Genomic DNA, 57,338 nt, shown 5'->3' on the forward strand with positions numbered 1-57,338 from the left:
CTGACCGGGCGGCTCAGCTCGGCGGTGACGGGCTGACCGACGCCGTACCGGCCCTCCTTCGGCCCGAAGGTGACGTTCAGACGCTTCTTGGTGAGGGGGCGGCCGGTGTCGAAGGCGAGGGTCTCGCGGCCGGGGGCGCCGTCCTCGTCCTCCGTGCTCACCCGGACCGTGTAGCGGGCGTTGGCGGCCAGCGGTGAGGTGGAGTGCCAGCGGCCCCCGTCCTCGGAGAGTTCGCCCGCCACATAGCGTCCTGCGGCGTCCACGGCGGTGACGTCGGTGATGCGTCCGTCGTCCTGCGCCGTGACCTCCAGCGGCTTGTCGGGGTCGGCCTTGGCGCCCTTGCCGGTCGGTGTGTTGAAGGAGACCTGGTCGGCCGCGTCGTACGGCTTGCCCGAGAGCGGGTGGCCACCGGAACCGCAGGCGGTGACGCCCGCTCCCAGGGAGACCACCAACAGGGTGCAGCCGGCGACCGTACGGTTACGGGGTGATGTGCTCATGAGTTCACCGTAGGAACGCCCGTCAAGCGTGGCGCGCCGGGTGACCCGACCGAGCGACGGACGGTGTGGCAAAAGAGGGAAGCCCGGACCTCCTGTCGGAGTGTCCGGGCTTCCGTCCGCTCTGCGCGTGTTACGGGCGCGGTGTCACTGGTTCTGGTTCTCGCCGCGGTAGTACTCGAAGACCCAGCCCCACAGGCCGATCATGATGATCGGGGCCGAGAAGTACAGCAGCCACCAGCCGAAGACGACGCCCATGAAGGCGAGCGCGCCGCCCACGCCCAGGGCGAGGGGCTGCCAGCTGTGCGGGCTGAAGAAGCCCAGCTCACCGGCGTCGTCCGCGACGTCGGCCTCCTTGTTGTCCTGCGCGCCCACGTCGACCCGCCGGGCCGTGAAGGCCAGGTAGTAGCCGACCATGATGCACAGGCCGAAGGCGAGGAACAGCGCCGTGGTTCCGGCCGGCTCCTTCGACCACACGCCGTAGACGATCGCCATGGCCAGCACGAAAACGGCCAGCCAGATGAACATCTTGCCTTGGACCTTCACTTGCCGGCCTCCTTGCCGCTGGCCGCGAGCTCATCGGCCGCCGGGCCGCCGTGCGCGAGCTGTTCGAGCGCGGCGATCTCCGGGTGGTGCAGGTCGAACGCCGGGGATTCGCTGCGGATCCGCGGCAGGGTGAGGAAGTTGTGCCGGGGCGGCGGGCAGGAGGTCGCCCACTCCAGCGAACGGCCGTAACCCCACGGGTCGTCGACCTCGACCTTCTTGCCGTACTTGGCCGTCTTCCACACGTTGTAGAGGAACGGCAGGATCGACAGACCGAGGACGAACGAGGCGATCGTGGAGATCGTGTTCAGTGCGGTGAACCCGTCGGCCGCGAGGTAGTCCGCGTAACGACGCGGCATGCCCTCCGCGCCCAGCCAGTGCTGGACGAGGAACGTGCCGTGGAAGCCGATGAACAGCGTCCAGAAGGTGATCTTGCCCAGGCGCTCGTCGAGCATCTTGCCGGTCATCTTCGGCCACCAGAAGTGGAAGCCGGAGAACATCGCGAAGACGACGGTGCCGAACACCACGTAGTGGAAGTGCGCCACCACGAAGTACGAGTCCGAGACGTGGAAGTCCATCGGCGGCGAGGCCAGGATGACACCGGTCAGACCACCGAAGGTGAAGGTGATCAGGAAGCCGGTGGCCCAGAGCATCGGTGTCTCGAAGGACAACGAGCCCTTCCACATCGTTCCGATCCAGTTGAAGAACTTCACGCCCGTCGGTACGGCGATGAGGAACGTCATGAAGGAGAAGAACGGCAGGAGTACGCCTCCGGTGACGTACATGTGGTGCGCCCACACCGTGACCGAGAGGCCGGCGATCGCGATGGTCGCTCCGATCAGGCCCATGTAGCCGAACATCGGCTTACGGGAGAAGACCGGGATGACCTCGGAGATGATGCCGAAGAACGGCAGGGCGATGATGTACACCTCTGGATGGCCGAAGAACCAGAAGAGGTGTTGCCAGAGCAACGCGCCGCCGTTGGCCGCGTCGAAGACGTGCGCGCCGAACTTGCGGTCCGCCTCCAGGGCGAACAGCGCGGCCGCGAGGACCGGGAAGGCGAGCAGGACCAGGACGGCGGTCAGCAACACGTTCCACACGAAGATCGGCATGCGGAACATGGTCATGCCGGGTGCGCGCATGCAGATGATCGTGGTGATGAAGTTGACCGCGCCGAGGATGGTGCCGAAGCCGGAGAAGGCCAGACCCATGATCCACATGTCGGCGCCGATACCCGGGCTGCGGACCGCGTCCGACAGCGGGCTGTAGGCGAACCAGCCGAAGTCGGCCGCGCCCTGCGGGGTGAGGAAGCCACCGACCGCGATGAGCGAGCCGAAGAGGTACAGCCAGTACGCGAACATGTTCAGCCGCGGGAACGCCACGTCGGGCGCGCCGATCTGCAGCGGCATGATCCAGTTGGTGAATCCGGCGAACAGCGGCGTCGCGAACATCAGCAGCATGATCGTGCCGTGCATCGTGAACGCCTGGTTGAACTGCTCGTTCGACATGATCTGCGTGCCCGGGCGGGCGAGCTCGGCGCGCATCAGGAGCGCCATGACGCCGCCGATGCAGAAGAACGCGAACGACGTGACCAGGTAGAGCGTGCCGATCGTCTTGTGGTCGGTGGTCGTCAGCCACTTGACGACGACCTCACCACGACGCTGGCGCCGGACCGGCAGCTCGTCCTCGTAGTGGGAACCCGCTGTCTCGGCACCCTGAGGTTCGTTGAGGATGCTCACAGTACGTTCGTCTCCCGGTTCTTCTCGTGCTTCGTCTGCTCGATGCCGGCCGGGACGTAACCGGTCTGGCCCTTCTCCACGAGCGACTTGAGGTGCTCCTCGTAGCGCTCCTGGGAGACGACCTTCACGTTGAAGAGCATCCGTGAGTGGTCCACGCCGCACAGTTCGGCGCACTTGCCCAGGAAGGTTCCCTCCTGGTTGGGGGTCACCTGGAAGGCGTTGGTGTGGCCCGGGATGACGTCCTGCTTCATGAGGAACGGCACCACCCAGAAGGAGTGGATGACGTCACGCGAGGTCAGGACGAAGCGGACCGTCTTGCCCTCCGGGAGCCAGAGCGTCGGGCCCGGGTTGCCGGTCTGCGGGTTCTTGTCGCCAGGAATGCCGCAGGTGTAGACGCCGCCGGCGTTCGCCGGGAAGTCCTTCTTGTACCGGTCCGGGATCGCGGCCAGGTTCTCGTCGGTGGCCGCGTCGCCGGTGGAGCCTTCGACGTTCTCGATGTAGTTGAAGCACCAGCTCCACTGGAAGCCCACCACGTTGACCGTGAGGTCGGGCTTCTTCGACGTGTCGAGGAGCTTCGACTCGTCGCGGGCGGTGAAGTAGAAGAGCACCGAGACGATGATCAGCGGGACGACCGTGTACAGCGCCTCGATGGGCATGTTGTACCGGGTCTGTGGGGGAACTTCGACCTTGGTGCGGCTGCGCCGGTGGAAGAAAGCACTCCACAGGATCAGGCCCCACACCAGCACGCCCGTGGCGAGCGCGGCCGCCCACGACCCCTGCCACAGGGAGAGGATCCGCGGAGCCTCTTCCGTGGTCGGGGTGGGCATACCCAGGCGGGGGAAGTCCTCCCATGTGCAACCGGTGGCGGTCGCCAGGACCAGGCCTGCGGTCATTGCCTGCAGCAGCTTCCGCCGCATCGGGCGCCGCGGCGAGCGGTCGGAGCCGTTGGGACTCACGTAGCGCCTTCCCGAGAGTCTCGCCCGCGCGGTATGGCTGCGGCCTTCTCGCTGGTCGGTCGCCGCCCTGCGACGGGCAGGGGTTTGGATGTTTATGCGGACCAAACCCTACTGGACGCGTTTTGGGGTCGCGCGGGGAGGGGGGCCCAACTCGCCGGGGGTCACTTGTAGCGGCTACTCCGGGTGTCGGGTGCGCCTAATAGCTCGGGGGTTCGGGTGATTTGACGGGTGCGCGCGCGTTGTGGCCGTTCGCGCGGTTCCCCGCGCCCCGGTGTCGTCGGCCCGAGGCTTTAGCGTTGGCCTGTGGCCTACTTCGACTCCGCTTCCTCCGCTCCCCTTCACCCCGTCGCGCGGCAGGCGCTGACGGCTTCGCTGGACGAAGGGTGGGCCGATCCCGCGCGGTTGTACCGGGAGGGGCGGCGGGCGCGGCTGCTGTTGGACGCGGCCCGGGAAGCCGCCGCCGAGGCGGTGGGGTGCCGGGCGGACGAACTGGTCTTCACCTCGTCGGGGACCCGGGCGGTGCACTCCGGGATCGCGGGGGTGCTGGCCGGGCGGCGGCGGGTGGGACGCCACCTGATCGTGTCGTCCGTCGAACACTCTTCGGTGCTGCACGCGGCACGGACGCACGAGGACGACGGCGGGTCGGTCAGCCGGGTGGTGGTGGCCCGTACGGGGGCGGTCGCCGTGTCCTCCTACGCCGAGGCCCTGCGTCCCGACACGGCGCTGGCGTGTCTGCAGTCGGCCAACCACGAGGTGGGGACCGAGCAGCCGGTGGCCGAGGTCGCGCAGGCGTGCCGGGCGGCGGGCGTGCCGTTGCTGGTGGACGCGGCGCAGTCGCTCGGGTGGGGGCGGGTGAACGGTGACTGGTCGGTGTTGACCGCCAGCGCGCACAAATGGGGCGGCCCGGCCGGGGTCGGTCTGCTGGCCGTACGCAAGGGGGTGCGCTTCGCGGCACAAGGGCCCGCCGACGAGCGGGAGTCGGGGCGGGCCGCCGGGTTCGAGAACATCCCGGCGATCGTGGCGGCCGCCGCCTCGCTGCGGGCCGTGCGGGCGGAGGCGGAGGCAGAGGCGGTGCGGCTGCGGGAGTTGACGGAGCGGATCCGGGCGCGGGTGCCGTCGCTGGTGCCCGATGTGGAGGTGGTCGGCGATCCGGAGCGCCGGCTGCCCGGAGTGGTCACCTTCTCGTGTCTCTATGTCGACGGGGAGACACTGCTCCACGAACTGGACCGCGAGGGCTTCTCCGTCTCCTCGGGCTCCTCCTGTACGAGCAGCACGCTGACGCCCAGCCATGTGCTGCGGGCCATGGGGGTGCTGAGCGAGGGGAACGTGCGGGTCTCCCTGCCGGCGGGGGCGGCGGCCGAGGACGTCGAGCGGTTCCTGTCCGTGCTGCCGGGGGCGGTCGCGGCGGTACGGGAGAAGCTGGGGGCGCCGGTGAGCACCGCCGTGACGGCCGTGCGGGGGGACGCCCTCGTCGTGGACGCGCTCGGCAAGCGGTGCCCGATCCCCGTCATCGAGCTGGCCAAGGTGATCGGGGACGTCCCGGTCGGCGGCACCGTCCGTGTCCTCTCGGACGACGAGGCGGCGCGCCTGGACATCCCGGCGTGGTGCGAGATGCGGGGCCAGGAGTACGTGGGCGAGGAGCCGGTGGAGCGGGGTACGGCCTATGTGGTGCGCAGGGTGAGCTGAGGCGACGCGAGGCCCCGCGCCCGGGAGAGGGCCGAAGGCCTCTCAGCGGCGCGGGGAACCGCGGGGCCGGCCGCGACGGACCCGCGGCCGACGACACGTCGATGACGGCGACCCGGAGGCCGCCGGGGCCCACCTCAGCCCAGGTGCTTCTTCACCTCTGCCGCCGCCTCGTCCCCGTACGCCTTCTCGAACCGGTCCATGAAGTGCGCCCGCCGCAGCTGGTACTCCTGTGTCCCCACCGTCTCGATCACGAGGGTGGCGAGCATGCAGCCGACCTGCGCCGCCCGCTCCAGCGAGACACCCCAGGCCAGCCCCGAGAGGAAGCCCGCCCGGAAGGCGTCGCCGACGCCCGTGGGCTCGGCCTTGCGCTCCTCCTCGGGGCAGCCGACCTCGATGGGGTCCTCGCCGGCCCGCTCGACGCGGACGCCGCGCGCGCCGAGCGTGGTCACCCGGTGGCCGACCTTGGCGAGGATCTCCGCGTCCGACCAGCCGGTCTTGGACTCGATGAGGCCCTTCTCGTACTCGTTGGAGAAGAGGTAGGTGGCGCCGTCCAGCAGTATCCGGATCTCGTCGCCGTCCATGCGGGCGATCTGCTGCGAGAAGTCGGCGGCGAACGGGATCCCCCGGGTGCGGCACTCCTCCGTGTGGCGGAGCATCCCCTCCGGGTCGTCCGCGCCGATCAGGACGAGGTCGAGGCCGCCGACGCGGTCGGCGACGGTCTTCAGCTCGATGAGGCGGGCCTCGCTCATCGCGCCGGTGTAGAAGGACCCGATCTGGTTGTGGTCGGCGTCCGTGGTGCACACGAAGCGGGCCGTGTGCAGCGTCTCGGAGATGCGCACGGAGGCGGTGTCCACCCCGTGCCGGTCGAGCCATGCGCGGTACTCGTCGAAGTCGGAGCCCGCCGCGCCGACCAGGATCGGGCGCGTGCCGAGCTGTCCCATGCCGAACGCGATGTTCGCGCCGACACCGCCCCGGCGTACGTCGAGCTGGTCGACGAGGAAGGAGAGAGAGACCGTGTGCAGCTGGTCCGCGACCAGTTGGTCGGCGAAGCGGCCCGGGAAGGTCATCAGATGGTCGGTGGCGATGGAGCCGGAGACTGCGATACGCACGGCGAGGACACACTCCTGCGAAGGGAGAGGGGATTGACAGTTCACGCTACCGGGTCGCCCACCTGCTCTGAAGCATGCGAAACTACCCGATAGTAGGTCTTTCTTCGCGGGTTCACGGTGCGTACGGTGCCGGTATGACGAACCTCAAGATCCACGGCTCCGTCCCGTTCGACCCGGACGGCGGCAGCCTCGCGGCGCTGCGCGGTGACTGCGCCCGGATGGCTCCGCACTGGGCGGCCCCCGCGAAGGTCATTACGGCTCCGGTCTCCCCTTCGCTCATTCACGGGGTCACGGTGCCCGTGACGTCCGCCCGGCTGGTGGACGCGATGCCGGAGTACGGCTACTGAGGGAACCGTCGGCTCCCGCGCCACGTCCCATCGCCGTCCCCCGTAGAGGGGATGCGGTGTACGACCTGCCGAAGGAGCTATGCGGTGAACTCCGAGCGACCCGACAACCCCGAGAACCCGGACGAGGGCCCCGAGCCCGACGCCGCCGAGGAGGTCGGGGCTGCCGGGGATGACGCCACCGAGGCGGACGGGGCCGAGGCGCCCGACCGGGCCGGTGAGCCTGCGGATACGGCCGTGACTGCGGATACGACTGTGGCTGCGGATACGACTGTGGCTGCGGATGCGGATGCTGCGAGTGACGTGGACGGCCGTGGCGAAGCCGCCGACGGCGACGGCGGTGCGGGCGCCGGCCACGACGGTGGCGCGGAGGTCGTGGGCGGCGGCGGTGCCGAGCGGTCGGGCCGACGGCGCTCCCGGGTGGTCGTCGCGTCCGTGGCCGCCGCGGTGCTGCTGGTCGGGGGCGGTGGGGCGCTCCTCGCCACCAACGCTTCCGACGGGTCCGGGGGCGACGGCAAGGCTTCCGGTGCGCCCGGCGGCGACGGCACTCCCCCGCCGCTCGCGCTCGACGGATACTCGGGCGGCGGTTCGAACGGCATCGCGCCCGGTGAACCCAACCCCTACGGGGTGACCTACCGCGCCGGTGACGACCTCCCCGAGGGCCCCGGCTCGGCTCCGGTGTACGCGCTGAAGGGCGAGGTGACGGCCGCCGAGGTGGCGCGGCTCGCCGAGGCGCTCGGGGTGACGGGCAACCCGACGGCCGAGGGTGAGGGCTGGCGGGTGGGGGCGGCCGGGGACGGTTCGGAGCCGGTGCTGCGGGTGGCCCGGCAGGCGCCGGGGGCCTGGACGTTCGACCGGTACACGCCGGGCACGGACAACTGCGAGAAGGTGACCGTCTGCGCGTCCGGCGGCGATGCCGGCGCCGGCGACCCGGTGAGCGAGGCGGTGGCCCGGAAGGCCGCGGCGCCCGTCCTCAAGGCCGTCGGCCAGGACGACGCCAAGCTCGACGCCACCCAGCTCATGGGCGCCGTACGAGTGGTGAACGCGGACCCCGAGGTGGGCGGGCTGCCCACCTACGGCTGGGCGACCGGCATCCGCATCGGCGCGGACGGCCAGGTGCTCGGCGGCAACGGCAACCTGAAGTCGCCGGTCAGGAGCGACACGTACCCCGTCGTGGACGCGGACCGGGCGCTGGAGCTGCTGAACCGCTCCGGGCAGGGCGTCGGCACCGAGCGCGGCGGCATCGGCGGCTGCACCGGTCCCGTACCGCTGGAGGGGGAGGACGGAGCCGTCGTCGGGAGCGGGACGGCCACGTCGGGCGAGACGCCGTGCGAGCGGGTGACCACGGCACCGAAGCCGGAGGCGGTCGCCGTCGAGAAGGCGGTGTTCGGGCTGGCCTCGCACCAGGTGGACGGGCGGCCGGCGCTGGTGCCGTCCTGGCTGTTCGAGGTGCGGCCGACCGGGGCCGAGGACACCTACACGGTGACCCACCCGGCGATCGATCCCGCGTACCTGGCCGGACCCGAGTCCCGCTCGGCGCCGACCGAGAAGCCCGGTGGGCCGGGGGACACACCCTCCACCGGCGCGTCCTCGCGCGATGTGCGGATCCAGGGCTGGAGCGTCGACGGCGACGAGCTGACCGTGACCTTCTGGGGCGGGGTGTGCGGCGAGTACACGGCCGGGGTGAGCGAGGACTCGCGCGAGGTGCGCGTCACCGTGACCGACACCCCGCAGGAGGGCAGGTCCTGCATCCTGATCGCCAAGGCGATGGAGCGGACGGTGCGACTCGACGAGCCGCTCGGCGACCGGAAGGTGGTCGGGTCGGACGGCGAGGCGATCCCGAAGGGCGGCATCGCGGAGCTGGAACCGCGGTAGGCGCCGCCGGGGCCGCACCGGGCCCGGTACGACGAAGGCGGCCTCCCCCGTCGAGGGGGACGCCGCCTTCGTCGTACCTGAACGTCGCCGTGCGCGTCACTGGTGCCGCGCGCGGGCGGGGACCCTAGCTGAAGGAGTCGCCGCAGGCGCAGGAACCCGTCGCGTTCGGGTTGTCGATGGTGAAGCCCTGCTTCTCGATGGTGTCGACGAAGTCGATGGTGGCACCGCCCAGGTACGGGGCGCTCATGCGGTCGGTGATGACCTTCACGCCGTCGAAGTCCTTGACGACGTCACCGTCGAGCGAGCGCTCGTCGAAGAAGAGCTGGTAGCGCAGGCCGGAGCAGCCGCCGGGCTGAACGGCGACGCGCAGCGCCAGATCGTCACGGCCTTCCTGGTCGAGCAGGGCCTTGACCTTGGCCGCGGCGGCGTCGGTCACGATGATGCCGTCGGTGACGGTGCCGGTCTCGTCCGATACGGACATCTACATCTCTCCCGGGTTGTACGGAGACTGCTTGCCGACGGGTGCAACCGCCGGAGCCCCGGATTCATTCCGGGTCGCGCGGATGTGCCACGCGTCTGTCTTCATGCTCGCACATGGCCCGCGGCAGGGGCACGAGGTCGCCGGGGGCTGTGGACAACGCCACGCTCCCGGGGGCGGACCGGGCCGTCCGGCGCGGGCCGCCGGGATTCATGTCACATGGACACTATGGCCATCGTCAAACTGACGTGAAGCGGTTATGATAGATAGCGTCAATTCGACGAAAAGGATCGCCCGGATGTCCCGCCGCCCCTCCCTGGGGGCGGCGAGCCGCAGAACAGAAAGGGTGCGTGCCGTGACCACCGCCCAGACCCAGGAGCTCGACGTACAGCCGACGCCCCTCGCCCTGCTGCTGCTCGGCCGCGAGGCCGACCCACGGAGCGAGCGGGGTGTCGAGTGCCCGGGCGACCTCCCCTCCCCGTCCGACCCCGACCTGGTGGAGCGCGCCCGCGCCGCCAAGGAGAAGCTCGGGGACAAGGTCTTCGTGCTGGGCCACCACTACCAGCGCGACGAGGTCATCCAGTTCGCGGACGTCACGGGCGACTCCTTCAAGCTGGCGCGGGACGCGGCGGCGCGGCCCGAGGCCGAGTACATCGTGTTCTGCGGTGTGCACTTCATGGCCGAGTCGGCGGACATCCTCACCGGCGACGACCAGAAGGTCGTCCTGCCGGACCTGGCCGCCGGATGCTCCATGGCCGACATGGCCACCGCCGAGCAGGTCGCCGAGTGCTGGGACGTGCTCACCGAGGCGGGCGTGGCCGAGCAGGTCGTGCCCGTGTCGTACATGAACTCCTCGGCCGACATCAAGGCCTTCACCGGCAAGCACGGGGGCACGATCTGCACCTCGTCGAACGCGAAGCGGGCCCTGGACTGGGCCTTCGAGCAGGGCGAGAAGGTCCTGTTCCTGCCGGACCAGCACCTGGGGCGCAACACCGCCGTGCGGGACATGGGGATGTCGCTCGACGACTGTGTCCTGTACAACCCGCACAAGCCGAACGGCGGCCTCACGGTCGAGCAGCTGCGGGCCGCGAAGATGATCCTGTGGCGGGGACACTGCTCGGTGCACGGCCGCTTCAGCCTGCAGTCCGTGAACGACGTACGGGAGCGGATCCCGGGCGTGAACGTCCTCGTCCACCCCGAGTGCAAGCACGAGGTCGTGGCGGCGGCCGATCACGTCGGGTCGACCGAGTACATCATCAAGGCGCTGGAGGCCGCTCCGGCCGGGTCCAAGTGGGCCATAGGCACCGAGCTGAACCTGGTCCGGCGGCTGGCGAACCGTTTCGCGCCGGAGGGCAAGGAGATCGTCTTCCTCGACCGCACGGTCTGCTTCTGCTCGACCATGAACCGCATCGACCTCCCGCACCTGGTCTGGACCCTGGAGTCGCTGGCCGAGGGCACCCTGGTCAACCGCATCGAGGTCGACAAGGAGACGGAGGCGTTCGCGAAGCTGGCGCTGGAGCGGATGCTGGCGCTGCCGTAACCGTCCCTGGGGACCGAGCGGGACAGGTGCTCACCCCGACGCGGCGGGTTCGCGGTCGGGGTGGGCGGGGTCGAGGGAGAAGACCGTGCCGTCGGCGACGGCCACGACCAGCGCTCCCGTCCGGGGACTCGCCCAGGGCGTGCCCTGGACGGACCAGGTCGGCGTGGTCCTGGGCAGCGTCTCCCACAGCAGGGTGCCCTTGACCCTGTCGAGCGCCGCGACCCTGCCGGTGTCGCTGACCAGGTAGAGGGTGCTCGTCGCGGCGTCGTACACGGGCGCGCCCGGCCGTTCCAGACTGGTCCGGGTCCGCCACAGCAGTTCGCCCGTGTGCGGTGACACACCGGTCACCTGGCCGCCGGACCGGGTGTACACCAGCACGCCGCCCGCCAGGGCCGCCCGGCCCCGCCCGTTCTGGCCCGGCTTCGTCGTCACACGGGTCCCGGTCTCCAGGTCCACGAGCAGGGTCGTGTCGTACGCCGGGTCGCTGCCGGGGGCCCCGTCGGTGTGCTCGGGGTCCTCCCCGACCAGGACCAGATCTCCCTGCTTCACGCCGAGGAGGACGCTCTCCAGCGGCACCTTCACGGTCCTGGCCGAGCCGTCGGCGCGGTCCACGACCAGGACCCGGGACTCCGTGTTCGCCGCCTTGGCGTCCCGGGTCACCGGGCGGCAGTGCGCGTACGTGCCCGCTCCGGCCGAGGTGAACACGCAGTGGTGGCCGGCGGGCAACGGCAGGGACCAGCGCTCGGCGCCCGTGCGCGGTGAACGGGCCGTGACCGTCCGGCCGTCGGGCTCGGCGGTGAGGACGAGGTCGCCGATCGCTGCCGGGTCGATGTCGGTGCTGCCCACCCGGCGGGTCCACAGCCGCTCACCGGTGTCCGCGTCGAGGGCGATGAGATCGATGGGGTCCACCACGGGTTCGCCGCTGAAGACGGTCTGCTGCACGAGGACGGTGCCGTCCCGGACACCGAGGACACCGGCGTAGTACCGGTCCCGCACGGTGGCCGCCGGCGCGATGCCCGCCCGCCAGAGCGTCCTGCCGGTCCGGCCGTCGAGGCGGACCGGGAGGACTCCCGCGCCCCCGCAGTAGAGGTCGTCCCCGTGCACCTGGCAGGAGGGTGCGCCGCCGTTGTTGCCGTCCTTCGCGGGCAGCGACCGCCGTGCGCCCGCCTCCGCCGTCGCGAACAGCGTCGTCTGCCAGGGTTTCCAGCCGCTCGGCGGCGGCGTCCAGCGGGAGGTCGGGGACGGTGCGGGCGTCGCCGCGTCGCCACCGCGCGCCTGGCCGGGCCCCAGCAGGTAGGCGGTCAGCCCGAGGACCAGTACGCCGACGGCGCCGGTCGCGGCCGACAGGGGGCGGAGACGGCGGCGGGCGGGGTGCGGGGTGGGCGCCGGGTCCGCGCCGGTCTCCAGGTGGATCTCGGTGGCGGCGGCAGCGGCCTCCTCGCGCCGGGGCACCCTCGGCAGGGCACCCGGCTCCGGCTCCGGCAGGACGGCCTCGAACTCCCGCGCCAGGTCGTCGAGTCCGGGCCGGTCGGCGGACGCCTTGGCCAGACAGCGCGCCAGTACGGTGCCCAGCCGCGGGTCCACCCCGTCCAGCACGGGTTCGTCGTTCATCACCCGGTACGCCGTCAGATAGGGGCTGTCCGCGTCGAAGGGACCCCGCCCGGTGAGGGCGTACACCAGCAGCGTCCCCAGCGAGAACACGTCCGAGGCGGGGCCCGCCGTACGGGCGTCGGTGAGCTGTTCCGGGGACATGAACGGCGGGGTGCCGATCATCTGGCCCGTCTCGGTCAGCGAGAGGTTCTCCGCGGCGCGCGAGATGCCGAAGTCGATGACCCGGGGGCCGTCGTCCGCCATCAGCACGTTGGCCGGCTTCAGGTCCCGGTGCACCACACCGGCCCGGTGGATCTCCCGCAGCGCCTCCACCAGCCCCAGGGCCAGGGGGCGCAGTTCGGTGTCACGGAGCGGGCCGTGGTCGCGGATCCGCTGGGCGAGCGAGCGGCCGGGCACGTACTGGGTCGCCATCCAGGGGCGCTCCGCCTCCGGGTCGGCGTCCACGACCGCCGCGGTGAAGGCGCCGCTGACCTTGCGGACGGCCTCGATCTCCTGGCGGAACCGGCTGCGGAAGACGGAGTCCTGCGCGTACTGGGCGTGCACCACCTTCACGGCGACCTCGCGCCCGGAGCGGGATCTCGCCCGGTAGACGACGCCCATGCCGCCGGTGCCGAGCCGGTCGACCACCTTGTACCCGCCGACCGATCTGGGGTCGTCGCTGCGCAGCGGCACTCCCTGGTCCCTCCCCCCGACAAGCAGCCCAACCAGCAATCAGAGGCACAGGATACGTAAGGACGACGCACGGCGGCCGGGCCGCGGACCCTGTGGTTCCGCAACCCGGCCGCCCTGGGCCTCACGGGGTGTCAGACCCCGGCGGGCTCCGGCTTCTCCGCCTCCGAGCCGGACTCCGGCTTCGTCGGCTCGGACGCCTTGCCCGCCCGCTTCAGGGCCTTCTTCTTCGCCCGGCGCTCCTTGCGGATCTCGATCATCGTGTAGAGGGTCGGGACCAGCAGGAGCGTCAGCAGCGTCGAGGTGATCAGGCCGCCGATGACGACCACGGCCAGCGGCTGGGCGATGAAGCCGCCCTCACCCGTGATGCCGAGCGCCATGGGCAGCAGCGCGAAGATCGTCGCCAGTGCCGTCATCAGGATCGGGCGGAGGCGGTGGCGCCCGCCCTCGATGACCGCCTCGACGGTGCCGTAGCCCTGGCGGCGGTACTGGTTGATCAGGTCGATCAGCACGATCGCGTTCGTCACCACGATGCCGATCAGCATCAGCATGCCGATCATCGCGGGGACACCCATGGGCGTGCCGGTGATGATCAGCAGGCCGATGGCGCCGGTGGCCGCGAACGGGATCGAGACCAGCAGGATCAGCGGCTGGACCAGGGACCGGAAGGTCGCCACCAGCAGCATGAAGACGATCGCGATCGCCGCGAGCATCGCGAGGCCGAGGGAGGCGAAGGCCTCGTCCTGGTCCTCGGAGACGCCGCCGATGGCGGCGGTGGCGCCCTCGGGCAGCTTCAGGCCGTCCAGCTTGGCGGTGAGGTCGGCGCTGACCGCGCCGGTGTTGTCGCCCTTGGGCTTCGCCGTGATCGTCGCGGCCCGCTGGCCGTCGATCCGGGTCATGGAGACCGGGCCGTCCACCAGCTCGACGTCCGCGATGTCGCGCAGCTTCACCGCGCCGAGCCGCAGGTCGCGCAGCTCCTTCAGGGTCTCGGCGGGCTTCGCCGACTTGATGACGATGTCCCGCTCGGTGTCGTCGAGGATCGCCCGGCCGCTGGTCGTACCGCGGACGGCCTGGGAGACGGCGGCGCCGAGGGTCTGGTCGTCGAAGCCGGCCGCGGCCGCCCTGTCGGTGGCCCGGACCGAGATCCGGGGCACGCTCTGGGCGAGGTCGCTGGTGACGTCCGAGACGTTGTCCATCGTCGAGACCGCGTCACGGACCTGCTCGGCGGCCTTGCGCAGGACGCCGGCGTCGGCGGCCTTGACGACCACGCTCAGGTCCTGGCTGCCGAAGGCGTCGCCGACCGCGACCGTCGTCGTACCGGTCCCGGAGAGCCCGGCGAGGCCCTTCTCGATCGTGTCCTGGACGTCCGCGGCCGTGGCCGAGTCGTCCAGCATGACGCTGTACGAGGCCTGGTTGGAGTCGGTGCCACCGCCGAACGCGGCCAGGAAGCCGGAGGAGCCGATGGTGACCTGGTAGTCCTTGACGCCCTCGGTGCCGGCGAGCAGCTTCTCGACCTTCCTGGTCTGCTCGTCGGTCGCGGCGAGGCTGGTACCCGGCTTCAGCTCCTGCTTGAGGCTGAGGACCTCCTGGTCGCCCGGGTCGAAGAAGTTCGTCTTCAGCAGCGGGGCCATGCCGAACGTGCCGACCAGGACGACGGCCGCGAGGGCCACACTGGTCAGCCGGCGGCGCGTGGCGAAGCGCAGGACGGGGACGTAGAAACGCTGGAGGCGGCTCCTCGCCTCCTTCTCCTCGGCCTTCCGGCGGGCCTCCTCGGCGTCCTCGGGCGTGCCCTTCGGGGGGCGCAGGAACCAGTAGGACAGCACCGGGACCACGGTCAGCGAGACCACGAGGGAGGCCAGCAGGGCCGCCGTCACGGTCAGCGAGAAGCTGCCGAACAGCTCGCCGACCATGCCGCCGGTGAGACCGATCGGGAGGAAGACCGCGACGGTCGTCAGGGTGGAGGAGGTGACCGCGCCGGCGACCTCGCGGACCGCCTTGAGGATGGCCTCCTCGCGCTCCTCGCCGTAGCCGAGGTGACGCTTGATGTTCTCCAGGACGACGATCGAGTCGTCGACCACCCGGCCGATGGCGATGGTCAGCGCGCCGAGCGTGAGCATGTTGAGGGACAGGTCGCGCGTCCACAGGACGATCAGCGCCAGGACCACCGACAGCGGGATGGACACCGCGGTGACGAGGGTCGAGCGGATCGACGCCAGGAAGACCAGGATGACCATGACCGCGAAGACCAGACCGAGGGCACCCTCGGTGGTCAGTCCGTCGATGGACTTCGACACCGCCGGACCCTGGTCGCTGACCACGGTGACGGTGGCGCCGGAACCCAGGTCCCGGCGCATGTCCGCCAGCTTGCCCTCGACGGCCTCGGAGATGGCGACCGCGCTGCCGTTCCGGTCCATGGTGACCATGACCGCGAGGCTCGGCTCACCGTTCGTGCGGGTGATGGAGTCGGCCCTGGCCTGCTCCTCCTTGACGGTGGCGACGTCAGCGAGGCGTACGGGCTTCTTGGCGCCCTGGCCGCGCACCATCAGGTTCTCGATCTGCTCCAGCGAGGTGTAGCCGCCGCCGACCTGGACGGTGCGGTTGGCGCCGTCCTCGTCGAAGGAGCCCGCGGGGACGGTGACGCCGCCGGCCTGGAGGGCCTGGCTGAAGGCCGTCGTGCTCAGGCCGGCCTTCGCCAGCTTCGCCTCGTCGGGGGTGACGGTGACCTGGAGGTCCCGTACGCCGTCGACGGTGACCTGGCCGACGCCGTCGATGTCCTCCAGCGTGGGAACCACGGTCCGGTCGAGCTGGTCGGCGAGGGCCTGCTGGTCCTGGTCGGAGGCCACGGCGAGGACGACGGTCGGCATGTCGTCCGTCGAGCCCGCGATCACCTGCGGGTCCACGTCGTCCGGGAGCTGCGCCCGGACCCGGTTGACGGCCTGCTGGACGTCGGCGACGAGCTGGTCGGTGCCGGGGCCGTAGTCGAAGGACGCCATGATCAGGGCGTTGCCCTCACTGGCGGTGGAGGTGACGCCCGTGATGCCGTCGACGGCTTCGAGGCTGTCCTCGATGGGCTCGACGACCTGCTTCTCGACCACGTCCGGTGACGCGCCCTGGTAGGGCGCCAGCACGGACACCATGGGCAGTTCGATGGTGGGCAGCAGCTGCTGCTTGAGCTGGGGTATCGCGATCGCCCCGAAGACGAGCGCGATGATCGACATCAGACCGACGAGGGCCCGTTGTGCGAGGCTGAACCGAGACAGCCAGGACATGGGTCAGGGTCTCTCTTCCGTGGCGTGAGCGGAGGACGAACGCCCGTGCCACATGCGGCTGGATCCCCCCATGTGTCGCCCGTGTGAAGCGGATGTGAGCGCTCACCTCATACCCTGGGCCATGGGGGACCCCTGTTCCCTCGCTCCCCAGGGCCATTTCCTTATGCCTCGCCTACTCCGGGTGGAGTAGTCCCGGGCGGCTCTCAGTCCACCCTTGGGCGTACCAGGCCGGACTCGTACGCGAAGACCACCAGTTGGGCCCGGTCGCGGGCGCCGAGCTTGGCCATGCCCCGGTTGACGTGCGTCTTCACGGTGAGCGGGCTGACCTCCAGCCGCTCGGCGATCTCGTCGTTGGAGAGCCCGCCCGCGACCTGGACGAGCACCTCGCGCTCGCGGCTGGTCAGGGTGGCGAGGCGCTCCGAGCGGGCGGCGGCACCTCCGTCGCCGTCGGCCGAGTCGTCCGGCTGGGCGAGGAAACGGGCGATCAGGCCCTTGGTGGCGGTGGGCGACAGCAGGGCCTCGCCGCCGGCGGCGACCCGGATCGCGTTCAGCAGTTCCTCCGGCTCGGCGCCCTTGCCGAGGAAGCCGGAGGCGCCGGCGCGCAGCGACCGCACGACGTAGTCGTCGACCTCGAAGGTGGTGAGGATGACGACGCGGACCTGCGCGAGGGTCGGATCGGCGCTGATCAGGCGGGTGGCGGCCAGGCCGTCCGTGCCCGGCATCCGGATGTCCATCAGCACGACGTCCGCCCGCTCCTGCTTCGCGAGCCGCACCGCCTCCGCCCCGTCCGACGCCTCCCCCACGACCTCCATGTCCGGCTCCGAGTCGACGAGCACCCGGAAGGCACTGCGGAGCAGGGCCTGGTCGTCGGCGAGCAGGACACGGATCGTCATACGGGGTCCCCCGGGGCGCTGGTCACGGTCGTGCCGCCTGCGCGGCGGTCGTGCGGGTCGTGAGCGGCAGGATCGCATGGACGCGGAAGCCGCCGCCGTAGCGGGGACCGGTGGTGAGGGTGCCGCCCAGCGCGGTGGCCCGTTCGCGCATGCCGAGGAGTCCGTGGCCGCCGCCGTCGGCCGCCTCGCCCTCGGCGACCTTCTTCGCCTGCCCGGCGCCGTCGTCGAGGACGGTGATCTCCACGTTCGGGCCGACGCGTACGACGCTGACCTCGGCCTTCGCCGTCTCGCCCGCGTGCTTGTGCACATTGGTGAGGGCTTCCTGGATGACGCGGTACGCCGCGAGGTCGACGGCGGCCGGGAGGGTCACCCCCTCGTCGGCGCGGACCACCTCGACCGCGAGGCCCGCACTGCGGAAGGTGCCGACGAGTTCGTCGAGCCGCACCAGGCCGGGGGCGGGTTCGGTGGGGGCCTCGGGGTCGCCGGACTGGCGGAGCAGACCGACCGTGGCGCGCAGTTCGCCGAGCGCGGAGCGGCTGGCCTCGCGGACATGGGCGAGGGCCTCCTTGGCCTGGTCGGGCCGCTTGTCCATGACGTGCGCGGCGACCCCGGCCTGCACATTGACCAGGGCGATGTGGTGGGCGACGACGTCGTGCAGGTCGCGGGCGATCCGCAGGCGTTCCTCGGCGACCCGGCGGCGGGCCTCCTCCTCGCGGGTGCGCTCGGCCCGCTCGGCGCGTTCCCGTATGGCGTGCACGAAGTCGCGGCGGCTGCGCACCGCGTCGCCGGCCGCGGCGGCCATGCCGGTCCAGGCGAAGATGCCGATGTTCTCCTGGTCGTACCAGGGCAGCGGGCCGGCGAGCATGGCCGTGCCCGTCAGCACGGTCATCGTGAGCAGGCCCACGCGCCAGGTGGTGGGGCGGTCGGTGGTGGAGGCGACGGTGTACAGGGCGATGACGGCGGACATCGCGACGGGGGCGCGCGGGTCGCCGGTCACCAGTTCGGCGAGGGTGAGGGCGGAGGTGGCGGCCAGCACGGCCAGGGGGGCGCGGCGGCGGGCGATCAGGACGGCGGCGGCCGGCACCATGAGCGCGAAGCTCAGGGCGGAGGGGGTGCGGGCACCCCACTTGTCGCCGTGTTCGGCGTGGGGGTCGACGAAGGCGCCCGCCACCATCGCGGCGAGGACGCCGACGGCCAGGGCCGCGTCCAGGGCGGTGGGGTGCGCCGTCAGCCAGGCCCTGACGCGCCGGCCGAGGGAGGGCGAGGTGGTCGGGTGCGGGTGCGCGGGGGCCGGTCGCGCCCCCGCGGTGGTGGCCGTGTGGTCAGTACCGCCCCACGCCCCGGGACGGCCCCGTGGGCCGCTCTCCCGTGTCCGTGAGGTCACCCCGGGATCAGACCGTCGTCGCTGAGCATCTCCCGGACCTCCTCCAGCGTCGCGTCCGGGGCCGGGAGAATCAGCTCCGAGGGCTCCAGGGAGTCGTCGGGGAGAGGGGCGCCCAGCTCGCGGACCTTGTCCAGGAGGGCGTGGAGGGTGTGGCGGAAGCCCTGGCCGTCGCCGACCTCCATCTCCGCGAGGAGGACGTCGTCCAGTTTGTTCAGCTCGGCGAGGTGGGCGTCGTCCAGCCTCACCTGCCCCTCCCCCATGATCCGTACGATCATGTCGCCCTCCTCGGGGACGAGACGCCTACTTCTCGAAACGCGGAGTGTCCTGCCGCTGGGACTGCTGCTGCGGGGCCGACTGGCCCGTGCCGCCCTCGATGGCCTGCTGCTGGGCGGACGAGCCTCCCGCCAGCTCCGCCTTCATGCGCTGGAGCTCCAGCTCGACGTCCGTCCCGCCGGAGAGGCGGTCCAGCTCGGCCTGGATGTCGTCCTTGTGCATGCCGGACGGGTCGTCGAGGGCACCGGAGGCGAGCAGCTCGTCGATGGCGCCGGCGCGGGCCTGGAGCTGCGCCGTCTTGTCCTCGGCGCGCTGTATGGCGAGACCGACGTCGCCCATCTCCTCGGAGATGCCGGAGAACGCCTCACCGATCCGGGTCTGGGCCTGGGCAGCGGTGTACGTGGCCTTGATCGTCTCCTTCTTCGTCCGGAAGGCGTCGACCTTGGCCTGCAGGCGCTGCGAGGCGAGGGTGAGCTTCTCCTCCTCGCCCTGGAGGGTGGAGTGCTGGGTCTCCAGGTCCGTCACCTGCTGCTGGAGCGCGGCACGGCGCGAGAGCGCCTCGCGGGCCAGGTCCTCGCGGCCCAGCGCGAGCGCCTTGCGGCCCTGGTCCTCCAGTTTCGAGGACTGGGACTGGAGCTGGTTGAGCTGGAGCTCCAGACGCTTGCGGGACGTGGCCACGTCGGCCACGCCACGGCGCACCTTCTGGAGCAGCTCCAGCTGCTTCTGGTACGAGTAATCGAGGGTTTCGCGCGGGTCCTCGGCCCGGTCAAGGGCCTTGTTCGCCTTCGCGCGGAAGATCATCCCCATACGCTTCATGACACCGCTCATGGGCTTCGCGCGCCCCCTTCTGACGGAACTCCAGCTCACAGGTCTGCGACAGAACCCACAGTACGGGCCCTGCTTCTATTACCGCACTGTTCGGGGACGGATGCGCTCATCCCCAAGGACGACTGTGTACGGCACCGCTCCGGCGTAGGGAGTAGGTGATCCCCGGGGGTCGCGTACGAACCGGTCCCGCGGAACACCGCGCCTCTCCTACGGACGAACCGTCACCGCGCTCCCCCTTTTCCGGTGCCCGGGTCCGCCCCGGCCACTGTCGCCCCACCTCTGTCTCCAGTACGGACGCCGGGTGTTGCCGGATCGTTCCCCACTCGGCTGGGGTCCATGCCCCGGCACCCCGTACCCTTGGGTTTTGTGTTCCGTAGCCGCGCCAAGAGCGAGAAGGAATCGGCCGCCGACAAGGCGGCGGTGACCGACTCCCCGCAGACCCGTCACCCGCAGGCCCCCAAGGGGCGGCCCACTCCCAAGCGGAGTGTGGCCCAAGGCCAGCGTCGAAGCGTCGCCAATACGCCGACGACGCGCAAGGAGGCCGCCAAGCGCTCCCGCGACGAGCGCCGCTCCGCCATGGAGAAGCAGCGCCAGGCGCTGGCCACCGGCGACGAGCGGTATCTGCCCGCCCGGGACAAGGGTCCCGTGCGCAGGTTCGCCCGTGACTTCGTGGACTCGCGCTTCCACATCGCCGAGTTCTTCCTGCCGCTGGCCGTGCTCATCCTCGTGCTGAGCATGGTGCGGGTGGCGTCGCTGCAGAACATCGCGCTGCTGCTGTGGCTGTTCGTGATCGTGCTGATCGTGGTCGACTCGATCTCTCTCGCGTTCCGTCTGAAGAAGCAGCTGAACGAGCGCTTCCCCGACGCGAACAAGAAAGGCGCGGTGGCCTACGCCCTGATGCGCACGCTCCAGATGCGTCGCCTCCGGCTGCCGAAGCCGCAGGTCAAGCGCGGAGAGCGGCCCTGAGCACGACCCCTTTCTCCGGAAGTGCGGCGCAGGCCTGGCTGAACCGGCTGGGCACTCTGCGTGAGGTCGTACGGCAGGAGCTGGTCTCCCGGCAGGTCGACGAGCAGATAGCCGGACGTTTCCCGGTCGGGCAGCGGCTCCGGGTCCTCGACGTGGGCATGGGGCAGGGCACGCAGGCGTTGCGGCTGGCCCGTGCCGGGCACGCGGTGACCGGGATCGAGCGGGAGGCGAAGCTGATCGCCGTGGCCCGGGAGGCGCTCGCCGCGGAGCCCGAGGGCATCCGGGGGCGGGTGCGGATCGTGGAGGGCGACGGCCGGGACACGGGCGTGCACTTCCTGCCGGGCAGTTTTGACGTGGTGCTCTGTCACGGCGTCCTGATGTACGTCGAGGAGCCGGACGCGCTGCTGGCGGGGCTGGCGCGGATGCTGGCGCCCGGGGGGCTGCTGTCCCTGCTCGTGCGCAACGGCGACGCGCTCGCGATGCGGGCGGGGCTGGCCGGGGACTGGGCCGGGGCGCTGGCCGCCTTCGACACCACCGCGTACCGCAATCGGCTCGGGCTGGATGTGCGGGCGGATCGACTGGCGACGCTGACGGACGCGCTGGCGGGGATCGGGGCGCCGTTGCACGCGTGGTACGGGGTGCGGGTGTTCACGGATCTCGCCGCGGACGACGCGGTGGTGCCCGACGGGCAGGGGAACCTGGAAGCGCTGCTCGCGGCGGAGGAGCGGGCGGGGCGGACGGATCCCTATCGGCAGGTGGCGGCGTTGCTGCACCTGTGTGGGGTGCGGGGCTGAGGGGCGCCTCGCGACTGGGGGGTGCGGGTCTCGTCGGCGGGTGCGTTGTCGGGTGCGGGTGCGTGGGGCTTCTCGCGCAGTTCCCCGCGCCCCTAAGAGCCCAGGCCCTGCGGGCCCGAAAAGCATGGGGCGCGGCCCCTGTCTTTTCAGGGGCGCGGGGAACTGCGCGACCAGCCCCCACCGGACCCGCACCCGTCCACGAACGCCCGACCCCCCGAGCCTCCCGGGGATCGGGGCGGAGCCCCGGACAGGAACCCCGCCCCACCGCGGAGCGCTACGCGTCCTGCGCGTCCAGACTCATCGGTCCGTAGATCTGTGTCGTGTCCTCGAAGAGGCGGACCTGCTCGGCGCCGCCCTCCAGCAGCTCCTTCCAGTGCTCCCCGATCCACGACTCGGCGTCCCCCTGGGTCGTGAACTCCTCGGGCTGGACCGCGGGCTGGACCTCCGCCCCGTCGGCCTTCTCGAACCGCCACGTCCATGCCGCCATGTGAGCCTCCGTAAGTACCGGCCCGGCACCACGCACAGGGTGCCGAGCAAGATCCGGTTCCTCCCTTGAGCCTAGTCGGACGCACAAGACCTGCGGGTGTTCATCGGGACACGCGAAAATCGGGGGCGTGGAACTGACTTTGCTCGGCACCGGCGCCCCCGCGGGGCTTCCCCGCCCCGACTGTCCGTGCGCGGCGTGCGCGACCGCGCTCGGTGATGCCGCGCGCGGGGCGACCGCGCTGCTCGTGGACGGCGCACTGCTGCTCGACCTCACTCCGGGCGCCGCCCTCGCGGCCGCGCGCGCCGGGCACTCCCTGACCGGGGTGCGGCAGGTACTGCTGTCGCATCCGCACGACGGACCCGCCGTGGAGGTGCCGCCGGGACTGCCGCAGCCGGGCCGGGTGCCGGACGGGCGGGAGCTGGCGCTGCTGACCGGGCACCGGGTGCGGGCACTGGCCCTGGACGCGCCGGGCACCGGGTACGCGGTGACCGGGCCGGGCGGGCAGCGGCTGCTGTACCTGCCGCCGAGGGGCGCGCCCGCCGGCCTGGAGGAGCACGCGGCGGACCCGTACGACATGGTGCTCGCCGACGTCCTCGGGCGGCCGGACGCGCTGGCGCGGCTGCGGAGGGTGGGTGCCGTCGGGCCGACGACCGATGTCGTGGCCGTCCACATCGACCACGACGTGCCGGCGGACGGCGAGTTGCCGCGCCGGCTCGCGGCGGCGGGCGCGCGCGTCGTGCCCGACGGGACGACGCTGACGGTGGGCGCCTACGAGGACGTGCCCGACGTACCGCGCCGAACGCTGGTGCTCGGCGGGGCGCGGTCGGGGAAGTCGGTGGAGGCCGAGCGGCGGCTGGAGGCGTTCCCGGACGTGCTCTACGTGGCGACCGGCGGGACGCGGGGCGGCGACGGGGAGTGGGCCGAGCGGGTCTCCGCCCACCGGGAGCGACGGCCCGGTTCCTGGCGCACCGTGGAGACCTGCGACCTCGTCCCGCTGCTGAAGGAGGACGACGGGCCGCCGCTGCTCATCGACTGTCTCTCGCTGTGGCTGACGGACGCGATGGACGAGGTGGGGGCGTGGGACGACGCGGAGTGGGCCGACGGCGGGGAGCGCGCGCTCCGGGCGCGTGTCACCGAACTGACCGACGCCGTACGGCACACGCGCCGCACGATCGTCGCCGTCTCCAACGAGGTCGGCTCCGGCATCGTCCCCGCCACCGCCTCCGGCCGCCGCTACCGCGACGAACTCGGGCGGCTCAACGCGTCCTTCGGGGCGGAGTGCGAACACGTGCTGCTGGTGGTGGCGGGGCAGGCGCTGTCCCTGCGGGGGTGAGGCACGGATTCGCCCCTACGGGAGTGCGGCACGGGGTGTGGAAGCGGCAAAGGGCGCTCGTCACGCGGTGCGGCGCGCGAGGATGCGGTGCGCGCGGGGCGGGAGCGGGGTGCAGGCGCGGGTGGTGAGGATCTCGTAGCCCAGGGACCGCAGTTCGGTGAGCAGGTTGCGCAGGGGCATGAGGTGGAGGGGGCGTGGCCGGTCGCGCGGCCTCCAGTAGCGGCGGCCGCCGAGGGGCAGGGTGCCGAACGGGCGGGCCGGGTCCGGGACTTCGAGGAGGAGACGGCCGCCGGGGCGCAGCACGGTGTGGGCGGCGCGGAGTTCGTCGCGGGGGTCGGCGGTGTGTTCGAGGTGGTGGAACATGCTGACCACGTCGTAGCGGGCGCGCAGCCGCACGGTGATCTCCGGGTCGGTGAGCAGGCCCAGGTACGCCTCCTCCACCCGCCCGGCCTCCCAGGCCCGTTCGATGCGCCGGGTCGGGTCGAGGCCGTCGAAGGAGGTGTACGGGTGGATCGCGCGCGCGGCCTCCGGGAAGTGGCCGTGTCCGGTGCCGACGTCCAGCCAGCTCTCCGGTTCGGGGTACGGCAGCAGTGCGCGGGCGGCGCCCCGGTGGTGTCTGCGGCGCCGGCGCCCGTCCGGGTCGGTCCGGTCGTCGTCCGCTCCGGGGTGCTGGTGGTGTCTGAGCAGCAGGCCGTCCGCCGTGGGCCGGGGGTTCTGGAAGGCGTGCGCGCAGTCCCGGCACTCGTCCACCGCGAAGGTGCCCGGCGCGCGCCGCCTGCCCTCCGGCGCGCGCACCCGGGTACGCAACTGCCGTGAGCCGCACCAGGGGCAGTCGTCCCGGCGCGGTTCGTGGAAGGGGTCGGCTCCCGTGGCGGGTCGGCCGGGCTCCGGCCGCGGGGTGGGGGGCATGGCGGCTCCTGGGAACGACGGGATCGCGTACGCGACCGGGGTGACGACCTACGGACATTCGCCACAAAAAGGTACGTAGGTGAGCGGGATCTCGGGTGCAATGACGTGCCCGTGGCGCGGTGGGACGTTCGCCGGTCGCCGGGGCACGGTGTGGCGCGGTCGTGTTCGATCGCTGCCGGTACTGTTCGGCGAATGAGCTCGCTTAATCTCGACGACTTCACCGATCTGATCGAGCGCCCCGACGGCGGGGTGCGCCGCGACGCGGAGGCGCGGCGGGAGCGGCAGATCGTGCCGACCGGGGCGCTGGGCCGCCTCGACGAACTGGGTGAGTGGCTGGCGGCGGCGCAGTCGGCCGTGCCGGTGCGGCCGATCGGCCGGGCCCGGGTGCTGCTGTTCGCGGGCGACCACGGGATCGCCGGACTCGGGGTCTCGGCGCGGGCCGCGGGCACGGCGGACGAGCTGGTACGGGCCGTCCTCGACGGGAGCAGCCCGGTGGCGGTGCTGGCCCGGCAGCTCGACGTCCCCGTGCGCGTGGTGGACCTCGCGCTGGACTGCGACCCCGAGGCGCTGCCCGTGGAGGTCGTCCGGCATCGGGTGCGGCGCGGGTCGGGGCGTATCGATGTCGAGGACGCGCTGACGGCCGAGGAGGCGGAGGCCGCGTTCCGGGTGGGTGTCGCCCTCGCGGACGAGGAAGCGGACTCCGGGACCGATCTCGTCGTCCTCGGCGATGTGAGCGTCGGCGGGACCACGGCGGCGGCGGTTCTCGTCGCCGGGCTGTGCGGGACCGACGCGTCCGTCGTCACCGGGCGGGGCGGGCGGGCGATCGACGATCTGACGTGGATGCGCAAGTGCGCGGCGGTCCGGGACGCCCTGCGGCGGGCCCGGCCGGTGCTCGGGGACCAGCTGCAGCTGCTCGCCGCCGTGGGCGGGGCGGATCTCGCGGCGATGACCGGGTTCCTGCTGCAGAGCGCGGTGCGGAAGATGCCGGTGATCCTGGACGGCGTGGTGTCGGCGGCGTGCGCGCTGGTCGCCCAGCGGGTCGCCTTCCGGGCGCCGGACTGGTGGCTGGCCGGGCAGAGCAGCGGGGAGCCGGCCCAGGCCAAGGCGCTGGACCGGATGGCCATCGAGCCGCTGCTCGACCACGGGGTGCAGGTCGGGGAAGGGGCGGGGGCGCTGCTGGCGCTGCCGCTGGTGCGGGCCGCGGCGGCGTGGGCGGCGGAGCTGCCCGAGCGCGAGCCCGACCCGGCGGAGCCGGACACGACGGAGCCGAAGTCGGCGAAGCCGGCCGAGGAGTACGACGCGACCTGACTCGACCTGAGTCCCGGCCGGGGGCGGGTTCTTCGGGTGCGGGCGAGTGGGGCTGGTCGCGCAGTTCCCCGCGCCCCTGAAAAGCACGGGCCGCGCCCCGTGCTTTTCAGGCCCCCAGGGGCCTGTCCTTCAGGGGCGTGGGGAACTGCGCGAGAAACCCCACGGACCCGCGCCCGCCGACCCGCCCGCACCCCCGGCCCCTCACGCGCGACCGGACGAACGGGCCGGGAGAGACCGGGATCACGCGGGCACCGCTCAACTTCGCACCTCTCCGGCCGGTCTTCGACCATGGCGGGCGAAACGGCGCGCCAGGTTCCCGGAGTCGCACGGACGAGGTCGCACGGATGAGGACGGACCGTTGAACAGGGCCGCCCGCCTGGCCCGCGCCGAATGGGGCCCCCTGTACGGGGCCGTGCGCCCGGCCCTGACAGGCCGGCGCCTGCGGGCCGTCCCCATGACGCTCGCCGCCGTCTGCCTCGCGGCCGCCGTTCACCTGGCGCACCGGCAGCCCTGGGGCTACCGGTTCATCGAGGACGTCGGTGCCGTGCGGGCGGAGGATCCGCTCGGGCTCGCGCTGCTGCGGACACCGCTCTCCCTCTTCGTACCGGCGCTGGATCTGCCCGTGTGGGGTGCGCTGGCGCAGATCCTGCTCGTGTTCGGGGTCGCGGAGGTCTGTCTGGGCCGACGGCGGACCCTGGTGATCGCGTACGTCGCCACGCTGGCCGGGACGCTGTACGCGCGCGTGGGCATCGCGCTCGGGCCGGACGTTCTCCTGGTGGGACTGCCCGCGTCGGACGCGCGGGTCGTGGACACCGGGCCGTCGGCGGCCGTGGTGGGGCTCGCCGTGTTCGTGGGGTGGCGTCACCGGGCGTACGTCACGGCGGGGGCGGTCGTGGTGGCGATGGTCGTCGAGGTGCTGGTGAAGGAGAACCTCGCGGGCAAGGAGCATCTGGCGGCGATCGCGGCCGTGCTGGTGGTGTGCGGGGTCGTGGCCGCGCGTCAGCGGCGCTCCGGCCGGTCGGCCGACTCCGGCGGGCCGGTGCGCCCGGTCGGGTCCGACGGGCCGGCCGGGAGCGCGGGGCGGGCCGCGGACTCCGGTTCCGGTGCCGCGTCCGGGGTACCGCCGATCCAGTCCTGAAGCCGGCGGCTGGGGCCCGTCCAGCGGCGGTCGTGGCGGTAGGCGCGCTTCCAGGAGCGGGCGCGGGCGCGCGGGCGGCGGCGGTAGAAGCGGCGGGCCCAGGCGGAGGTGGGGCGGGCCAGACGGACGGCCCCGACGACGGCGACGAACGGGATGATCACCCCGAAGATCGCGGTGCGGGCCTTGCCCTTGGCGAGGGCGATCAGGGCGACGAGGAAGTTCGTCCCCATGGTGAGCAAGACAGCTCCCCGGTCCTGCAGTTCCTCCTCGTCGAGGTCGTTGACGCCGAAGGGGAGGAAGCCGACGAGCAGCAGGCCCACCAGAGCGGCCGTCAGGACGACCACCTCGACGCTCTGACGGCCCTCCTCGCTCCAGTACACGTCGTCCAGGTGCAGGATCAGCGCGAACTCGTCCAGCACCAGCCCCACCCCCATGCCGAACAGCACGGCGGAGATCAGCGCGCCGAAGCCGTGCCCGTCGCCCGCGACCGAGCCGAAGCCGCCGACGACGGTGAGGACGATGCCGGGGACGACGTGGTGGATGTGCACCCCGCCGCTGCCGCTGATGTTGCGGAAGGGGCCCTTGCCCGCGCGGATCAGGCGGGTGATGACCCGGGTGATCAGGAAGGTCAGGACGAACGCGGTGAGCGCGAGAAGCAGGGGCAGTTTGCCCGGCTCGATGATGTTCCGCTCCCACCAGTGACCCATATGCGAACTTTATCCACGACTGCTCCCGGCCGCCCCCGACCGCTCCCGACCGCCCCTGGCCGCCACCGACCGCCACCGGCCGCCGCCGAGGCCGTCGGCTGCGCCGGGTAGCCTGCGCCGGTGTCCACGACCCCCGAGTCCTCCGTCCCGCCCCGCCCCGCGCTCCTCGACGGCCCGCGTTTCGCGTTCGGCACCCTGACCGTGCTGCCGGTGAGCGTGCGCCGCTGGGACCGGGAGGCCGCGCGCGCCGGGATGCTGTGCGCACCGGTCGCCGGCCTGGTCGTCGGCCTGGGCGCGGCCGCGCTCGGCGCTCTCCTGCTGCTCCTCGGCTCCGGTCCGCTGCTCGCCGCCGTGGCCTCCGTCGCCGTACCGGCCGTCCTCACCCGGGGTCTCCACCTGGACGGGCTCGCCGACACCGCCGACGGGCTCGGCAGCGGCAAGCCCGCCGAGGACGCCCTGCGGATCATGAAGCAGTCGGACATCGGGCCGTTCGGGGTGGTCACTCTCGTCCTGGTGCTGCTGGCCCAGGTCGCCGCGCTCACCGAGGCGTACGGCGAGTCCTGGGCGCTGGGCGCGCTCGCGACGGCCGTCTCGGCGACCGCCGCGCGGCTGGCGCTGACCCTGGCGGCGCGCGTCGGCGTGGCCCCGGCCCGGCCGGAGGGGCTCGGGGCGGCGGTGGCGGGGGTGGTGCCGGTTCGGTCCGCGCTGCTCACGGCCGCCCTGGTCGGATGCGCGGCGGCGGGCGCGGGGGCCCTCCTCGGGCCGTACGACCTGGGCCGTGCGGTGCTGGCGGTCGTCGTCGCCTGTGGTGCCGCCGAGCTTCTGCTCCGCCACTGCGTACGGCGGTTCGGCGGGGTCACCGGTGATGTCTTCGGGGGCTTGGCGGAGACAGCGGCGACCGCGGCCCTCGTCGTGTTCACGCTGGGGTGATCCCCGAGGGGACCTCCAGGAGGACCTCCGGGAGTATCTACGGGGCGCGGACCGGGGTGGTCGGGGTCAGCAGGCCTTCCGCCATGCCCCCAGTTCCCATTTCTTCAGCAGTGAGCTGAGCTTCAGGCGCCGGGCCTCGGGGCAGAAGTCGCCCGTCTCCCTCTCGTACTCGACGTGGAAGACGGCCTTGCCGGCCTCGATGAACGGGGTCAGGTCGTCGCATTCCTCGAACTGGGCGCACTGTTCGTTGACGGCGAAGTCGAAGTCGTCCACGAGTTCCGGTATCTGGTCGAGGTCGTTCTTCAGGCCGACCGCGAGGCCCCGTTCGTGGGCCAGACGGGCGATGAGACGGTTGTAGCGGAGCTGGTCGGCGGCCTTGAGGGGGAAGCCCGTCTGGTTGCGGTAGCCGTCCATGTTGTCGGGCTCCACCGCGTCGAAGCCCTTCTCCGCGCACATGTCGATACGGGCGGCCATCAGGGGTTCGAGGACGTCGGTCTCACGGATGTCGAGCCAGCGCTCGCCCTCCCAGCCGTTGCCCTCGCCCATGACCGCGTCCGGGAACGCCTCGGCGTCCGGGCGCCAGTCCTCCCAGGCGCCGGTCGACAGGTAGCAGATGACCTTGCGGCCGTCGTCGTGCAGCTCTGCGACCGTGTCGGCGGAGTTGTCGAAGCCGTCGATGTCGTACACGGGGACGTCGACGGAGGTGTCCAGGCGCCCGCTGAGCTGCCACTGCCACTGGGTGCCGGGCTGCGGCCGCCAGTGGGCGTCCGTCTCCTCCCCCGTGGTGCACCCCGCCGCCAACAGGAGCGGGATCAGGGACAGCAGGGCACGGCGGGCGGGGACGCGGCTCATCGGGTGGGCTCCAGGGCGGGCGGCAACGTACCCCAGGGATGATCCCCCACGCCGGGTACGGCGCGGTGCGCGAAGGCGCCCGGGTGGCACACCCACGCGCCCGGTCCGCCGCTGCCGCCGGGCCTGGGGTCGGGCGGCTGTCGCCGGGCCCGGGGTCGGGCGGCTGTCGCCGGGCCCGGGGTCGGGCGGCTGTCGCCGGGCCCGGGGTCGGGCGGCTGTCGCCGGCAGGTCTCCCCACAGTTCCTCGCCCAGGGCGGAGGGGTTGCGGCGGCCGTGGCGTTCGCGGGGGTGGTCGTCCGACATGCCGTCCGGCTCCAACAGGGCCGCGCTCTCGTCCGGAGGGACGGCCGCGAGCCACGAACTCCCTTTGCAGGTGGGCCGGTTCGTCGATGGGGTCGGGCCGGACCCCTCCGCCGAGAAGATCCCGCACCGCCGGACCGGAGCACCGGGCCGTAGGGAATTCAGTGGAAGTGATGCACACCGATGAGCTGATCACTCACCGGCGGGACGAGTGCGGCTCGGGTCATGGCATACGGGACACGAGAACCGCCATGAAGCCACATAGGGTGAACGCCCGCAGGAGTGAGCGAAAGCGGTGGCCGACGCTACGCGCGGAGACCGTCGGTACCGTGCACGAAGACCAGGGAACGGCCACGTCCGCGCGGCGATAAGGGATCCCCCTATGCCTGAGAGATGGGGATCTCCCTGCACGCCCGCAGCGGAAAGTCGGGGAGGCTGGTCGCAGCGGACACCGCACGGACGGCGGGAACGCAACCGGCCCACGCCCCAGGTCCGATGGGCCGAACAAGGGCCTAGGCTCGTTCTCGGCACGTCGACCCATCCGTTCGGCCACCGAAACTCAATCGGAAGCGAGATTTCACCACCGTGACTGCTCTCACTCTCAGCACCGCCGCCGCGCCCGGCCTCCGCGCCGACGCGATCGTGGTCGGTGTCGCGAAGGGCTCTGCATCTCGGCCTGGGGGCCTGGTCGTAGCGCCGGGCGCCGAAGCCGTGGACAAGGCCTACGACGGCAAGCTCGCCGGCCTTCTGGAGACCCTCGGCGCCTCGGGCGCGGAGGGCGAGGTGACGAAGCTGCCCGCGCCGTCCGGCTTCAAGGCTCCGCTCGTGCTGGCGGTGGGCCTGGGCGCGGTGCCCGAGAAGGACGCCTCGTTCGGCGCGGAGGCGCTGCGCCGCGCGGCCGGTGCCGCCGCCCGTGCCCTGTCCGGTACGAAGAAGGCCGCGTTCGCGCTGCCCGTCGGGGACGCCGACACCGTGGCCGCCGTCGCCGAGGGCGCGCTGCTCGGCGCGTACTCCTTCGACGCCTACAAGGGCAACGCCAAGGACCCGAAGGCCAAGAACGGCAAGGCGCCGCTCGCCGATGTCGTCCTGCTCGGCGCGAAGCCGCGCGACAAGGCCCACAAGGCGGCCGCCGAGCGTGCCATCGCGGTGACCGAGGAGCTGAACCGCGCCCGCGACCTCATCAACACCCCGCCGAACGACCTGGACCCCGAGGCCTTCGCCGCCGTCGCGCAGACCGCGGCCAAGGAGCACGGCATCAAGGTGACCGTCCTCGACGAGAAGGCGCTCGCCAAGGGCGGCTACGGCGGCATCCTCGGCGTCGGCGCGGGCTCCGCGGCCACGCCCCGGCTGGTGCAGCTGTCGTACACCCACTCCAAGGCGAAGAAGCACCTGGCGTTCGTCGGCAAGGGCATCACGTACGACTCGGGCGGCATCTCGCTCAAGCCCGCCGGGCACAACGAGACGATGAAGTGCGACATGAGCGGTGCCGCCGCCGTGTTCGCCGCTGTCGTCGCCGCCGCCCGGCTCAAGCTGGAGGTCGACGTCACGGGCTGGCTCGCCCTGGCCGAGAACATGCCCTCCGGCTCCGCCACCCGCCCGGGTGACGTGCTGCGCATGTACAGCGGCAAGACGGTGGAGGTGCTCAACACCGACGCCGAGGGCCGGCTGGTGCTGGCCGACGCGCTCGCCAAGGCGTCCGAGGACAAGCCGGACGCGATCGTCGACGTGGCGACGCTGACCGGCGCGATGATGCTGGCGCTGGGCAACCGGACCTTCGGGATCATGGCCAACGACGACGCGTTCCGCTCCGCGGTGCACGAGGCCGCCGAGGAGTCCGGGGAGCCGGCGTGGCCGATGCCGCTGCCGGACCACCTGCGCAAGGGGATGGACTCCCCGACCGCCGACATCGCGAACATGGGTGAGCGCTACGGCGGCGGGCTCGTCGCCGGGCTGTTCCTGAAGGAGTTCGTGGGCGAGGGGATCACCTGGGCGCACCTGGACATCGCGGGACCGGCGTTCAACGAGGGCGGGCCCTTCGGGTACACGCCCAAGGGCGGTACCGGGACCGCCGTCAGGACACTGGTGCGGCTCGCCGAGCGGGCCGCCTCCGGCGACCTGGGCTGATGTCCGCCTAGCGGCTCGGTCCGGTCGGTTCTACGGCGGGTGCGGGGGCGTGGGGGCTGGTCGCGCAGTTCCCCACGCCCCTGAAGGGCGCGCTGTCCCGCTCCCTCCTTCTCAGGTGAGCGTGTGGTGTCTCACACCCCGGCCCGGCGTCTCGTTCGCCCTCGACAAGTGCGAAGATGGGGCTCGGCAGGACAGGGCCCCCACCACAGGGCCGAAGAAGAGCGGCCGGACACCAGCCGCCGCGCGGTCGAGGACGACCGACGTACGGCGCACATGCATGGAGGACGTGACGTGGCGAACGACGCCAGCACCGTTTTCGACCTAGTGATCCTCGGCGGTGGTAGCGGTGGTTACGCCGCGGCCCTGCGCGGGGCCCAGCTGGGCCTGGACGTCGCCCTGATCGAGAAGGACAAGGTCGGCGGCACCTGCCTGCACCGGGGATGCATCCCCACGAAGGCCCTGCTCCACGCGGGCGAGATCGCCGACCAGGCCCGCGAGAGCGAGCAGTTCGGTGTGAAGGCCACCTTCGAGGGCATCGACGTGCCCGCCGTGCACAAGTACAAGGACGGGGTGATCTCCGGCCTGTACAAGGGTCTGCAGGGGCTCATCGCCTCCCGCAAGGTCACCTACATCGAGGGTGAGGGCCGTCTGTCCTCCCCGACCTCCGTCGATGTCAACGGCCAGCGCGTCCAGGGCCGTCACGTCCTGCTGGCGACCGGCTCCGTGCCGAAGTCGCTGCCGGGCCTGGAGATCGACGGCAACCGCATCATCTCCTCGGACCACGCCCTCGTCCTGGACCGGGTCCCGAAGTCGGCGATCGTCCTCGGCGGCGGTGTCATCGGCGTCGAGTTCGCCTCCGCCTGGAAGTCCTTCGGCACCGACATCACCATCATCGAGGGCCTCAAGCACCTCGCCCCGCTCGAGGACGAGAACTCCTCCAAGCTTCTTGAGCGCGCCTTCCGCAAGCGCGGCATCAAGTTCAACCTGGGCACCTTCTTCTCGAAGGCCGAGTACACCCAGGACGGTGTCAAGGTCACCCTCGCCGACGGCAAGGAGTTCGAGGCCGAGCTGCTCCTGGTGGCCGTCGGCCGGGGGCCCGTCTCCGCCGGTCTCGGCTACGAGGAGCAGGGCGTCGCCATGGACCGCGGCTACGTCCTGGTCGACGAGTACATGCGGACGAACGTCCCGACCATCTCCGCCGTCGGTGACCTGGTCCCGACGCTCCAGCTCGCGCACGTCGGCTTCGCCGAGGGCATTCTGGTGGCGGAGCGTCTGGCCGGCCTGAAGGCCGTTCCGATCGACTACGACGGTGTCCCGCGGGTGACGTACTGCCACCCCGAGGTCGCCTCCGTCGGTATCACCGAGGCCAAGGCCAAGGAGATCTACGGCGCGGACAAGGTCGTCGCTCTGAAGTACAACCTCGCGGGCAACGGCAAGAGCAAGATCCTCAACACCTCGGGCGAGATCAAGCTCGTCCAGGTCAAGGACGGTGCCGTGGTCGGCGTCCACATGGTCGGCGACCGCATGGGCGAGCAGGTCGGCGAGGCCCAGCTGATCTACAACTGGGAAGCGCTGCCCTCCGAGGTCGCCCAGCTCATCCACGCCCACCCGACGCAGAACGAGGCGCTCGGCGAGGCCCACCTGGCCCTCGCGGGCAAGCCGCTGCACTCGCACGACTGACCCTCGGTCGACGAAGCGACGATCCAGACTTCCGCAATCGTTAAGGAGCAACAGAAACCATGGCGGTTTCCGTAACCCTTCCGGCGCTCGGCGAGAGCGTCACCGAGGGCACCGTCACCCGCTGGCTCAAGGCCGAGGGTGAGCGCGTAGAGGCCGACGAGCCGCTGCTCGAGGTCTCGACCGACAAGGTCGACACCGAGATCCCCTCCCCCGCCGCCGGCATCCTGGCGTCCATCAAGGTCGCCGAGGACGAGACGGTCGAGGTCGGCGCCGAGCTGGCCCTGATCGACGACGGCTCGGGCGCGCCCGCCGCCGCCCCGGCCCCCGCCGCCGAGGAGGCTCCGGCTCCGGCCCCCGAGCCCGCCGCGGCCGCGCCCTCCACCGAGCAGGAGGCCCCCGCACCGGCCCCGACCGCCGAGGCGGCCACCGGTGCCGGCTCCGCCGAGGGCACCGACGTGGTCCTCCCGGCGCTCGGCGAGTCCGTCACCGAGGGCACCGTCACCCGCTGGCTCAAGGAGGTCGGCGACTCCGTCGAGGCCGACGAGCCGCTGCTGGAGGTCTCCACGGACAAGGTCGACACCGAGATCCCGGCGCCCACCTCCGGTGTGCTGCTGGAGATCACGGTCGCCGAGGACGAGACGGCGGAGGTCGGCGCCAAGCTGGCCGTCATCGGCGCTCCCGGTGCCGCCCCGGCCGCCGCTCCGGCTCCGGCCGCCCCGGCTCCGGCGCCCGCCGCCGCTGCCCCGGCGCCCGCCGCCCCGGCCGCTCCGGCTCCGGCCGCTCCCGCCGCTCCGGCTCCGGCGCCCGCCGCCGAGGCTCCGGCCGCCGCACCCGCTCCGGCCGCCGCACCCGCTCCGGCCGCCCCGGCTCCGGCCGCTGCCGCCCCTGCCGCGACTGCCGGAGGCTCTGCCGCCGCCAAGGCGACCGACGAGGGCGCCTACGTCACCCCGCTGGTGCGCAAGCTCGCCGCCGAGAACGGTGTCGACCTGGGCTCCGTCAAGGGCACCGGCGTCGGCGGCCGTATCCGCAAGCAGGACGTCGTCGCCGCCGCCGAGGCCGCGAAGGCCGCTGCCGCCGCTCCGGCTCCCGCCGCTGCCGCACCGGCCGCCGCCGCCCCCAAGAAGGCGCCGTCCCTGGAGGCGTCTCCCCTCCGTGGCCAGACCATCAAGATGCCGCGCATCCGCAAGGTCATCGGCGACAACATGGTCAAGGCGCTGCACGAGCAGGCGCAGCTGTCCTCGGTCGTCGAGGTCGACGTCACCCGTCTGATGCGGCTGCGCGCCCGGGCCAAGGACTCGTTCGCGGCCCGCGAGGGCGTGAAGCTGTCCCCGATGCCGTTCTTCGTCAAGGCCGCGGCTCAGGCGCTGAAGGCGCACGCGCCCATCAACGCCCGGATCAACGAGGGCGAGGGCACGATCACCTACTTCGACGCCGAGAACATCGGTATCGCGGTGGACTCCGAGAAGGGCCTGATGACCCCGGTCATCAAGGGCGCCGGTGACCTCAACATCGCCGGTATCGCCAAGGCCACCGCCGACCTGGCGGGCAAGGTGCGGGCGAACAAGATCACGCCGGACGAGCTGTCCGGTGCGACGTTCACCATCTCCAACACCGGTTCGCGCGGCGCGCTCTTCGACACGATCATCGTGCCGCCGAACCAGGTCGCGATCCTCGGCATCGGCGCCACGGTCAAGCGCCCCGCCGTGATCGAGACGGAGGAGGGCGCGGTCATCGGCGTCCGCGACATGACGTACCTGACCCTCTCCTACGACCACCGTCTGGTCGACGGCGCCGACGCGGCCCGTTACCTAACGGCCGTCAAGGCGATCCTGGAAGCGGGCGAGTTCGAGGTCGAGCTCGGACTGTGAGCCTCTGAGCAGGGGCTTCTGAGCAGAGGCCGCTGATCGCGGGACGACGGTGCCCCGTCCGGACTTCTCCGGGCGGGGCACCGGTGCGTGCGCGCTCCGCCGCGGGTGTGCGGGGGACCGCCGCCGAGCCTGGCCGGTACGGGTCTTTACAAACCGGCCGCCCATGGGAGCGTGTAAGTCTCGTCTCACCTGCGCGAAAGGACCCCCGTGCGCCTCTCCACCGGAGGGCCGCGGCTCTATTGTCTAGAGGTCAACGCCCCTGGGGCTCGTCCCCCGCCGGTCCCCCGCCGAAGGAGCCCGCATGACCACCGCGCCCGTCGTCCACTCGCTGCGCGAACAGATCCGCGAGCACATCGTGGAAGGCATCGTGAGCGGGCGGTGGAAGCCGGGTGAGCGGATCGTGGAGCGGCGGATCGCGACGGAGCTGGAGGTCAGCCAGACTCCCGTGCGGGAGGCGCTGCGTGAGCTGGAGTCGCTGCGGTTGATCGAATCCGCGCCGAACAAGGGCGTACGGGTGCGGAATCTGACCGCGGCCGATCTGGAGGAGAGCTACCCGGTACGGGCGGGGCTGGAGGCGATCGCCGCGGAGCTGGCGGCGGAGCGGCTGGCGGAGGACTGCTCGGCGCTGGAGCCGCATGTGGCCGCGCTGTACGAGGCGGACCGCAACGCCGACGGGACGTCCCAGGTGCGGCACACGGTGGCGTTCCACCGGGAGCTGGTGCGGGCGGCGGGGAACTCGGTGCTGCTGCACACGTGGGAGGGGCTGGGGATCGAGGTCTTCACCGCGCTCTCGATCCGCTGGCTGGGTACGGTCCAGCAGTCCTACGCGGAGGAGCACGAGGAGCTGGTCGCGGCGTTCCGGCGACGCGACCCCCGGATCGCCGACCTGGTCAAGTCCCACGTCCTGGGCTGCGCCCCGCACACGGACGACGAGCCGGCGTAGACGTCTCGGCCACGGGTCAGGTGGGGGTCGCTCGCGCAGTTCTCCGCGCCCGGGGGTCGCTCGCGCAGTTCTCAGCGCCCCTCAAAAGCAGGGGCTTCGGCCACAGTCCGGTGGGGGCTGATCGCGCAGTTCCTCGCGCCCCTGAGAAGCCGGGGCTGCGGCCCGTACTTTTCGGGCCGCAGGGTCGTCGTATGCCAGGCTCGCGGGGGCAGGGCTGAGCTCTTCAGGCCTGCGGGGCCTGGGTTTTCAGGGGCGCGGGGAACTGCGCGAGAAGCCCCACCGGCCGCACCCGCCGACGCACCCCGCACCCCCTCCCCCTGAGCGCACCCCCGCTCAAACGCCGCCCCACCTGCACAAACCCCGACCCGCCACGGCACCCGGTGTCTCCGCCGAGGGCACCCCGTGCCGACTTTCTCGTGATCAAGATATTTTGCCCGGAACCCTTTGATCGATCATCGATCAGCGGGTTACAGTCGCCGACGGGCTTCCACCGAAGCCCACCGCCCTGTCCTGCCAAAGACCAAGGGCAACCCCCGAACCCTTACCGATGAGGGAACCCCCTTCGACTGAGGAAGGCGGCGCAATGACCGACTCCCACGCCATCCAGCCGAGCGCGCTCGACCAGCTCCCCGACCGGGACCCGGAGGAGACCGCCGAATGGCAGGCCTCGCTGGACGCCGTCACCAAGGCGGCCGGGCCGCACCGCGCGGCGTACCTGATGCGCCGCACCCTGGAGCGTGCGGAGGGCAACGGCATCGCGCTGCCCAAGCTGCTCGAGACGGACTACGTCAACACCATCCCCACCGCCGCCGAGCCGGGCATCCCCGGTGACGAGGCGATGGAACGCCGTATCACCGCCTGGAACCGCTGGAACGCGGCCGCGATGGTCACCCGCGGCGCCAAGTACGGCGTCGGCGGCCACATCGCCACCTTCGCCTCCGCGGCCTGGCTCTACGAGACCGGCTTCAACCACTTCTTCAAGGGCAAGGAGCGGGACGGCTCCGGCGACCAGCTCTACATCCAGGGCCACGCCTCCCCCGGCATCTACGCCCGCGCCTTCCTCGACGGCCGCCTGAACGAGTCCCACCTGGACAACTTCCGCCGTGAGGCAGGGGGCGAGGGCCTGCCGTCGTACCCGCACCCCCGCCGCCTGCCCTGGCTGTGGGAGTTCCCGACGGTGAGCATGGGCCTCGGCCCCCTCTCCGCCATCTACCAGGCGCGCTTCAACCGCTACCTCACCAGCCGTGGCATCAAGGACGTCTCCGACTCCCACGTCTGGGCGTTCCTCGGCGACGGCGAGATGGACGAGCCGGAGTCGACGGCCGCACTCGGGCTGGCGAGCCGCGAGGGACTCGACAACCTCACCTTCGTCATCAACTGCAACCTGCAGCGCCTCGACGGCCCGGTCCGCGCCAACTTCAAGATCGTGCAGGAGCTGGAGGCCCAGTTCCGCGGCGCCGGCTGGAACGTCGTGAAGACGCTCTGGGGTTCCGCCTGGGACGAGCTGTTCCAGCTCGACACGACCGGCGCGCTCCTGCGCCGGCTGCGCGAGGTACCCGACGCGCAGGTGCAGACGTACCAGACCCGTGACGCCGCCTACATCCGCCAGGACTTCTTCGGCAAGGACCCCGCGCTCGTCGAGATGGCGAAGCTGCTGAGCGACGACAAGATCCTGGAGTGCTTCCACCTCTCGCGCGGTGGTCACGAGGCCCGCAAGGTGTACGCCGCCTACAAGGCCGCCGTCGAGTTCAAGGGTGCGCCGACCGTCATCCTGGCCCAGACCGTCAAGGGCTTCACCCTCGGCGAGGGCTTCGCGTCGAAGAACGCCAACCACCAGATGAAGAAGCTGTCGACGGACGAGTTCAAGCAGATGCGTGATCTGCTCGAACTGCCCATCAAGGACAGCGACTTCGTCGACGGGGTCGTGCCCTACGGCCACCCCGGCGCAGACTCCGCCGAGGTCCGCTATCTCCAGGAGCGCCGCGCCGCGCTCGGCGGCCCCGCCCCGGCCCGCCGTACGCACGCGCTGGCCCCGCTGCCGGCCGCCGCCGACAAGACGTTCGCCGCCTTCGACAAGGGCTCCGGCTCGCAGAACGTGGCGACGACCATGGCCTTCGTCCGTCTGGTCAAGGACCTGGTCCGCGACAAGCAGACCGGCCGCCGCTGGGTGCCGATCGTCCCCGACGAGGCGCGCACCTTCGGCATGGAGTCGCTGTTCCCGTCCCTCGGGATCTACTCCCCCAAGGGCCAGACGTACGAGCCGGTCGACCGCGACCAGCTGATGTACTACAAGGAGGCCAAGGACGGCCAGATCCTCAACGAGGGGATCACCGAGGCCGGTTCCATGGCGGACTTCATCGCCGCGTCCACCGCGTACTCCACGCACGGCGAGGCGATGATCCCCTTCTACATCTTCTACTCGATGTTCGGCTGGCAGCGCACGGCCGACCAGATGTGGCAGCTCGGCGACCAGCTCGGCCGCGGCTTCCTCGTCGGCGCGACGGCCGGCCGTACGACCCTGACGGGTGAGGGCCTGCAGCACGCCGACGGCCACTCGCCGGTCATCGCGGCGACGAACCCGGCGGCACTGACGTACGACCCGGCGTTCGCGTACGAGGTCGCGGCGATCGTCAAGGACGGTCTGCGCCGGATGTACGGCGAGGCCGCGCCGGGCGAGGACCCGAACGTCTTCTACTACCTGACCGTCTACAACGAGCCGCTGCCGCAGCCCGCCAAGCCGGGCGTCGCCGGGGTGGACGAGGGCATCGTCAAGGGCCTGTACCGCTTCAACACGGCCGAGTCGGCGGGGCTGTCCCCGGTGGCGAACGCCCCGCGCGTCCAGCTGCTCGGCTCCGGTACGGCGATCCACTGGGTCCTGGAGGCGCAGAAGCTCCTCGCCGAGGAGTGGGGTGTCGCGGCGGACGTCTGGTCCGCGACCTCGTGGAGCGAGCTGCGGCGGGACGCGCTGGAGGCGGATGCCGCGCTGCTGCGCGGGGAGGAGCGGACGCCGTTCGTCCGGCAGGCGTTGCAGGGTGCGGAGGGGCCGGTGCTGGCCGTCTCCGACTACATGCGCCAGGTTCCGGACCAGATCGCGCAGTGGGTCGAGCAGGACTACTCGTCGCTCGGTGCGGACGGGTTCGGGCTGTCGGACACCCGGGAGGCCGCCCGCCGTCACTTCGGTGTGGACGCGCAGTCCGTGGTCGTCGCCGCCCTCGCGCAACTCGCCCGTCGTGGTGAGGTCCAGGCGACGGCGGTGAAGGAGGCTCGGGAGCGGTACGGGCTGTGACACCGGCGGGGCGGTGGGGGCGTTTTCCTCGCCCCCGCCGCCCCTACCCATCCCTCCCCCCAGGGGTCGCGCCCCTTCGACCCCCGTCGGCCGGCCCGGTGGGGCTGATCGGGCGGTTCCCCGCGCCCCCCACGCACCCGGCATCATGAAGGCATGCGTGCTGCTCGGCTGATCAAGATGGTGCTGCTTCTCCAGTCCCGGCCCTCCATGACCGCCGCCGAACTGGCCCGTGAACTGGAGGTGTCCGAGCGGACCGTCACCCGGGACGCCCAGGCGCTGTCGGAGGCGGGGGTGCCGGTGTACGCGGACCGGGGGCGGGCCGGGGGGTACCGGCTGATCGGCGGGTACCGCACACGGCTCACGGGCCTGGCCCGCGGTGAGGCCGAGGCGTTGTTCCTCAGCGGTGTGCCGGGGGCGCTGCGGGAGATGGGGCTGGAGGACGCGGCCTCGGCGGCCCGGCTGAAGGTCTCGGCCGCCCTGCTGCCCTCCCTCCGCGATGCCTCCCGTACGGCGTCCCAGCGGTTCCACCTCGACGCGCCGAGCTGGTTCCAGGAGCCGAAGACCCCTGAGCTGCTGCCCGCCGTGGCGGACGCCGTGTGGGACGACCGCGGGATCGTCGCGCGCTATCGCAGGGGTGACACCGAGGTCGAGCGCGCGCTGGAACCGTACGGTCTCGTCCTCAAGGCCGGTGTCTGGTACCTGTGCGCCCATGTCCCCCTCACCGGCGGCGGCACCGGATCCTTCCGGACCTATCGCATCGACCGTTTCCTCTCCGTCGAGGACGGCGGCGAGCGCTTCGCCCGCGACGAGGAGTTCGACCTGCCGGCCTACTGGGACGCGCAGGCGGAGCGGTTCGCCCGGTCGATCCTGCACGCCGAGGTCGTCGTGCGGCTCTCGGCGGAGGGCGTGCGCAGACTGCCGTACGTCGTGGATCCCGTCTCGGCCCGGGACGCGCTGACGGCGGCCGGGACGCCGGACGAACACGGCCGGACGACCCTCACGCTCCGGGTCGAGTCGGAGGAGGTGGCGCACACGCAGCTCACGGCGCTGGGGGCGGAGGCCGAGGTGCTGGCGCCCGCGGGCCTGCGGGAGCGCTTCGCGGGCGACGCGCGCCGGCTCGCCGGGCTGTACGCGACCCCGTGAGGCCGCGCGGACATCGTGGCGGACACAACATTCCGCCGTTCTCCGCGTGCGTCGCACCCGCCCAGGCACGATGCTGGACCCGTGATGGACGAGACGGAGTTCTGGGAGCTGGTGGACGCGGCCCGCGAGGATGCCGAGGGCGATCCCGAGGACCAGGCCGACCTGCTCGTGGAACGGCTCGGCCGGCTGGACCCGGAGGCGGTGCTGGACTTCGCCCGGCACTTCGAGTCCCGCTACAACCGCGCCTACACCTGGGACCTTTGGGGCGCCGCGTGGGTGCTGCTCGACGGTGCCAGTGACGACGCGTTCGACTTCTTCCGGTGCTGGCTGATCGGTCAGGGCCGGGAGGTCTTCGAGGGCGCGGTCCACGACCCCGACTCGCTCGCCGGTCTGCTGGACGACTTCGACGACGAGATCGACGGGGACGGCGAGGAGCTGGGCTACGCCGCGGACGAGGCGTACGAGCAGCTCACCGGTGTGGTCGCCCCGGACCTCGGCATCCCGCCCCCGCCGGGCGAACCGGAGGGCACCCCGCTCGACTTCGAGGACGAGACGGCGCTCGCGGAGCGCTGCCCGAAGCTCTGGGAGCGTTTCCGGGGCGAGGGCTGAGCCGGGCCGGTTCCGGCGGGGCGGGGTGTCTCAGGCGCGCGAGCCGCGGCCCGGCGTGCGCGGCAGGTAGGCGTACTGCTCGGTGGTGTACGGCTGGGCGTGGTGGCGTCGTTCCTGCCCCGGGGCGGGGTGCCCGGGGGCGTGGGCCCCGTGCAGGGGCGCGGCGTTGGCGCGGTCCAGCGCGGACGCGGTGACGGCGGACGGGCCGAGCACGACGACGGCGGTCGCGCAGGCCACCGTCCAGGGGCTCCGCAGGGCCGAGGACCAGGACCTCCGCCGGTCGCGGGACGCGTCGTTCGTCGTACGGCTGCCGAGCATCTTCCCCACCACTTTCCCCATCTCCGGTCGGCGTGACACCACGAAGGTAGGGCACGGATCTTGGAGCGGTCTGTGAGGCCCCGGCACGCTGTCTGTGAACCCGTTGAGATCCGGGTCAACGCCGGCCCTGGAGGCGGGCCGCCAGCTCCCTGATCGCGGGCAGGCGTTCCGCGAGGGCCGCGCCCGGGCAGCTGGTCATGTAGCCGTCGCTGTGGCCCGCGAGGGTGGGCAGCAGGACGGTGGTGCCGGAGGCGTAGCGGCTGAGGCTGTTGCTGGAGGTGAGCCGGACGCTGCCGCGCGGGTCGGTGTCGGAGAGGCCGAGTTTCCAGGCGGCGAGGGCGGCGATCGCGTCGGTCATGGCCTGCGGGACCGGGACGCCGGCGGTGAAGGTGCCGAGGGCGGCGATGCCGGTGGTGCGGTGGTTGAAGCCCTGGGTGTGAGCGCCGGTGACGGCACGGTCGATGCCGCCCGCGCGGCCCTCGTAGATGGTGCCGCAGCGGTCGACGAGGAAGTTGTAGCCGATGTCGTCCCAGTCCTTGGCACCGGTCTGGCCCGCGTAGAGGTAACGGATGATGCGGGGCGCGTCGGCGCAGTCGTAGCCGTTGGGCGAGTCCGTGTGGTGGATGAAGACGGCGGCGACCTCGTCGTCGTAGCGGGCGGGTGGCTGGCTGGGCGCGTCCTTCTCCAGCCAGCGGGTCCTCGGCACGATGGGCGGCCGGGGCGCCTGGTGCGGCAGCGCGGGCCGGGCCGCGGCGGGCCGGCCCGGCCGCTGCCCCGTACGGTCCACGCCGAACACCAGCATGACCAGCGCGAGGACGGCCGCCAGGCCGGGCAGGGAGGCCAGCAGCAGCAGGAGCACCCGCCGGGGCGGATCCGCACGCTCCCACGCCAGGCGCACGCGGTCACGCGACCGGCGCAGGTGCCGCCGTATCCGCGCCCCCCGTGGCCTCCGGAACACACGCATGTCCCCAGAGTCACCCGGATGCGCCCCCGCCGCGATGTGGGGTGGGCCACCCGGTGGAAGCGGAAGGAACCAACGCCGTGGTCCGGGGCGTTTTCACTGTTCCAGAGCGGATGTGGCGCGGTGGTGGCCGGTTCGCGCGGACCGGCGGGGTGCCGCGGGGGCGCAGCTGATCACTGCGGCCGCCGCGCGCGTACTACAGGGTCCCTAGAGAGAGGCGGCTGGAGTGGACGTGCTCGACATCCTGCTGATGCTGGTGATCCTGGCCTACGCGGCGTCGGGTTACCGTCGCGGCCTGGTGGCGGGATGTGTGTCCCTCGCCGGTTTCGTGGGCGGTGCGGCGACCGGCGTCTGGGTGCTGCCCTGGATGATGGAGCTGGTGGAGGCGGGCACGCCCACGGCGACGGTCACGGCGGTGCTGACCGTCCTGGTGCCGGGGGTGATCGGGCACGAGCTGGCGGGCAGGCTGGCGCTGCGGCTGCGCCGGGAGATCGACCGCAGCCCGCTGCGGGTGGCCGACGGCATCGGCGGGGCGGCGGCCAACACCCTCGCCGTGCTCATCGTGGCGTGGGTGGCCGCGAGCGTTCTCGGGGCGTCCTCGTCGGCGGTGGTGACCAACTCGATCCGGAACTCCGCGCTGCTGGGCGCCGTGCAGAACACCATGCCGGACACCACCCCGGCCTGGTTCTCGGACGCCACGTCCGCGCTCACCGAGGCGGGCTTCCCGCAGGTCTTCAACCCGTTCGAGAACGAGGCGACGGCCGAGGTCGCCAAGCCCTCCGGCGACAGCGTCACCGCGGCCGCGACCGGCGCCGCCAAGCGGAGCACGGTGAAGATCGAGGGCGTCGCGGGCACCCAGGGCCGCGAGGGCAGCGGTTTCGTGTTCGCCGGCGAGCATGTGATGACCAACGCCCATGTGGTGGCGGGCATCGACGACCCGAGCGTGCGCGTGGGCGGCGTGGGCAGGGCGTACGAGGCGAAGGTCGTGCTCTTCGACTCCGACAAGGACGTGGCGGTCCTGTACGTCCCGGGGCTCAAGGCCCCGCTGCTGCGCTTCGACGACAGCGCCGAGCGCGGGGACGCGGCGGTCGTGGCCGGTTATCCGGAGGACGGCGGCCTGGACCTCCAGGCGGCCACGGTCGCCAGCCGGATCGACGCGACCGGCCGGAACATCTACAACACCGACTCGGTGACCCGCGACATCTACTCCATCCGCTCCACCGTCCGCCCCGGCAACTCCGGCGGCCCCCTCCTCACCACCGACGGCCGGGTCTTCGGCGTCGTCTTCGCCCGCTCCACCTCGGACGCCGAGACGGGGTACGTCCTCACGGTGGACGAGGTCCTCCCGGACGCGAAGCGCGCGGCGAACGCGACGACCCCGGTGGACACGGGTGACCTGGTGACCTCGTGACGCGGTGACCTCGTGACGCGGTGACCCGGCGGCCCCGTGACCCGCCGGCCGCTGGGGGAAGGGGTCGGTGGTGGGCGGTCGGGTCAGAGCCGACGGCCCATCAGTACGTCGTCCACGTACGCCCCGTCGAGCAGGAACTCCTCCGGCAGGATCCCCTCCACCACGAAGCCCTCGGACTCGTAGAGCCTCCTGGCCGCGGTGTTGTGGCCGAGGACCCGCAGGGTCAGCCGGCGGGCGCCGCGGCGGCGCGCCTCGTCCTGGACGGCGCGCAGCAGCGCCCGTGCGACGCCCGCCCCGCGCGCCCGGTCGGCGACGGCGAGGCCCTGGATCTGACGGACGTGCGTGTGACAGGCGAGGCCGGAGGGCAGGGCGAGGCGGACGTACCCGACGACGGTGCCGTCGAGTTCGGCGACCAGGTGGTCCCGGGGGCCGTAGCGCTCGTTGAAGAACGGCGCGTACGGCTGGGTGGGGCGTTCCTGGACGGAGTGCAGCGTGGACCAGGTGTCGCGGTCGAGTCGGCCGAGCGTGTCCTCGTCCTCCGAGGTGGCGAGGCGTATGTGCGGTGCGGGCATGGCGGCCACTGTACGGCGGCCGGACCGGCGAATCGTCGGCCGGATCGTGCACCCCGGACCCGCCGTCCCGCCGTGCGGCGGGCAGGATGGAGACATGACCGTTGAATCGCCCGTTCCGCCCGGTTCTCGTATCGCGATCGCCGGTGCGTCCGGCCTGATCGGTTCCGCGCTGGCCCGCTCGCTCACCGAGGACGGTCACGAGGTGCTCCGGCTCGTGCGGCGGGCGCCCCGGGCGCCGGGTGAGGTGCGCTGGGACCCGGAGGCGGGGCGGGTCGACACGGCCGGCCTCGCGGGGTGCGCGGCCGTCGTCAACCTCGCCGGCGCGGGGGTCGCCTCCCGCCGCTGGACGGACGCGTACAAGGCGACGATCCGCAGGAGCCGGGTGCTCGGCACCAGGACGCTCGCCGAGGCCGCCGCCTCCCTCGACACCCCACCGAACGTGCTGGTCAACGGCAGCGCCATCGGCTTCTACGGCTTCACGGGCGACCGGGTCGTGGACGAGTCGGCGGAGCCGGGCTCGGAGTTCCTGTCCGGGCTGTGCGTGGAGTGGGAGGGGGCGACCGAGGCGGCGCGGGAGGCCGGGATCCGTACCGCGTTCGCCCGTACGGGGCTGGTGGTGGCCCGGGGCGGAGGCGCCTGGGGTCCGCTGTTCCCGCTGTTCAAGGCCGGGTTGGGCGGGCGGATGGGCGACGGCCGCCAGTACTGGAGCTTCATCTCCCTGCACGACGAGGTCGCGGCCCTGCGGCATCTGCTGTTCACGCCGTCGCTGTCGGGCCCGTTCAACCTGACCGCGCCGGCCCCGCGCACCAACCGTGAGATCACGGCGGCGATGGGCCGGGTACTGCGCCGGCCCACCCTGTTCACGGTGCCCGCGCCGGCGCTGCGGCTCGCGCTCGGCGAGGTGGCGGGCGATGTGCTCGGCAGTACGCGGGCCGTTCCGACGCGGTTGCTGGAGTCGGGGTTCACCTTCACGTATCCGGAGATCGACGACGCGATCCGAGCTGCGCTCGGCTGAGGGGGCGGGTTCGTGGTCGGTGTGGGTGTGATGTCGGGTGCGGGTCCGGTGGGACTTCTCGCGCGGTTCCCCGCGCCCCTGAACGACACAGGCCCCGCGGGCCTGAAAGCGGTGGCCGCGCGGTGCTGAAAGCGGTGGGCGCAGCCCCTGCTTTTCAGGGGCGCGGGGAACCGCGCGAGCGGCCCCCACCGGACCCGCACCCGACGACGACGTCCCCGCCCCCCGAATACCCGGCGCACGCGCACCCCGTCCATGCCCCCGTGCGAGGTCCCGCGCTCCTTCCCCGGAACCGGCGCCCGCCTTCACTCTCATGCCGAACTCAGGTATTTCAGAAGGATGTTGGGGGCATAACGTCCCCGCAGCCGCGCGACCTCGGGAGGGGCACGTGCTTGAGTCGGTGCACCAGTCGGCGTTCCCGGCGGACACGGAGTACGCCGAAGACACAGACGTCATCGTGGTAGGAGCCGGTGTGGCCGGCCTCGCCGCAGCCGGACATCTGACCAGGGCGGGGCTGAGGACCACCGTCCTGGAGGCCGCCCCCGCCGTCGGCGGCCGCATGTCCACCGAGAAGATCGACGGCTTCCGCCTGGACCGCACGACGCGGCTGCTCTCCACGTCGTACCCGGAACTGCGCCGTACGCCCGGCCTGGACCGGCTCCCCCTGCGCGCGTTCGCCCCCGGCGTCCTGCTGCACGCCGACGGCCGTCATCAACGCGCCGGCGCCGCCCCGGTCCTGCGGAGCGCGAGGGGCGCACTCACGGCCGCGCGCGCCCTGGCAAGCGCCCCCAGGCTCCCCCGGAACCAGGGCCGTTCCCCGGCCCGTTCCGCGGGCACGCGGCCCGGCCGGCTGGGCGCTCCCGCCGACCAGTCCCGGCTGGCCATGGCCCTGGCCCGGCTCGCCGCGACCGCGCCCGAGCGGCTCCTCGCCCGGGTGGAGGTACCGGCCGCCCAGGCACTGACGACCCGGGGGTTCCCGCCCCGGACGATCGACGGTTTCGTACGCCCCCTGCTGGCCGCGCTGCTCGCCGACCCGGCGCTGGAGACCTCCAGCCGCTGTGCCGACCTGGCGCTGCACACCTTCGCGACGGGTCGGCTGTGCATCCCGGAGGGCGGCGCCGACACGCTTCCGGAGCTGCTCGCGGCCGCGCTGCCGCCGGGCTCGGTCCGCACGGGCGTCCAGGTCACCGCGATCAGCACGACCTCGGTGACCACGGCCCACCACGGTGAACTCACCTGCCGTGCCGTCGTGCTGGCCACCGACGCCCGGTCCGCCGCCGATCTGCTGCCCGGGCTGCGGGTGCCGGGGTTCCACCCGGTGACGGTTCTGCACCACGCCACCGACGAGCCCCCGTTGACCGAACCGGCGCTGCTCCTCGACGCCGACCGCAGCGGGCCCGTCTCGCACACGGCGGTCGTCAGCCAGGTCGACCCGAGCCGGGCACCGGCGGGCCGCGCCCTGATCACCTCCACGGTGCTCGGCACTCCCCCGGACCCCGCGCACCTCGACGCCACGGTCCGCGCCCAACTGGCCCGTCTCTACCGGACGTCCACGACCCGCTGGGAACTCCTCGCCGCGCACCACGTCCCCGAGGCGGTCCCCGCGATGCCCGCGCCGCACGACCTGCGCCGTCCGGTGCGCCTCCTGGCGGGCCTCTACGTCTGCGGCGACCACCGCGACACCAGCACCGTCCAGGGCGCCCTGCACTCCGCCCGGCGGGCCGCACACGCCGTCCTGACCGACCTGGACGTCCGCCCGCTGCTCTCCGAGGAGCCGCTGGAGACGGCCGCGTGAGGCTCCCCGGGAGACGCCTCAGGGGCGCCCGGCGCTGTGCCGGGCGCCCCTGAGGCGGGTTACGGGTACTACGGGCCCACACCTACCCCAGCGCCGCCACCTTGTCCCGGTACCCCCGCACCGGGGCCGCGTCGCGGTAGGGCTCCAGGCGGCGTTCGAAGTCGCGGACGTACTCCACGGCCCGTACGGACCGCATCTCGGAGGCCTGGCCGGCGGCCTCCGCGCCCAACTGGCAGGCCTGGTCGAGCTCTCCGAGGCCCAGGCGGGCGGAGGCGAGGACGACGCGGCAGAAGAGGCGGCTGCGGGCGTAGGCGGGTGCCCGCAACTGCAGGGAGCGCTCGGCGTGCTGGGCGGCTGCCCGGTACTGCTGGAGGTCGCGGTGGCTGTGCCCGAACTCGTCGGCGAGCTGGGCCTCGTCGAAGAACCGCGCCCAGTACGGGACCTCGTCCCCGGGACGGGCCGTCTCCAGGGCGCGTTCGGCCCGGACCAGCGCGGCGGTGGAGGCCCGCACCTCGCCGAGCACCGCGTGCCCCCGCGCCTCGACGGAGTGCAGCAGCGACTGCACCACCGGCGGCACGGCCGACCCGACGCCCTGCTGGGCGACGCGCGCGAGCTGCACGGCCTCGCGCCCATGTCCCAGATAGACCGCCTGACGGCTCATCGTGACGAGCACGTACGCCCCGTACGCCCGGTCCCCCGCCGCCTGCGCCAGCCTGAGCGCCTGCACGAAGTACCGCTGCGCGAGTCCGTGGGCGCCGATGTCGTACGAGGTCCAGCCGGCCAGCCGGGTCAGGTCGGCGGCGGCCGCGAACAGCCGCCGGCCGACCTGCTCGCCGTAGGCGCCGCGCAGCATGGGCTCGGCCTCGTGCTCCAGGTAGCGCACGAGGGCCTGGCGGGCGTGACCGCCGCCGTACGCGTCATCGAGGGCGCGGAACAGCTCCCCCACCGAGCGGAGGGCGGCGATGTCCCCGCCGGTGACCTTCTGGCCGGGGCCGCGCTCGGTCTGGCTGCGCTGCCGGGGGACGACCGGACGGCCCTGCGGGGGGACCCGGGTCGCGCCCGGATCGCCCCGGCCCACCCGGTCGTCGGCGCGGCCGATCAGCCAGTCCCGGCTGGGGACGACCAGCCCGGCGGGTGTGAACGCGATCTTGCGGAGTTCGGCGTGGCTGCCGGAGTCCTTGCGCCACAGGCCGCCGACGATGTCGATGGCCTCCTCGGGGGTTGCGGCGAACTCCAGGCCCGCGTAGACGGGGGCGCAGGCGTCCAGGCCGAGGTCCTGGGCGGTGAGCCGACGGCCGAGGCGGCGGGTGAACACCTCGGCGATGAGTGCGGGTGTCGTCCCCCGGGGCTGCTGACCACGCAGCCAGCGGGTGACCGACGTCTTGTCGTATCTGAGGTCGAGGCCGTGTTCGAGACCGAGCTGGTCCACACGGCGCGCTAGTCCCGCGTTCGAGAACCCCGCTTCTGCGATGAGGGCGGCGAGCTGGCGGTTGGGGGTGCGCTGCGCGGGTCGTTCCGTCATCTGCGGTGCGGTCTCCTGCCTTCCGGGTGTCGGCGGGGTTTCCCGGATTGCCTGGTGAGAAGCCTTTTGCGGCCTTGTGAACGGCGCGAATGTAGCGGAGAGTAAGCGTCCGATCGCACACTTCCGCAACCATTCATCCGATCGTGTGAGGATTTACCGCACGGCTGACGTGGTCGGCCTCCGTCACGCGCCGGCTGGGCTCCTCGTACGCCCGGCGGCCGGGGCGTACGACGAGCGTCGGCCTCCGCCTCCGCGCCCCGCACGACGGTCTCCGGCACCGGCACCGAAGACCGCTCGAACACCGCCCGGCCGCGCGGTCGTACAGTGGCTTGGGCGCGTCACGCGCCTGACAGGGCTATCGCGGTGCCGCCGCCCGGTGGTACCGCCGAGGGAGGCGCTTGCCGTGAGTGGATTGCGGTTCGTCCGCATGGGGTTCGGCGCGGAGGCCGTCGAGTACCAGGAGGCGTGGGACGAACAGCGCCGGGTGCACGCGGCGCGCTTCGCCGACGAGGTCCCCGACACCGTGCTGCTCCTGGAGCACCCGCCGGTCTACACGGCCGGCCGGCGCACGGCCGACAACGAGCGTCCCCTCGACGGCACCCCCGTCATCGACGTCGACCGCGGCGGCAAGATCACCTGGCACGGTCCGGGGCAGCTGGTGGGCTACCCGATCCAGAAGCTTCCCCGGCCGGTGGACGTGGTGGCCCACGTACGGCGCCTGGAGGAGGCCCTGATCCGTACGTGCGCGGAGTTCGGGGTGGAGACGACCCGGGTCGAGGGCCGCAGCGGGGTGTGGGTGCTCGGCGATCCGGTCGAGCAGCGGCTCGGCGGGCTCTCGCTGGACCTCGACCCCCGGATGACCGACGACGAGTTCGATCCGCGGATGAACGGGCCGGAGTACGCGCCCTCCAACGCCGGGCAGCGGCGCGAGGACCGCAAGATCGCGGCGATCGGGATCCGGGTCGCGAAGGGGGTCACGATGCATGGCTTCGCGCTCAATGTGAACCCCGACAACAAGTGGTTCGACCGGATCATCCCGTGCGGGATCCGTGACGCGGGGGTCGCCTCCCTCGCGGGGGAACTGGGCCGGGACATCGGCATCGCGGAGGTTCTTCCCGTGGTCGAGCGGCATCTGCGGGGTGTGCTGGAGAACGCGGAGTTGCAGCCGCGGGTGGTTCTGCGCGAGGCGGTGTAGTCCAGGTGTAGTCCGCCTCGCGCAGAGGGGTGGTGCGCTGGGGTTCGCGGGCGGGCGCGGGCCCGGTGGGCTTCTCGCGCAGTTCCCCGCGCCCCTGAAGGTCCAGGCCGTGGCGGGCCTGGAAGCGGTGCCCGGCCCGTTGCCCCCGGCCGCCTGAGCCATGGCCTCGGGCCCGGAGCCCGCCGTCTCTCAGACCCGCAGGCGCGCCGCGCCCTAAGACAACAGACCCGCGTGCCCGAAAAGCACGGGGCGCAGCCCCTGCTTTTCAGGGGCGCGGGGACCGCGCGAGAAGCCCCACCGGGCTGGCAGCCGCAGGACGCACCCACACGCGGGGCCGGCGCGGGGAATGGCACCGCGAAGGTGAAGGTTGCCCACCCCGGAGAGCGAGAACCGTACGGGCGTACCCTGGGGGACGCCGAAGAATCGAAGCACAGGGAGCCGATGTGTCCGCAGTCGCACCCGACGGACGCAAGATGCTGCGCCTGGAGGTCCGGAACAGCCAGACCCCCATCGAGCGCAAGCCCGAGTGGATCAAGACCCGGGCGAAAATGGGCCCCGAGTACACGAAGATGCAGAGCCTCGTGAAGAGCGAGGGCCTGCACACGGTCTGCCAGGAGGCGGGCTGCCCCAACATCTACGAATGCTGGGAGGACCGCGAGGCCACGTTCCTCATCGGCGGCGACCAGTGCACCCGCCGCTGCGACTTCTGCCAGATCGACACCGGCAAGCCCGAGGCGCTGGACCGCGACGAGCCCCGCCGTGTCGGCGAGTCGGTGGTCACCATGGACCTGAACTACGCCACCATCACCGGCGTCGCCCGCGACGACCTGGAGGACGGCGGCGCCTGGCTGTACGCCGAGACGGTGCGCCAGATCCACCGGCAGACCGCCGAGCGTGAGAGCGGCCACACCAAGGTCGAGCTGCTCGCCCCCGACTTCAACGCCGTACCGGAGCTGCTCCAGCAGGTCTTCGAGTCCCGCCCCGAGGTCTTCGCGCACAACGTCGAGACGGTCCCGAGGATCTTCAAGCGCATCCGTCCCGGCTTCCGCTACGAGCGCTCCCTGAAGGTCATCACCGAGGCCCGCGACTACGGTCTGGTCACGAAGTCGAACCTGATCCTCGGCATGGGCGAGACCCGCGAAGAGGTCAGCGAGGCGCTGAAGCAGCTGCACGACGCCGGCTGCGAGCTGGTGACCATCACCCAGTACCTGCGGCCGAGCGTCCGCCACCACCCCGTGGAGCGCTGGGTCAAGCCGCAGGAGTTCGTCGAGCTGAAGCAGGAGGCCGACGAGATCGGCTTCTCCGGCGTGATGTCCGGCCCGCTGGTCCGCTCCTCGTACCGCGCCGGCCGCCTCTACCAGATGGCCGTCGAGAAGCGGGGTTCGTACATCGCCTCGCAGGCCGTCTGACCCCTCCACCAGCCCCTCCACCGACCGCTCCGCCAAATGGCACGCAGTGCCATCAGGTCGTGTGAATCCCAGCACAAGGGGCTACTCGCCAGTAATGGCCGATTGACCGCGGTCCTGACCGTCCTCGCAGATGAGGGCCCTGTCAGGGCCGCGTCGAGGTTTAAGGGCCGCCTATCAAGGCTTCACCCTCGTTTGACCGGTCGGTCATGCCCTGGTAACACCAATGAGTGACCCTGGTTTCACACCCGGTACAGGGTCCTAGCCAGAGCAGCCATCCCGAGGGGGGACCTCCCATGCAGGCCGCACCCGTCCGCGCCACACCGATCCCGTCGTTCACCGATGCACTGCGTGCCGTCGAGTCGCTTCTGCTGAGCAGCGGCCAGCGCACCGCCCGTCGCAACGCCTGGACCTCCGTGCTGGAGGACCGCCGCCGCGCCAAGGACCGTGTCGAGGCCGAGCGCGTCCTCGAGGCGGCCGTCTCCTCGCGCACCTCGTAACCAGTCCCTCCGCACGACCCCGCTCGCCGCACGACCCCGTCCGCAGCACGAGCGCAGGCACCGCCGCCGCCCGGCGCCGCTTCCCCGGCGCAGCCGCCGGATCCCGGTCCCCACCGGCACCGCCGTCGTCCTCACTTCCCCGGACACGTAGACTTCGTGCCATGGCGAGGAAGGAACCCGCAGCGGACGCTGCGAACCCCGGGCGACTCAAGCAGATCGCTCTGACGTACAAGATGACCCGCAGGGCCGACAAGAAGATCGGTCTTGTACTCGCGGCTGTCGGAATCATCACCTTCGGTGTCTTCCTCGCGATCGGTTTCTTGATCGGTCACCCCATCTATCTCGGCGTTCTGGGCCTCCTGCTCGCCTTCCTCGCGACGGCGATCGTCTTCGGACGGCGGGCCGAGCGTGCGGCGTTCGGGCAGATGGAGGGCCAGCCCGGCGCGGCGGCCGCGGTGCTCGACAACGTGGGCCGTGGCTGGACCACGACCCCCGCGGTGGCGATGAACCGCAGCCAGGACGTGGTGCACCGGGCCGTGGGCAAGGCCGGCATCGTCCTGGTCGCCGAGGGCAACCCGAACCGGGTCAAGAGCCTGCTGGCCGCCGAGAAGCGGAAGATGGCCCGCATCGTGGCGGACGTCCCGGTGCACGACCTGGTCGTGGGCACCGGCGAGGGCCGGACCGAGCTGAAGAAGCTCCGCACGACCATGCTCAAGCTGCCGCGCGTGCTCTCCGGCCCCCAGGTGACCGCCACCAACGACCGGCTGCGCGCGATGGGCGACCTGATGAGCAACATGCCGCTCCCCAAGGGTCCGATGCCCAAGGGCATGCGCATGCCGAGGGGCGGCCCGAAGGCCCGCTGACGAGGCCACCGACGAGGCACGTACGACGATGGGGGCGCCCGGATCACTCCGGGCGCCCCCATCGTCGTACGGCGTCGTACCGCGCCGTCGTCCCGGCGCTAGATCCGCACCTCCACCGTACGCGCCAGCCGGTCGTGCAGGCCGCGGCCGTCGCGGTCCCAGACCAGGGCCGGGATGGCGAGGCAGAGCAGGACCGTACGGACGAGAGCGCGCCACGGGTTGACGGTGCCGGTGTCCTGGGCGACCACACGGAGGCCGAAGAGGCGCTTGCCCGGGGTGAAGCCGACCGTGCCCAGGGTGAGGGCGTGGAGCAGGAAGAAGATGAGCAGGGCCCAGTTGCTGGTGGCCTGGTCGTAGCCGTCGGTGATCAGGCCGTATGCGATCAACAGGCACAGGCCCCAGTCGACGGCGAGGGCGCCGAGACGGCGGCCGGGGCGGGCGATGGAGCCGGGTCCCTCCTCCGGCAGACCGAGTTGTTCTCCCCTGTATCCGAAGTCGACCCCGGCGTCCTCCGCCGCGCTGCGGGGGCCGGAGAGCCACGATCCGAGTGCTTGCCTCTTGTCCACGCGTCCACCGTACTGCGAGCGTTTTGCCATACGGACAGGTGGGGTGCGGGGCGGGATGTCCGGTTAACTTGTGCGAAACAAATGGGTCACGTACGAGAAATCACCCGTCCCTAGTGTCGAGAACAGCGTGTGCCACCGCACTGGCAGCACGAACGAACTACCACCCCGGCAGGTGACGTCGGGAGTAGGAGGAGCTGGATGTTCCAGAACGCCGACGAGGCCAAGAAGTACATCGCGGACGAGGACGTCAAGTTCGTCGATGTCCGCTTCTGCGACCTGCCGGGTGTGATGCAGCACTTCACGATCCCGGCCGAGGCCTTCGACCCGGCCGAGGAGCTCGCGTTCGACGGTTCCTCGATCCGCGGCTTCCAGGCCATCCACGAGTCCGACATGGCGCTCCGCGCCGACCTGTCCACCGCGCGCGTCGACCCGTTCCGCCGCGACAAGACGGTCAACATCAACTTCTTCATCCACGACCCGATCACGGGCGAGCAGTACTCCCGCGACCCGCGCAACGTGGCGAAGAAGGCCGAGGCGTACCTCGCGTCCACCGGCATCGCCGACACCGCGTACTTCGGCCCCGAGGCCGAGTTCTACGTGTTCGACAGCGTGCGCTTCAAGACCTCGGAGAACGAGTCCTTCTACCACATCGACTCCGAGGCGGGCGCCTGGAACACCGGTGCGCTGGAGGACAACCGCGGTTACAAGGTCCGCTACAAGGGCGGTTACTTCCCGACCCCGCCGGTCGACCACTTCGCCGACCTGCGTGCCGAGATCTCGCTGGAGCTGGCCAAGTCCGGTCTCCAGGTCGAGCGCCAGCACCACGAGGTGGGCACCGCCGGCCAGGCCGAGATCAACTACAAGTTCAACACGCTGCTCGCCGCGGCCGACGACCTCCAGCTCTTCAAGTACATCGTGAAGAACGTGGCCTGGCGCAACGGCAAGACCGCGACCTTCATGCCGAAGCCGATCTTCGGTGACAACGGCTCGGGCATGCACGTCCACCAGTCGCTGTGGGCGGGCGGCTCGCCGCTCTTCTACGACGAGGCCGGCTACGCGGGCCTGTCGGACATGGCCCGCTACTACATCGGCGGCATCCTCAAGCACGCCCCGTCGCTGCTGGCCTTCACCAACCCGACGGTGAACTCGTACCACCGCCTGGTTCCGGGCTTCGAGGCCCCGGTCAACCTGGTCTACTCGCAGCGCAACCGCTCCGCCGCCATGCGTATCCCGATCACGGGTTCGAACCCGAAGGCCAAGCGCGTGGAGTTCCGCGCGCCCGACTCCTCCGGCAACCCGTACCTCGCCTTCTCGGCTCTGCTCCTCGCGGGCCTGGACGGCGTCAAGAACAAGATCGAGCCGGCCGAGCCGATCGACAAGGACCTCTACGAGTTGGCGCCCGAGGAGCACGCGGGCGTCTCGCAGGTCCCGACCTCGCTCCCGGCCGTCCTCGACTCGCTGGAGCGCGACCACGAGTTCCTCCTCCAGGGCGACGTCTTCACGCCGGACCTGATCGAGACGTGGATCGACTACAAGCGCGCCAACGAGATCGCCCCGCTGCAGCTGCGTCCGCACCCGCACGAGTTCGAGCTGTACTTCGACGTGTGATATCGCCCCAGGTCAGAGCGGGTTTCCGCTCCCCTGGGCCGTGCGTGGGCCGTCGGCCGTGCTCTTCCTCCACTGGAAGGGCACGGCCGACGGCCAGTTCGGGGCCCCGCGGCGCGAGCGGCTGTCGAGAGCCACGGCCCCCGCCGGCCGCTCAGGTCAGCTCATCGGCTCGCCATCTAGGGTGCGTGTACGTCCGGAGCGTGAATCCGGGTCGGAGTGACCGAGGTACGCGGCCAGGGCCCTGATGTTCAATCAGGGCGGGCTTCCGCAGGTACATGTTGAAGTGGTTCCTGTTCAGCGCCTTAGGCTCCCGTGAGTAGAGCAGCTTCCAGCCGCACGCACCTCACGGCCAGGGGTCAAGAACGCCTACTGAGGTACTGGGTGGCAGCGGCTGTTCCCGAAGCAGCGGAGCACGCCCTGACCGGCACGGCGCCCCGAGTCGCCGTACGTGCCGCAGCCGTGATGTCCGAGGGCGTAGCGCGGCTCGTGACCGAGTACGAGATGGCCACGTGGCCCGAAGTGTCATCAAGCCCCGGCGGCGCTCGGCGCCGCCGACGCGCGCCCACACGTGGATGGGGCCGAGGTCCATGGGCTGATCACCGTGCAGAACAACCACGCCACGAACAAGCCTCCGGCGGGGGCGCTCAAGCTCCGAGATGGCAGGGGGCGCGGTACGCGAGTGCCGGCCGTGAGTGGTGAGCAATGTCAGGTCAGAGGCGCGCATCCAACCTCTTGGCCATCAGTTGGCCGCCTGTTTTACTTCCCGCATGGTTACGGGCGTGATTGCGGGGCTCTGGGTCTTCGTGGGCTCGATGATCGGGACGATCCTCGTGGCACGTCGAGCGCGGCGGACAGCTGCTCGGGCCGAAGCAGGGGAAGCAGTCTTCTTCCAGGTCGGGGCTAACCTGCCAGCCGAGGGGCGCCAATACAGCCTTGGCCGGGTACCGGCCGGAAGTGAGTTCCGGTGGCAACCTCGATGGTCGTGGACGCGTCTGCGTGAACTCCCGACAGATCTGCGCTATGTCTGCGCACGCGAAGCGAGCTTTCGCGAAGCGTTGCGGCTCCCGAGAGGCGCACTGGTGATCGAGTGTGAATCGTCTGCGGGGCCTGTACGACTATGGGTCCGCGCGGAACATTCAGCGCGCCTTGTGAAGATGATCCGGCGTATAGATAACCCGAAGTCGTCGAAGTCCTAGCCAGGCCTGACTGCGGGTTGCCCGCGGAGCACGCAGGCACTCAGGCACATCCTCACCTACGGCCGACCGGACGCGCTCCCGGTCGTGATCGGGGTGGAGTGAACCACGGCCGTCACTCGGGCCGTCTCCGGGCCGTGCGGTGCTCAACGACGGCCAACGCTGACAACCACCGACAACCAAGCCACAGGTCACAGGTCACAGGTCACTAAGTGGGTCGACCGAGTAGCCCAGGTCAGTGACCCGGTCCGTCACTCGCGACTGCGCCCCCGTTCCCGCTTTCCGGGACGGGGGCGTCGTCGTATGGTTCTGGCACGACTGTTCGATGAATGACGGGGAGACACGGGGATGCCCGAACAGGACGACCAGGAGCGGGAGTTCGACATCAAGTGGGCGGACGGCGCCGAGCACAAGGAGCCCTCCGCCCGGGCCCGGATGCTCGCCGCGCGCTGGAAGGAGAACCCGCCCGCGCCCCAGCCCTTCCGCGCCGACCCCGGCCCGGCCGGACCGCGCCGGTCCTCGTGGGTGTCGACGCTGATCGTCTTCGGCTGCGTGGCGGGGCTCATCGCGCTGATCGGCTACATCAACTACCAGTCGTCGTACTGAGCGGCTGTGACAGGTGGCGCGGCCGAGGCGAGCCCCGGCCGCGCTAGTTGCCGCCCTTGTCGCGGTCCTGTCGACGGGTCGCGAGCGGCCGTTCGCGGCGGTAGCGGCGCTCCCACCTCGCCTGCTGGTCACGGCGATCGCGGTACGCGCGGTAGGAGCCGGGCTGGGCCGGGCCGCCGCCTGCCGGGGAGCCCGACGAGGAGGCCGCCGAGCCTCCCCCCGTGCGGCCGTAGCGGACGTACAGGTAGAGCAGGGCGACGGCGGCCAGCCAGAGGACTTGGTTGGAGAAACCCATGACGACCAGAACCGCGGTCGCCGAGAGGATCAAGGTGCCCATGACGGGACTCCTCGGGGCGTGGCGTGGGTGATGACTGTGCGGGGAAGAGTAGCCCCGGCGCCGGGAAGTGGTGCCCGCCTTGCGCGGTCCCGGTGTCCGAGGGGCTTCGCTGCGCGTGTCCAGGATGATGGTGTGGCGGGTGCGAGGGCATCCCATTTATCGGGGTCCGCTCTCATGGGCCGTTCATGGAGTCCGCTTTTCGGGTCCGCTTTTCGGGGAACGGGTGCGTCGGGGATGCTGGGTCCATGGCATCGGATGATCATGAGTGGGCCGCCACCCGGGCGTGGGTGGCCGAGTGGCTCCCGGAGGGCCGCACCGTACGGAACTGGACGGATCTGCGGGGTGGTTGGACCTCCCGGATGCGCGGGCTGACGCTCGACGACGGGACGGGGCTCGTCCTGCGGT

48 protein-coding genes (2 of these 48 only partly in view) are annotated in these 57,338 nt (G+C 71.9%); 26 read left to right on the forward strand and 22 right to left on the reverse strand.

Annotated elements, in window-relative coordinates; translation table 11 throughout:
* From ACWCRJ_RS02075 to ctaC, 4 genes are all read right to left on the reverse strand, one after another.
* On the reverse strand, positions 1 to 497 hold the beginning of the coding sequence (locus ACWCRJ_RS02075; RefSeq protein ID WP_450937431.1) for an Ig-like domain-containing protein. Its footprint begins 751 nt before the window's first position; only the first 497 of its 1,248 coding nucleotides appear in the window; its start codon is at positions 495 to 497; its stop codon lies off the left edge, out of view.
* A gap of 144 nt (positions 498 to 641) precedes the next feature.
* Positions 642 to 1,040, reverse strand: coding sequence for a cytochrome c oxidase subunit 4 (locus ACWCRJ_RS02080; protein WP_045555372.1), 399 nt, complete (start codon positions 1,038 to 1,040; stop codon positions 642 to 644).
* Complete coding sequence (ctaD, locus tag ACWCRJ_RS02085) at positions 1,037 to 2,776, reverse strand: aa3-type cytochrome oxidase subunit I (RefSeq protein ID WP_450937432.1); 1,740 nt, start codon at positions 2,774 to 2,776, stop codon at positions 1,037 to 1,039. Before ctaD ends, ACWCRJ_RS02080 begins: the two co-directional genes overlap by 4 nt.
* On the reverse strand, positions 2,773 to 3,732 hold the full coding sequence (ctaC, locus tag ACWCRJ_RS02090) for an aa3-type cytochrome oxidase subunit II (protein ID WP_020115275.1): 960 nt from the start codon (positions 3,730 to 3,732) through the stop codon (positions 2,773 to 2,775). The genes ctaD and ctaC overlap by 4 nt, the downstream gene beginning before the upstream one ends.
* 303 nt (positions 3,733 to 4,035) lie before the next feature.
* Between ctaC and ACWCRJ_RS02095 the strand changes: the two genes are divergently transcribed.
* Positions 4,036 to 5,418, forward strand: a complete 1,383-nt coding sequence (locus ACWCRJ_RS02095; RefSeq protein WP_450937433.1) for an aminotransferase class V-fold PLP-dependent enzyme — start codon at positions 4,036 to 4,038, stop codon at positions 5,416 to 5,418.
* A gap of 134 nt (positions 5,419 to 5,552) precedes the next feature.
* Here ACWCRJ_RS02095 and ACWCRJ_RS02100 read toward each other — a convergent pair whose 3' ends face one another.
* On the reverse strand, positions 5,553 to 6,527 hold the full coding sequence (locus ACWCRJ_RS02100) for a carbohydrate kinase family protein (protein ID WP_005478334.1): 975 nt from the start codon (positions 6,525 to 6,527) through the stop codon (positions 5,553 to 5,555).
* Between the two features lie 134 nt (positions 6,528 to 6,661).
* Here ACWCRJ_RS02100 and ACWCRJ_RS02105 point away from each other — a divergent pair, with 134 nt between their 5' ends.
* Together ACWCRJ_RS02105 and ACWCRJ_RS02110 are read left to right on the forward strand one after the other, a co-directional pair.
* Positions 6,662 to 6,874 carry a hypothetical protein gene (locus tag ACWCRJ_RS02105; RefSeq protein ID WP_450937434.1) on the forward strand — a complete coding sequence of 71 codons (213 nt, stop codon included), beginning with the start codon at positions 6,662 to 6,664 and terminating at the stop codon, positions 6,872 to 6,874.
* Between the two features lie 84 nt (positions 6,875 to 6,958).
* Entirely contained in the window at positions 6,959 to 8,746 is a 1,788-nt protein-coding gene (locus tag ACWCRJ_RS02110; protein WP_450937435.1) for a hypothetical protein, read from the forward strand.
* Between the two features lie 124 nt (positions 8,747 to 8,870).
* Here the strand turns inward: ACWCRJ_RS02110 and ACWCRJ_RS02115 are convergent, their stop codons facing one another.
* Positions 8,871 to 9,227 (reverse strand): HesB/IscA family protein, encoded by a 357-nt coding sequence (locus ACWCRJ_RS02115; protein WP_005478347.1) that lies wholly within the window; start codon positions 9,225 to 9,227, stop codon positions 8,871 to 8,873.
* A 352-nt stretch (positions 9,228 to 9,579) separates the two neighbouring features.
* Here ACWCRJ_RS02115 and nadA point away from each other — a divergent pair, with 352 nt between their 5' ends.
* Positions 9,580 to 10,764 carry a quinolinate synthase NadA gene (gene nadA, locus ACWCRJ_RS02120; protein ID WP_450937436.1) on the forward strand — a complete coding sequence of 395 codons (1,185 nt, stop codon included), beginning with the start codon at positions 9,580 to 9,582 and terminating at the stop codon, positions 10,762 to 10,764.
* A 30-nt stretch (positions 10,765 to 10,794) separates the two neighbouring features.
* Here the strand turns inward: nadA and ACWCRJ_RS02125 are convergent, their stop codons facing one another.
* From ACWCRJ_RS02125 to ACWCRJ_RS02150, 6 genes are all read right to left on the reverse strand, one after another.
* Entirely contained in the window at positions 10,795 to 13,047 is a 2,253-nt protein-coding gene (locus ACWCRJ_RS02125; RefSeq protein WP_450937437.1) for a protein kinase domain-containing protein, read from the reverse strand.
* A gap of 131 nt (positions 13,048 to 13,178) precedes the next feature.
* On the reverse strand, positions 13,179 to 16,313 hold the full coding sequence (locus tag ACWCRJ_RS02130; protein WP_450937438.1) for an efflux RND transporter permease subunit: 3,135 nt from the start codon (positions 16,311 to 16,313) through the stop codon (positions 13,179 to 13,181).
* 203 nt (positions 16,314 to 16,516) lie between these two features.
* On the reverse strand, positions 16,517 to 17,206 hold the full coding sequence (locus tag ACWCRJ_RS02135) for a response regulator (protein WP_450937439.1): 690 nt from the start codon (positions 17,204 to 17,206) through the stop codon (positions 16,517 to 16,519).
* Between the two features lie 22 nt (positions 17,207 to 17,228).
* On the reverse strand, positions 17,229 to 18,437 hold the full coding sequence (locus ACWCRJ_RS02140) for a sensor histidine kinase (protein WP_450937594.1): 1,209 nt from the start codon (positions 18,435 to 18,437) through the stop codon (positions 17,229 to 17,231).
* Positions 18,438 to 18,586: 149 nt separating this feature from the next.
* The gene (gene pspAA, locus ACWCRJ_RS02145; protein ID WP_005478354.1) at positions 18,587 to 18,865 is read right to left on the reverse strand and encodes a PspA-associated protein PspAA; all 279 of its coding nucleotides are present in this window, start codon (positions 18,863 to 18,865) and stop codon (positions 18,587 to 18,589) included.
* A gap of 25 nt (positions 18,866 to 18,890) precedes the next feature.
* A complete protein-coding gene (locus ACWCRJ_RS02150) occupies positions 18,891 to 19,691 on the reverse strand; it encodes a PspA/IM30 family protein (RefSeq protein WP_450937440.1) in 801 nt (266 codons plus the stop codon).
* Positions 19,692 to 20,027: 336 nt separating this feature from the next.
* Here ACWCRJ_RS02150 and ACWCRJ_RS02155 point away from each other — a divergent pair, with 336 nt between their 5' ends.
* Positions 20,028 to 20,657, forward strand: a complete 630-nt coding sequence (locus ACWCRJ_RS02155; protein ID WP_450937441.1) for a DUF3043 domain-containing protein — start codon at positions 20,028 to 20,030, stop codon at positions 20,655 to 20,657.
* An 80-nt stretch (positions 20,658 to 20,737) separates the two neighbouring features.
* Positions 20,738 to 21,451 (forward strand): class I SAM-dependent methyltransferase, encoded by a 714-nt coding sequence (locus tag ACWCRJ_RS02160; protein ID WP_028796922.1) that lies wholly within the window; start codon positions 20,738 to 20,740, stop codon positions 21,449 to 21,451.
* 274 nt (positions 21,452 to 21,725) lie between these two features.
* Here ACWCRJ_RS02160 and ACWCRJ_RS02165 read toward each other — a convergent pair whose 3' ends face one another.
* Complete coding sequence (locus ACWCRJ_RS02165) at positions 21,726 to 21,938, reverse strand: hypothetical protein (protein WP_450937442.1); 213 nt, start codon at positions 21,936 to 21,938, stop codon at positions 21,726 to 21,728.
* Between the two features lie 127 nt (positions 21,939 to 22,065).
* On the opposite strand from ACWCRJ_RS02165, the gene ACWCRJ_RS02170 reads away from it, so the two are divergent.
* Positions 22,066 to 23,271: a bifunctional adenosylcobinamide kinase/adenosylcobinamide-phosphate guanylyltransferase gene (locus tag ACWCRJ_RS02170; RefSeq protein ID WP_450937443.1), complete on the forward strand. Its 1,206-nt coding sequence runs from the start codon at positions 22,066 to 22,068 to the stop codon at positions 23,269 to 23,271.
* Positions 23,272 to 23,331: 60 nt separating this feature from the next.
* Here the strand turns inward: ACWCRJ_RS02170 and ACWCRJ_RS02175 are convergent, their stop codons facing one another.
* Complete coding sequence (locus tag ACWCRJ_RS02175; RefSeq protein ID WP_450937444.1) at positions 23,332 to 24,180, reverse strand: class I SAM-dependent methyltransferase; 849 nt, start codon at positions 24,178 to 24,180, stop codon at positions 23,332 to 23,334.
* A 192-nt stretch (positions 24,181 to 24,372) separates the two neighbouring features.
* On the opposite strand from ACWCRJ_RS02175, the gene cobT reads away from it, so the two are divergent.
* The gene (gene cobT / locus ACWCRJ_RS02180) at positions 24,373 to 25,488 is read left to right on the forward strand and encodes a nicotinate-nucleotide--dimethylbenzimidazole phosphoribosyltransferase (RefSeq protein ID WP_450937445.1); all 1,116 of its coding nucleotides are present in this window, start codon (positions 24,373 to 24,375) and stop codon (positions 25,486 to 25,488) included.
* A gap of 999 nt (positions 25,489 to 26,487) precedes the next feature.
* On the opposite strand, the gene ACWCRJ_RS02185 is transcribed toward cobT, so the two are convergent.
* Positions 26,488 to 27,333, reverse strand: coding sequence for a hypothetical protein (locus tag ACWCRJ_RS02185; RefSeq protein ID WP_450937446.1), 846 nt, complete (start codon positions 27,331 to 27,333; stop codon positions 26,488 to 26,490).
* A 120-nt stretch (positions 27,334 to 27,453) separates the two neighbouring features.
* On the opposite strand from ACWCRJ_RS02185, the gene ACWCRJ_RS02190 reads away from it, so the two are divergent.
* A complete protein-coding gene (locus tag ACWCRJ_RS02190; protein ID WP_450937447.1) occupies positions 27,454 to 28,263 on the forward strand; it encodes an adenosylcobinamide-GDP ribazoletransferase in 810 nt (269 codons plus the stop codon).
* Positions 28,264 to 28,329: 66 nt separating this feature from the next.
* Here ACWCRJ_RS02190 and ACWCRJ_RS02195 read toward each other — a convergent pair whose 3' ends face one another.
* Positions 28,330 to 29,115, reverse strand: a complete 786-nt coding sequence (locus ACWCRJ_RS02195; RefSeq protein WP_450937448.1) for an endo alpha-1,4 polygalactosaminidase — start codon at positions 29,113 to 29,115, stop codon at positions 28,330 to 28,332.
* An 885-nt stretch (positions 29,116 to 30,000) separates the two neighbouring features.
* Here ACWCRJ_RS02195 and ACWCRJ_RS02200 point away from each other — a divergent pair.
* From ACWCRJ_RS02200 to ACWCRJ_RS02230, 7 genes are all read left to right on the forward strand, one after another.
* Entirely contained in the window at positions 30,001 to 31,539 is a 1,539-nt protein-coding gene (locus ACWCRJ_RS02200) for a leucyl aminopeptidase (protein WP_450937449.1), read from the forward strand.
* Positions 31,540 to 31,830: 291 nt separating this feature from the next.
* Positions 31,831 to 33,219, forward strand: a complete 1,389-nt coding sequence (lpdA, locus tag ACWCRJ_RS02205) for a dihydrolipoyl dehydrogenase (RefSeq protein ID WP_450937450.1) — start codon at positions 31,831 to 31,833, stop codon at positions 33,217 to 33,219.
* Between the two features lie 59 nt (positions 33,220 to 33,278).
* Positions 33,279 to 35,087, forward strand: coding sequence for a 2-oxoglutarate dehydrogenase, E2 component, dihydrolipoamide succinyltransferase (sucB, locus tag ACWCRJ_RS02210; RefSeq protein WP_450937451.1), 1,809 nt, complete (start codon positions 33,279 to 33,281; stop codon positions 35,085 to 35,087).
* A 301-nt stretch (positions 35,088 to 35,388) separates the two neighbouring features.
* On the forward strand, positions 35,389 to 36,030 hold the full coding sequence (locus ACWCRJ_RS02215; protein ID WP_005478380.1) for a GntR family transcriptional regulator: 642 nt from the start codon (positions 35,389 to 35,391) through the stop codon (positions 36,028 to 36,030).
* A 583-nt stretch (positions 36,031 to 36,613) separates the two neighbouring features.
* Positions 36,614 to 39,316 carry a pyruvate dehydrogenase (acetyl-transferring), homodimeric type gene (aceE, locus tag ACWCRJ_RS02220; protein ID WP_450937452.1) on the forward strand — a complete coding sequence of 901 codons (2,703 nt, stop codon included), beginning with the start codon at positions 36,614 to 36,616 and terminating at the stop codon, positions 39,314 to 39,316.
* Positions 39,317 to 39,469: 153 nt separating this feature from the next.
* A complete protein-coding gene (locus tag ACWCRJ_RS02225; RefSeq protein WP_450937453.1) occupies positions 39,470 to 40,459 on the forward strand; it encodes a helix-turn-helix transcriptional regulator in 990 nt (329 codons plus the stop codon).
* 84 nt (positions 40,460 to 40,543) lie between these two features.
* Entirely contained in the window at positions 40,544 to 41,068 is a 525-nt protein-coding gene (locus ACWCRJ_RS02230) for a DUF4240 domain-containing protein (RefSeq protein ID WP_450937595.1), read from the forward strand.
* Between the two features lie 30 nt (positions 41,069 to 41,098).
* Here ACWCRJ_RS02230 and ACWCRJ_RS02235 read toward each other — a convergent pair whose 3' ends face one another.
* Both ACWCRJ_RS02235 and ACWCRJ_RS02240 read right to left on the reverse strand, forming a co-directional pair.
* On the reverse strand, positions 41,099 to 41,398 hold the full coding sequence (locus tag ACWCRJ_RS02235) for a hypothetical protein (RefSeq protein ID WP_450937596.1): 300 nt from the start codon (positions 41,396 to 41,398) through the stop codon (positions 41,099 to 41,101).
* Between the two features lie 103 nt (positions 41,399 to 41,501).
* Positions 41,502 to 42,245, reverse strand: coding sequence for a peptidoglycan recognition protein family protein (locus ACWCRJ_RS02240; RefSeq protein ID WP_046915554.1), 744 nt, complete (start codon positions 42,243 to 42,245; stop codon positions 41,502 to 41,504).
* A 328-nt stretch (positions 42,246 to 42,573) separates the two neighbouring features.
* On the opposite strand from ACWCRJ_RS02240, the gene ACWCRJ_RS02245 reads away from it, so the two are divergent.
* On the forward strand, positions 42,574 to 43,758 hold the full coding sequence (locus ACWCRJ_RS02245; RefSeq protein WP_450937454.1) for a MarP family serine protease: 1,185 nt from the start codon (positions 42,574 to 42,576) through the stop codon (positions 43,756 to 43,758).
* Positions 43,759 to 43,841: 83 nt separating this feature from the next.
* Here ACWCRJ_RS02245 and ACWCRJ_RS02250 read toward each other — a convergent pair whose 3' ends face one another.
* Positions 43,842 to 44,330 (reverse strand): N-acetyltransferase family protein, encoded by a 489-nt coding sequence (locus tag ACWCRJ_RS02250; RefSeq protein ID WP_450937455.1) that lies wholly within the window; start codon positions 44,328 to 44,330, stop codon positions 43,842 to 43,844.
* A gap of 94 nt (positions 44,331 to 44,424) precedes the next feature.
* Here ACWCRJ_RS02250 and ACWCRJ_RS02255 point away from each other — a divergent pair, with 94 nt between their 5' ends.
* On the forward strand, positions 44,425 to 45,345 hold the full coding sequence (locus ACWCRJ_RS02255; RefSeq protein ID WP_450937456.1) for a TIGR01777 family oxidoreductase: 921 nt from the start codon (positions 44,425 to 44,427) through the stop codon (positions 45,343 to 45,345).
* A 385-nt stretch (positions 45,346 to 45,730) separates the two neighbouring features.
* A complete protein-coding gene (locus tag ACWCRJ_RS02260; protein ID WP_450937457.1) occupies positions 45,731 to 47,137 on the forward strand; it encodes an NAD(P)/FAD-dependent oxidoreductase in 1,407 nt (468 codons plus the stop codon).
* A gap of 82 nt (positions 47,138 to 47,219) precedes the next feature.
* Here ACWCRJ_RS02260 and ACWCRJ_RS02265 read toward each other — a convergent pair whose 3' ends face one another.
* Positions 47,220 to 48,659 (reverse strand): hypothetical protein, encoded by a 1,440-nt coding sequence (locus ACWCRJ_RS02265; RefSeq protein WP_005478400.1) that lies wholly within the window; start codon positions 48,657 to 48,659, stop codon positions 47,220 to 47,222.
* Between the two features lie 403 nt (positions 48,660 to 49,062).
* Here ACWCRJ_RS02265 and lipB point away from each other — a divergent pair, with 403 nt between their 5' ends.
* From lipB to ACWCRJ_RS02285, 4 genes are all read left to right on the forward strand, one after another.
* Positions 49,063 to 49,854 carry a lipoyl(octanoyl) transferase LipB gene (gene lipB, locus ACWCRJ_RS02270; RefSeq protein ID WP_450937458.1) on the forward strand — a complete coding sequence of 264 codons (792 nt, stop codon included), beginning with the start codon at positions 49,063 to 49,065 and terminating at the stop codon, positions 49,852 to 49,854.
* Positions 49,855 to 50,297: 443 nt separating this feature from the next.
* Positions 50,298 to 51,263 carry a lipoyl synthase gene (gene lipA, locus ACWCRJ_RS02275; RefSeq protein WP_450937459.1) on the forward strand — a complete coding sequence of 322 codons (966 nt, stop codon included), beginning with the start codon at positions 50,298 to 50,300 and terminating at the stop codon, positions 51,261 to 51,263.
* A gap of 293 nt (positions 51,264 to 51,556) precedes the next feature.
* Positions 51,557 to 51,760 (forward strand): SCO2195 family GlnR-regulated protein, encoded by a 204-nt coding sequence (locus ACWCRJ_RS02280; RefSeq protein WP_005478404.1) that lies wholly within the window; start codon positions 51,557 to 51,559, stop codon positions 51,758 to 51,760.
* 161 nt (positions 51,761 to 51,921) lie between these two features.
* Positions 51,922 to 52,623 (forward strand): DUF4191 domain-containing protein, encoded by a 702-nt coding sequence (locus ACWCRJ_RS02285; RefSeq protein WP_450937460.1) that lies wholly within the window; start codon positions 51,922 to 51,924, stop codon positions 52,621 to 52,623.
* A 98-nt stretch (positions 52,624 to 52,721) separates the two neighbouring features.
* On the opposite strand, the gene ACWCRJ_RS02290 is transcribed toward ACWCRJ_RS02285, so the two are convergent.
* A complete protein-coding gene (locus ACWCRJ_RS02290) occupies positions 52,722 to 53,189 on the reverse strand; it encodes an RDD family protein (protein WP_450937461.1) in 468 nt (155 codons plus the stop codon).
* A gap of 198 nt (positions 53,190 to 53,387) precedes the next feature.
* Between ACWCRJ_RS02290 and glnA the strand changes: the two genes are divergently transcribed.
* Both glnA and ACWCRJ_RS02300 read left to right on the forward strand, forming a co-directional pair.
* Entirely contained in the window at positions 53,388 to 54,797 is a 1,410-nt protein-coding gene (glnA, locus tag ACWCRJ_RS02295) for a type I glutamate--ammonia ligase (protein WP_450937462.1), read from the forward strand.
* 1,541 nt (positions 54,798 to 56,338) lie between these two features.
* The gene (locus ACWCRJ_RS02300; protein ID WP_046915562.1) at positions 56,339 to 56,596 is read left to right on the forward strand and encodes an SCO2583/SCO2584 N-terminal domain-containing protein; all 258 of its coding nucleotides are present in this window, start codon (positions 56,339 to 56,341) and stop codon (positions 56,594 to 56,596) included.
* A 43-nt stretch (positions 56,597 to 56,639) separates the two neighbouring features.
* Here ACWCRJ_RS02300 and ACWCRJ_RS02305 read toward each other — a convergent pair whose 3' ends face one another.
* Positions 56,640 to 56,933: a hypothetical protein gene (locus tag ACWCRJ_RS02305; protein WP_450937463.1), complete on the reverse strand. Its 294-nt coding sequence runs from the start codon at positions 56,931 to 56,933 to the stop codon at positions 56,640 to 56,642.
* Positions 56,934 to 57,178: 245 nt separating this feature from the next.
* Between ACWCRJ_RS02305 and ACWCRJ_RS02310 the strand changes: the two genes are divergently transcribed.
* Positions 57,179 to 57,338, forward strand: partial view of a phosphotransferase family protein gene (locus ACWCRJ_RS02310; protein WP_450937464.1) — the 5' portion only. 800 nt of this gene lie beyond the right edge of the window; only the first 160 of its 960 coding nucleotides appear in the window; it begins with the start codon at positions 57,179 to 57,181; its stop codon lies beyond the right edge, outside the window.

This window comes from Streptomyces sp. NPDC002324 (assembly GCF_053593335.1).

Excerpts from the sequence above, each read along its gene's own strand:
- ACWCRJ_RS02230 (WP_450937595.1), top strand. The coding sequence starts at position 40,544 with ATGGACGAGACGGAGTTCTGGGAGCTGGTGGACGCGGCCCGCGAGGAT.
- pspAA (WP_005478354.1), bottom strand. The coding sequence starts at position 18,865 with ATGATCGTACGGATCATGGGGGAGGGGCAGGTGAGGCTGGACGACGCC.
- ACWCRJ_RS02285 (WP_450937460.1), top strand. The coding sequence starts at position 51,922 with ATGGCGAGGAAGGAACCCGCAGCGGACGCTGCGAACCCCGGGCGACTC.
- ACWCRJ_RS02165 (WP_450937442.1), bottom strand. The coding sequence starts at position 21,938 with ATGGCGGCATGGACGTGGCGGTTCGAGAAGGCCGACGGGGCGGAGGTC.
- sucB (WP_450937451.1), top strand. The coding sequence starts at position 33,279 with ATGGCGGTTTCCGTAACCCTTCCGGCGCTCGGCGAGAGCGTCACCGAG.
- ACWCRJ_RS02155 (WP_450937441.1), top strand. The coding sequence starts at position 20,028 with ATGCCCCGGCACCCCGTACCCTTGGGTTTTGTGTTCCGTAGCCGCGCC.
- ACWCRJ_RS02300 (WP_046915562.1), top strand. The coding sequence starts at position 56,339 with ATGCCCGAACAGGACGACCAGGAGCGGGAGTTCGACATCAAGTGGGCG.
- ACWCRJ_RS02115 (WP_005478347.1), bottom strand. The coding sequence starts at position 9,227 with ATGTCCGTATCGGACGAGACCGGCACCGTCACCGACGGCATCATCGTG.
- ACWCRJ_RS02280 (WP_005478404.1), top strand. The coding sequence starts at position 51,557 with ATGCAGGCCGCACCCGTCCGCGCCACACCGATCCCGTCGTTCACCGAT.
- ACWCRJ_RS02175 (WP_450937444.1), bottom strand. The coding sequence starts at position 24,180 with ATGCCCCCCACCCCGCGGCCGGAGCCCGGCCGACCCGCCACGGGAGCC.
- ACWCRJ_RS02150 (WP_450937440.1), bottom strand. The coding sequence starts at position 19,691 with ATGAGCGGTGTCATGAAGCGTATGGGGATGATCTTCCGCGCGAAGGCG.
- ACWCRJ_RS02250 (WP_450937455.1), bottom strand. The coding sequence starts at position 44,330 with ATGCCCGCACCGCACATACGCCTCGCCACCTCGGAGGACGAGGACACG.
- ACWCRJ_RS02130 (WP_450937438.1), bottom strand. The coding sequence starts at position 16,313 with ATGTCCTGGCTGTCTCGGTTCAGCCTCGCACAACGGGCCCTCGTCGGT.
- ACWCRJ_RS02185 (WP_450937446.1), bottom strand. The coding sequence starts at position 27,333 with ATGGGTCACTGGTGGGAGCGGAACATCATCGAGCCGGGCAAACTGCCC.
- ACWCRJ_RS02195 (WP_450937448.1), bottom strand. The coding sequence starts at position 29,115 with ATGAGCCGCGTCCCCGCCCGCCGTGCCCTGCTGTCCCTGATCCCGCTC.
- glnA (WP_450937462.1), top strand. The coding sequence starts at position 53,388 with ATGTTCCAGAACGCCGACGAGGCCAAGAAGTACATCGCGGACGAGGAC.
- ACWCRJ_RS02255 (WP_450937456.1), top strand. The coding sequence starts at position 44,425 with ATGACCGTTGAATCGCCCGTTCCGCCCGGTTCTCGTATCGCGATCGCC.
- aceE (WP_450937452.1), top strand. The coding sequence starts at position 36,614 with ATGACCGACTCCCACGCCATCCAGCCGAGCGCGCTCGACCAGCTCCCC.
- ACWCRJ_RS02105 (WP_450937434.1), top strand. The coding sequence starts at position 6,662 with ATGACGAACCTCAAGATCCACGGCTCCGTCCCGTTCGACCCGGACGGC.
- ACWCRJ_RS02215 (WP_005478380.1), top strand. The coding sequence starts at position 35,389 with ATGACCACCGCGCCCGTCGTCCACTCGCTGCGCGAACAGATCCGCGAG.
- ACWCRJ_RS02225 (WP_450937453.1), top strand. The coding sequence starts at position 39,470 with ATGCGTGCTGCTCGGCTGATCAAGATGGTGCTGCTTCTCCAGTCCCGG.
- ACWCRJ_RS02305 (WP_450937463.1), bottom strand. The coding sequence starts at position 56,933 with ATGGGCACCTTGATCCTCTCGGCGACCGCGGTTCTGGTCGTCATGGGT.
- ACWCRJ_RS02135 (WP_450937439.1), bottom strand. The coding sequence starts at position 17,206 with ATGACGATCCGTGTCCTGCTCGCCGACGACCAGGCCCTGCTCCGCAGT.
- ACWCRJ_RS02265 (WP_005478400.1), bottom strand. The coding sequence starts at position 48,659 with ATGACGGAACGACCCGCGCAGCGCACCCCCAACCGCCAGCTCGCCGCC.
- cobT (WP_450937445.1), top strand. The coding sequence starts at position 24,373 with ATGAGCTCGCTTAATCTCGACGACTTCACCGATCTGATCGAGCGCCCC.